Origin of the sequence: Massilia timonae CCUG 45783, assembly GCF_000315425.1 — a bacterium.
GTDB lineage: Bacteria > Pseudomonadota > Gammaproteobacteria > Burkholderiales > Burkholderiaceae_D > Telluria > Telluria timonae.
Map to the genome: position 1 here is coordinate 398,873 of NZ_JH992922.1, position 56,945 is coordinate 455,817.

At 65.3% G+C, this 56,945-nt stretch carries 50 protein-coding genes, 1 tRNA gene and 1 pseudogene (1 of these 52 cut by a window edge); 22 read left to right on the top strand and 30 right to left on the bottom strand.

Going from position 1 to position 56,945, the window contains the following annotated elements; all coding sequences use genetic code 11:
* The 10 genes and pseudogenes from HMPREF9710_RS01600 to HMPREF9710_RS01645 all read left to right on the top strand — a co-directional run.
* Positions 1-295: pseudogene (locus HMPREF9710_RS01600) on the top strand (hypothetical protein); the annotation flags it as partial.
* A gap of 100 nt (positions 296-395) precedes the next feature.
* A complete protein-coding gene (locus HMPREF9710_RS01605) occupies positions 396-797 on the top strand; it encodes a hypothetical protein (protein WP_005663278.1) in 402 nt (133 codons plus the stop codon).
* A gap of 13 nt (positions 798-810) precedes the next feature.
* Complete coding sequence (locus tag HMPREF9710_RS01610) at positions 811-1,485, top strand: C39 family peptidase (RefSeq protein WP_005663279.1); 675 nt, start codon at positions 811-813, stop codon at positions 1,483-1,485.
* A 12-nt stretch (positions 1,486-1,497) separates the two neighbouring features.
* Positions 1,498-2,013, top strand: coding sequence for a hypothetical protein (locus tag HMPREF9710_RS01615; RefSeq protein ID WP_005663280.1), 516 nt, complete (start codon positions 1,498-1,500; stop codon positions 2,011-2,013).
* Positions 2,014-2,045: 32 nt separating this feature from the next.
* Positions 2,046-3,560 carry a hypothetical protein gene (locus HMPREF9710_RS01620; protein ID WP_005663282.1) on the top strand — a complete coding sequence of 505 codons (1,515 nt, stop codon included), beginning with the start codon at positions 2,046-2,048 and terminating at the stop codon, positions 3,558-3,560.
* Between the two features lie 194 nt (positions 3,561-3,754).
* Positions 3,755-3,961 (top strand): cold-shock protein, encoded by a 207-nt coding sequence (locus HMPREF9710_RS01625; RefSeq protein ID WP_005663283.1) that lies wholly within the window; start codon positions 3,755-3,757, stop codon positions 3,959-3,961.
* Between the two features lie 159 nt (positions 3,962-4,120).
* Positions 4,121-6,808, top strand: coding sequence for a type VI secretion system Vgr family protein (locus tag HMPREF9710_RS01630; protein WP_005663285.1), 2,688 nt, complete (start codon positions 4,121-4,123; stop codon positions 6,806-6,808).
* Between the two features lie 5 nt (positions 6,809-6,813).
* Positions 6,814-8,979, top strand: a complete 2,166-nt coding sequence (locus tag HMPREF9710_RS01635; RefSeq protein WP_005663286.1) for a T6SS effector phospholipase Tle3 domain-containing protein — start codon at positions 6,814-6,816, stop codon at positions 8,977-8,979.
* A gap of 2 nt (positions 8,980-8,981) precedes the next feature.
* Positions 8,982-10,472 (top strand): hypothetical protein, encoded by a 1,491-nt coding sequence (locus HMPREF9710_RS01640; protein WP_229409708.1) that lies wholly within the window; start codon positions 8,982-8,984, stop codon positions 10,470-10,472.
* A 21-nt stretch (positions 10,473-10,493) separates the two neighbouring features.
* Entirely contained in the window at positions 10,494-10,757 is a 264-nt protein-coding gene (locus HMPREF9710_RS01645; RefSeq protein ID WP_005663289.1) for a PAAR domain-containing protein, read from the top strand.
* Between the two features lie 6 nt (positions 10,758-10,763).
* On the opposite strand, the gene HMPREF9710_RS01650 is transcribed toward HMPREF9710_RS01645, so the two are convergent.
* The 6 genes from HMPREF9710_RS01650 to HMPREF9710_RS01675 form a co-directional block, all read right to left on the bottom strand.
* Positions 10,764-11,204, bottom strand: coding sequence for a gamma-butyrobetaine hydroxylase family protein (locus HMPREF9710_RS01650; RefSeq protein ID WP_005663292.1), 441 nt, complete (start codon positions 11,202-11,204; stop codon positions 10,764-10,766).
* A gap of 14 nt (positions 11,205-11,218) precedes the next feature.
* Positions 11,219-11,644, bottom strand: coding sequence for an HIT family protein (locus HMPREF9710_RS01655; RefSeq protein ID WP_005663294.1), 426 nt, complete (start codon positions 11,642-11,644; stop codon positions 11,219-11,221).
* A complete protein-coding gene (locus HMPREF9710_RS01660; protein WP_005663295.1) occupies positions 11,641-15,651 on the bottom strand; it encodes a DUF3683 domain-containing protein in 4,011 nt (1,336 codons plus the stop codon). The genes HMPREF9710_RS01655 and HMPREF9710_RS01660 overlap by 4 nt, the downstream gene beginning before the upstream one ends.
* A gap of 198 nt (positions 15,652-15,849) precedes the next feature.
* Positions 15,850-16,443 (bottom strand): flavin reductase family protein, encoded by a 594-nt coding sequence (locus tag HMPREF9710_RS01665; RefSeq protein WP_005663297.1) that lies wholly within the window; start codon positions 16,441-16,443, stop codon positions 15,850-15,852.
* Between the two features lie 64 nt (positions 16,444-16,507).
* Positions 16,508-16,816, bottom strand: coding sequence for a DUF1272 domain-containing protein (locus tag HMPREF9710_RS01670; RefSeq protein ID WP_005663299.1), 309 nt, complete (start codon positions 16,814-16,816; stop codon positions 16,508-16,510).
* A 42-nt stretch (positions 16,817-16,858) separates the two neighbouring features.
* A complete protein-coding gene (locus HMPREF9710_RS01675; protein ID WP_005663301.1) occupies positions 16,859-17,362 on the bottom strand; it encodes a YqaA family protein in 504 nt (167 codons plus the stop codon).
* Positions 17,363-17,566: 204 nt separating this feature from the next.
* Here HMPREF9710_RS01675 and ilvA point away from each other — a divergent pair, with 204 nt between their 5' ends.
* From ilvA to rapZ, 5 genes are all read left to right on the top strand, one after another.
* Entirely contained in the window at positions 17,567-19,105 is a 1,539-nt protein-coding gene (gene ilvA, locus HMPREF9710_RS01680; RefSeq protein WP_005663302.1) for a threonine ammonia-lyase, biosynthetic, read from the top strand.
* Positions 19,106-19,192: 87 nt separating this feature from the next.
* A complete protein-coding gene (gene queF / locus HMPREF9710_RS01685) occupies positions 19,193-20,020 on the top strand; it encodes an NADPH-dependent 7-cyano-7-deazaguanine reductase QueF (protein ID WP_005663303.1) in 828 nt (275 codons plus the stop codon).
* A 366-nt stretch (positions 20,021-20,386) separates the two neighbouring features.
* Positions 20,387-20,869, top strand: a complete 483-nt coding sequence (locus HMPREF9710_RS01690; RefSeq protein WP_005663304.1) for a PTS sugar transporter subunit IIA — start codon at positions 20,387-20,389, stop codon at positions 20,867-20,869.
* A 67-nt stretch (positions 20,870-20,936) separates the two neighbouring features.
* Positions 20,937-21,872: an HPr(Ser) kinase/phosphatase gene (gene hprK, locus HMPREF9710_RS01695; protein ID WP_005663306.1), complete on the top strand. Its 936-nt coding sequence runs from the start codon at positions 20,937-20,939 to the stop codon at positions 21,870-21,872.
* Positions 21,873-21,941: 69 nt separating this feature from the next.
* Positions 21,942-22,820 (top strand): RNase adapter RapZ, encoded by an 879-nt coding sequence (gene rapZ, locus HMPREF9710_RS01700; protein WP_005663308.1) that lies wholly within the window; start codon positions 21,942-21,944, stop codon positions 22,818-22,820.
* Between the two features lie 15 nt (positions 22,821-22,835).
* Here the strand turns inward: rapZ and HMPREF9710_RS27635 are convergent, their stop codons facing one another.
* The 10 genes from HMPREF9710_RS27635 to HMPREF9710_RS01745 form a co-directional block, all read right to left on the bottom strand.
* A complete protein-coding gene (locus HMPREF9710_RS27635; protein ID WP_005663310.1) occupies positions 22,836-22,991 on the bottom strand; it encodes a hypothetical protein in 156 nt (51 codons plus the stop codon).
* 130 nt (positions 22,992-23,121) lie between these two features.
* Positions 23,122-24,192 carry a DUF5694 domain-containing protein gene (locus HMPREF9710_RS01705; RefSeq protein ID WP_005663312.1) on the bottom strand — a complete coding sequence of 357 codons (1,071 nt, stop codon included), beginning with the start codon at positions 24,190-24,192 and terminating at the stop codon, positions 23,122-23,124.
* A gap of 84 nt (positions 24,193-24,276) precedes the next feature.
* Positions 24,277-25,362, bottom strand: a complete 1,086-nt coding sequence (locus HMPREF9710_RS01710; protein WP_005663314.1) for an enoyl-CoA hydratase/isomerase family protein — start codon at positions 25,360-25,362, stop codon at positions 24,277-24,279.
* A gap of 123 nt (positions 25,363-25,485) precedes the next feature.
* Positions 25,486-25,845, bottom strand: coding sequence for a ribosome hibernation-promoting factor, HPF/YfiA family (hpf, locus tag HMPREF9710_RS01715; RefSeq protein ID WP_005663316.1), 360 nt, complete (start codon positions 25,843-25,845; stop codon positions 25,486-25,488).
* Positions 25,846-25,920: 75 nt separating this feature from the next.
* Entirely contained in the window at positions 25,921-27,396 is a 1,476-nt protein-coding gene (locus tag HMPREF9710_RS01720) for an RNA polymerase factor sigma-54 (RefSeq protein WP_005663318.1), read from the bottom strand.
* Between the two features lie 11 nt (positions 27,397-27,407).
* Positions 27,408-28,160: an LPS export ABC transporter ATP-binding protein gene (gene lptB / locus HMPREF9710_RS01725; protein WP_040775454.1), complete on the bottom strand. Its 753-nt coding sequence runs from the start codon at positions 28,158-28,160 to the stop codon at positions 27,408-27,410.
* Between the two features lie 11 nt (positions 28,161-28,171).
* On the bottom strand, positions 28,172-28,720 hold the full coding sequence (gene lptA / locus HMPREF9710_RS01730) for a lipopolysaccharide transport periplasmic protein LptA (protein WP_005663321.1): 549 nt from the start codon (positions 28,718-28,720) through the stop codon (positions 28,172-28,174).
* A 47-nt stretch (positions 28,721-28,767) separates the two neighbouring features.
* Positions 28,768-29,373 carry an LPS export ABC transporter periplasmic protein LptC gene (lptC, locus tag HMPREF9710_RS01735; protein WP_005663322.1) on the bottom strand — a complete coding sequence of 202 codons (606 nt, stop codon included), beginning with the start codon at positions 29,371-29,373 and terminating at the stop codon, positions 28,768-28,770.
* A gap of 10 nt (positions 29,374-29,383) precedes the next feature.
* Positions 29,384-29,938, bottom strand: coding sequence for a KdsC family phosphatase (locus HMPREF9710_RS01740; RefSeq protein WP_005663324.1), 555 nt, complete (start codon positions 29,936-29,938; stop codon positions 29,384-29,386).
* Positions 29,938-30,936: a KpsF/GutQ family sugar-phosphate isomerase gene (locus tag HMPREF9710_RS01745; RefSeq protein WP_005663326.1), complete on the bottom strand. Its 999-nt coding sequence runs from the start codon at positions 30,934-30,936 to the stop codon at positions 29,938-29,940. The genes HMPREF9710_RS01740 and HMPREF9710_RS01745 overlap by 1 nt, the downstream gene beginning before the upstream one ends.
* Positions 30,937-31,092: 156 nt before the next feature.
* On the opposite strand from HMPREF9710_RS01745, the gene HMPREF9710_RS01750 reads away from it, so the two are divergent.
* A complete protein-coding gene (locus HMPREF9710_RS01750) occupies positions 31,093-33,072 on the top strand; it encodes a monovalent cation:proton antiporter family protein (protein ID WP_005663328.1) in 1,980 nt (659 codons plus the stop codon).
* Between the two features lie 5 nt (positions 33,073-33,077).
* Here HMPREF9710_RS01750 and HMPREF9710_RS01755 read toward each other — a convergent pair whose 3' ends face one another.
* From HMPREF9710_RS01755 to HMPREF9710_RS01775, 5 genes are all read right to left on the bottom strand, one after another.
* The gene (locus tag HMPREF9710_RS01755) at positions 33,078-34,220 is read right to left on the bottom strand and encodes a GGDEF domain-containing protein (RefSeq protein WP_005663330.1); all 1,143 of its coding nucleotides are present in this window, start codon (positions 34,218-34,220) and stop codon (positions 33,078-33,080) included.
* Between the two features lie 149 nt (positions 34,221-34,369).
* Positions 34,370-35,215: an MOSC domain-containing protein gene (locus tag HMPREF9710_RS01760; protein ID WP_005663332.1), complete on the bottom strand. Its 846-nt coding sequence runs from the start codon at positions 35,213-35,215 to the stop codon at positions 34,370-34,372.
* 100 nt (positions 35,216-35,315) lie between these two features.
* Positions 35,316-38,423 (bottom strand): DEAD/DEAH box helicase, encoded by a 3,108-nt coding sequence (locus tag HMPREF9710_RS01765; RefSeq protein ID WP_005663335.1) that lies wholly within the window; start codon positions 38,421-38,423, stop codon positions 35,316-35,318.
* Positions 38,424-38,545: 122 nt separating this feature from the next.
* Entirely contained in the window at positions 38,546-39,637 is a 1,092-nt protein-coding gene (gene ychF / locus HMPREF9710_RS01770; protein ID WP_005663337.1) for a redox-regulated ATPase YchF, read from the bottom strand.
* Between the two features lie 140 nt (positions 39,638-39,777).
* Complete coding sequence (locus HMPREF9710_RS01775; protein WP_005663338.1) at positions 39,778-40,827, bottom strand: hypothetical protein; 1,050 nt, start codon at positions 40,825-40,827, stop codon at positions 39,778-39,780.
* A 131-nt stretch (positions 40,828-40,958) separates the two neighbouring features.
* On the opposite strand from HMPREF9710_RS01775, the gene HMPREF9710_RS01780 reads away from it, so the two are divergent.
* Complete coding sequence (locus tag HMPREF9710_RS01780; RefSeq protein WP_005663339.1) at positions 40,959-42,839, top strand: DUF3857 domain-containing transglutaminase family protein; 1,881 nt, start codon at positions 40,959-40,961, stop codon at positions 42,837-42,839.
* A 22-nt stretch (positions 42,840-42,861) separates the two neighbouring features.
* Here the strand turns inward: HMPREF9710_RS01780 and pth are convergent, their stop codons facing one another.
* The 7 genes from pth to HMPREF9710_RS01815 form a co-directional block, all read right to left on the bottom strand.
* A complete protein-coding gene (gene pth, locus HMPREF9710_RS01785; protein WP_005663340.1) occupies positions 42,862-43,446 on the bottom strand; it encodes an aminoacyl-tRNA hydrolase in 585 nt (194 codons plus the stop codon).
* 165 nt (positions 43,447-43,611) lie between these two features.
* Positions 43,612-44,199, bottom strand: a complete 588-nt coding sequence (locus HMPREF9710_RS01790) for a 50S ribosomal protein L25/general stress protein Ctc (RefSeq protein ID WP_005663341.1) — start codon at positions 44,197-44,199, stop codon at positions 43,612-43,614.
* 197 nt (positions 44,200-44,396) lie between these two features.
* Complete coding sequence (locus HMPREF9710_RS01795; protein ID WP_005663342.1) at positions 44,397-45,347, bottom strand: ribose-phosphate pyrophosphokinase; 951 nt, start codon at positions 45,345-45,347, stop codon at positions 44,397-44,399.
* Positions 45,348-45,493: 146 nt separating this feature from the next.
* Positions 45,494-45,570, bottom strand: a tRNA-Gln gene (locus HMPREF9710_RS01800).
* Between the two features lie 65 nt (positions 45,571-45,635).
* Positions 45,636-46,535, bottom strand: coding sequence for a 4-(cytidine 5'-diphospho)-2-C-methyl-D-erythritol kinase (gene ispE, locus HMPREF9710_RS01805; RefSeq protein ID WP_005663343.1), 900 nt, complete (start codon positions 46,533-46,535; stop codon positions 45,636-45,638).
* 3 nt (positions 46,536-46,538) lie between these two features.
* Positions 46,539-47,144, bottom strand: coding sequence for an outer membrane lipoprotein LolB (locus tag HMPREF9710_RS01810; RefSeq protein ID WP_005663344.1), 606 nt, complete (start codon positions 47,142-47,144; stop codon positions 46,539-46,541).
* Between the two features lie 68 nt (positions 47,145-47,212).
* Complete coding sequence (locus tag HMPREF9710_RS01815) at positions 47,213-49,084, bottom strand: tetratricopeptide repeat protein (RefSeq protein WP_005663345.1); 1,872 nt, start codon at positions 49,082-49,084, stop codon at positions 47,213-47,215.
* A 108-nt stretch (positions 49,085-49,192) separates the two neighbouring features.
* Here HMPREF9710_RS01815 and mutM point away from each other — a divergent pair, with 108 nt between their 5' ends.
* From mutM to HMPREF9710_RS01840, 5 genes are all read left to right on the top strand, one after another.
* Positions 49,193-50,026 (top strand): bifunctional DNA-formamidopyrimidine glycosylase/DNA-(apurinic or apyrimidinic site) lyase, encoded by an 834-nt coding sequence (mutM, locus tag HMPREF9710_RS01820; RefSeq protein WP_005663346.1) that lies wholly within the window; start codon positions 49,193-49,195, stop codon positions 50,024-50,026.
* Positions 50,027-50,045: 19 nt separating this feature from the next.
* Positions 50,046-51,944 carry a dynamin family protein gene (locus tag HMPREF9710_RS01825; protein WP_005663347.1) on the top strand — a complete coding sequence of 633 codons (1,899 nt, stop codon included), beginning with the start codon at positions 50,046-50,048 and terminating at the stop codon, positions 51,942-51,944.
* 19 nt (positions 51,945-51,963) lie between these two features.
* Complete coding sequence (mutY, locus tag HMPREF9710_RS01830; protein WP_005663348.1) at positions 51,964-53,088, top strand: A/G-specific adenine glycosylase; 1,125 nt, start codon at positions 51,964-51,966, stop codon at positions 53,086-53,088.
* 114 nt (positions 53,089-53,202) lie between these two features.
* Complete coding sequence (locus HMPREF9710_RS01835; RefSeq protein ID WP_005663349.1) at positions 53,203-54,282, top strand: type IV toxin-antitoxin system AbiEi family antitoxin; 1,080 nt, start codon at positions 53,203-53,205, stop codon at positions 54,280-54,282.
* Positions 54,257-55,105, top strand: a complete 849-nt coding sequence (locus tag HMPREF9710_RS01840) for a nucleotidyl transferase AbiEii/AbiGii toxin family protein (protein ID WP_051205004.1) — start codon at positions 54,257-54,259, stop codon at positions 55,103-55,105. The genes HMPREF9710_RS01835 and HMPREF9710_RS01840 overlap by 26 nt, the downstream gene beginning before the upstream one ends.
* A gap of 35 nt (positions 55,106-55,140) precedes the next feature.
* Here the strand turns inward: HMPREF9710_RS01840 and HMPREF9710_RS01845 are convergent, their stop codons facing one another.
* A complete protein-coding gene (locus HMPREF9710_RS01845) occupies positions 55,141-56,274 on the bottom strand; it encodes a deoxyguanosinetriphosphate triphosphohydrolase (RefSeq protein ID WP_005663352.1) in 1,134 nt (377 codons plus the stop codon).
* A gap of 10 nt (positions 56,275-56,284) precedes the next feature.
* Positions 56,285-56,945 carry the end of a bifunctional shikimate kinase/3-dehydroquinate synthase AroKB gene (gene aroKB / locus HMPREF9710_RS01850; RefSeq protein WP_005663354.1) on the bottom strand. It continues 950 nt past the right edge of the window, so 661 of the gene's 1,611 nt are visible here — the last part of the coding sequence; its start codon lies off the right edge, out of view; its stop codon occupies positions 56,285-56,287.

A 56,945-nucleotide genomic window follows, 5' to 3' on the forward strand; every position in this document is an offset into this window, starting at 1 on the left:
CGGCGCAGGCGGCGCGGGCGGCTCGAGCACCGGCGGCGCTGGCGGCTCGACCGGCGAAATGGTTGCCGGCGCAGGCACCGGCGGCTTCGGCGGCGCCGGCACCGGCGGCGACGGCGGCACCAACAACGTGACCGCGGGTTCCTTCGACATGTCGAACTCGATGAGCAACATCGCCCAGTCGGCGGCCGGCATCTCGATCATCAGCCAGAACAACGGCTTCTCGTCGCTGATCCAGCAAAGCGTCAACGTTCAGTCGAACATGAACGTCGGCGGCACGACCCCAAGCGGCCAGTAATCAAGAGGTCTGAGCAGCAACCGCGCAAGCGTCCGCAGACCGGACGCTTGCGACCCGCCACGCGGCGCTCCCCGCGTGGCGGCTTTTCGAGCGAGGCATCATGAAACGGATTACCCAGATTAGCGCTCTCCTGCTGGCGGCCTGGATGGCGCTGCCGGTGGCGGCCCAGGCCGCGGAACCGGCGCAGCTGCCGGTGGTGGTGGGCTTCCTGTCGAAGGTGGAAGTCGCGCCGAGCCGGGAAGACGACATCGCCAAAGGCTGGGGCAAGGCGACCGACGCCGAGGAACTGGGCGGGCTGCGTGGCGGCGCCGACATCGTGACCACCGAGGCGACGCTCGGCGGCACCGTCGGCAATAACACGGCCACCAACGTGACCACCGGCTTCAACGTCATCGACAACGGCTCGTTCGCGAATTCCTCGGGCCTGCCTGTCGTGATCCAGAACTCCGGCGCGAACGTCCTGATCCAGAACGCGACCGTCATCAACCTGCAACTGCAATAGGCATGGGAAGAGAATGAAGCACGGGATCTTCCTCGCCGCCCTGTGCGGCGTCCTGCTGGCGCCGGCTCCGGCGCCAGCACTCGAACTGGCGGTGGTCGGACGCGTCAACGTGCCGGTCACCAGCCTCAAGGACATCAAGTTCCAGCGCACCACGCGCCAGCAGTACGACTACAGTTGCGGCGCCGCCGCCGTGTCGACCCTGCTGTCGCACCACTACGCCACCCCGACGCCGGAACAGGACGTGTTCCAGGAAATGTACGAAAAGGGTGACAAGACCAAGATTCACAAGGAAGGCTTTTCGCTGCTCGACATGCAGCGCTTCCTGGCCGCGCGCGGCTTTCGCGCCGACGGCTTCAAGCTGCCGATCGAAAAACTGATCGCCGAAAAACTGCCGGCCATCGTCCTGATCACCGACCGCGGCTTCAACCACTTCGTGGTCGTCAAGGGCTTCGAGGATGGCCGCATCCTGATCGGCGACCCGTCCACCGGCAACCGCGTCGTGAGCATGGAGCGGTTCCAGGAAATCTGGCGCAACAAGATCCTGTTCGTGATCCACAGCCACAAGGACGGCATCGCCTTCAACAATCCGGCCGACTGGCGCGGCGCCCCGCGCGCGCCGCTGGGCACCGGCATGCACCAGGACCAACTGAGCGCTTCGCTGCCGAAGTTCGGCCCGGGCGATTTTTGACAAGGATTTGATATGCGCTGGCCCACCATTACCTTTCACCGCATCGCCTTGCTGGTCGCCCTGTGCGCCGCAGGCGCTGCGATGCCGATCGTGCAGGCCGCCGGCCCGAGCGGCTTCGGCGCGCCCGTCGATGCCGCGGAACTCGACACCATGCGCGGCGGCTTCGAGATCGCGGGCGGCCTGTCGCTGTCGCTCGGCATCGAACGCGTGGTGTCGGTCAACGGCGAAGTCCTGGCGCGCACCAATATCGCCATTCCCGACCTCGCCGCGATGACCGGCGACCAGGCGCGCCTGGCCCAGAATGCCCTGGGCGCGGCCCAGCTGATCCAGATCGGCGGCAACAACTATGCTGCGGCCGACCTCAACCTGCCCAATGGCGCGACCTTGCTGCAAAACACACTCAATGGGCAAGACATCCGTACTGCCACGACCATTACGTCGACCGTGAATAGCATGTCCCTGCTAAAAGACATGAATTTCCAGAGCACGATTCGTGACGCAGTAGTACGTTCCCCGGGAACACTGTAGCATTGCAATATTGTCAATAACTGGAGATCTGGATGTATTCACATGTCGCGCGGCTTGGCGCCGCCGGCCTGGCGGCCGCCCTCCTGGCGCCGCCCGTGCTCGCTCAACAACCTGCGGCCGAGCCTGGCACACAGGACCGACAGACCGAACTGTCCCAACTCAAGGACGAACTGGCCGAACAGCGGGCAATGGTGAACCGTCTGATGCTCGAACTCCAGGCGCAGCGCGAGCAGCTGCAACGCATGCAGGTCCGGGACGTTCCCGCGGCCCCGGCGCTGGCGGCGCGCGAGCGCATCGTGGAAGAAACCACCCCGCTGTCGGGCGCGCCGTTCGCGGTGCCGACGGCGCTGGCCGACGGCGTCCTGCTGTCGCAGCAGCGCGGCACGGGCATGTCGATGCAGGCGCCGGTGGCCCAGCCGCCGGTGCTGCCGCCGGCCGAAAGCGGCGTGGCGGCCCCGCTGCCGCCGCAGCCGCGCCCCAACCAGCCGACCCTCCCGGCGCCCGCTCCAGCCCAGGCGCAGACCCAGCGTCCGGCCCAGCAACAGCAACCGCAGACGGCGCAGAACAACAATCGCCAGGAACCGAACCGCCCGCCCGAAGTCGCGCCGCTCGGCGACCAGCCGGGCGTGCTGACCCAGCGCGGCACCTATGTGCTCGAGCCGTCGGTGCAGTACGGCTACTCGTCGAGCAACCGCGTGGCCCTGGTCGGCTACACCGTGATTCCCGCGATCCTGATCGGCCTGGTCGACGTGCGCGAGATCAAGCGCAACACCTTCACCACCGCGATCACCGGCCGCACCGGCATCAACAACCGGATGGAAGTCGAGGTCAAGGTGCCCTATGTGTACCGCTCGGACGCCACCGTCAGCCGCGAGCTGTTCACCGGCACCGCGGTCGAGCGCGTGTTCGACACCAGCGGCAAGGGCCTGGGCGACGTCGAGGTCGCCGGCCGCTACCAGCTCAACAACGGCGGCCCGGACCAGGGCTATTACATCGCCGGCCTGCGCTACAAGAGCCGCACCGGGCGCGACCCGTTCGAAGTCGTGACCGACTGCGACCAGCGCTGCATCGGCGAGAACGTGACCGGGACCGGCCTGCCGCTGGACCTGCCGACCGGTTCCGGCTTCCATTCGCTGCAAGGCACGCTGACCTGGTTGTATCCATCGGACCCGGCCGTCTTCTTCGGCAACCTGAGCTATGTGCACAACTTCAAGCGCGAGAACGTGACGCGCCTGGTGCGCAACGGCGTGCGCGAACCGCTGGGCGAGCTGGAACCGGGTTACGTGCTCGGCTTTAACTTCGGCATGGGCCTGGCGCTCAACGACAAGGCTTCGCTCAGCCTCGGCTACGACCACAGCACCATCGCGCGCATGAAACAGAACGGCCAGCCGGTGGCCGGCTCGGTGCGCACCCAGCTCGGCACCCTGCTGCTGGGCTACTCCTACCGCCTGAGCCCGAAGCGCACGCTGAACATCGCCGTGGGCGCCGGCGTGACCCGCGACACCCCGGATGTCACCCTCACGCTGCGGGTTCCGATGACGTTCTGATCGGCATCAAGGTTGTGTGGGAACATGCGGCTTGGATGACTTGTGGTAAATACGAACACGATTGAAAAATCTTGCTTCCGTTTTAAGGAATTGTCCTTATAATCAGATTTGCAATGTAGAGCGTGGCCCTGGTTTCGGTCGAGGTAACGCCAACAGGGCGCATAAACGCACAATAACTTTTTGAGGGAATTAACATGGCAACTGGCACTGTAAAATGGTTCAACGATGCTAAAGGTTTCGGCTTCATCACCCCGGACGGCGGTGGCGAAGACGTCTTTGCGCATTTCTCGGCCATCAATGCCAACGGTTTCAAATCGCTGCAGGAAAACCAGCGCGTCACCTTCGACATCACCGCTGGCCCGAAAGGCAAGCAGGCTGCGAACATCCAGCCACAGGCTTGATGCAAGGCTGCCCGCCATGAGCGGGCGCGCAATGTGAGAGCACGTCCGAGGACGTGCTCTTGTCGTTTACGAGATTTATTTCTTGCGATAGCGCACCATCTGCGGCGAACGTCGTTGTCACACTGACGGGATTCCAACATCCCGCAAACAACAGACGCCATGGACTACGCCTTCATCGCCTCCGCCCTGACCGACGCCAACCGTCCCATCCGCCTGCGCCTGTGGGGTGCGGCCGGCGAATCCGCCCACGGTTTGCTGGTCAAGCATGCCAGCGGCAGCGAAGCAATCGACGGCGGCGTCGAGTACACCTTGCTCTGCGTGTCCCGCAGCGCAGGCTTGCCGCTCAAGGACTTCATTGCCAACCCCATCGAACTGCAGTTCGTGACCGACGACGGCGCCCTGCGCTGCGTATGCGGCCTGGTCGCCGAAGCCGCCGAGGGACAGGGCGACGGCGGCCTTGCCACCTATCACCTGAGGCTGCGCGACGCCCTTTCGCTGCTCGACCAAAGCTGCAATACCCGGGTTTTCCGCAATGCCAGCGAAGTCGACATCACCCGCACGCTGTTGGGCGAATGGCGCCGCGCCAATACCGTTGCCGCGCTGGCGTTCGAGTTCGACCTGAGCGCCCTCCGGAGCTATCCGGCGCGCGCCTTCACGCTGCAGTACAACGAGTCGAGCGCGGCGTTCCTGCGCAGGCTGTGGAAGCGGCGCGGACTATCGTGGTTCATCCGCGCCGGATCGAATGACGCCGGGGTGCCGATCCACGTGCTGGTCCTGTTCGACGACGCGCTGGGCCTGGGGCGCAACGCCGCCGGCGACATCCGCTTCCACCGCGACGGAGCGACCGAAACCTGCGACACCGTCATCGCCTGGCATGCGGTGCGCACCTTGACCGCCGGCGCGGCCGAGCGCAGCAGCTGGGACTACGTCAATGCCCGGCCCGCGGTGAGCGGGGACACCAGCATGAACGACCAGGGCAAGCTGGGCAACCGCTTCGCCGCCTCGCTATGCGACTACCTGATCGATGTGCCGCATGCGGGCGACAGCGCGGAAGATTATCGCGAACTGGGACTGGCGCGTATCCGGCGCCATGAATACGAGGCGAAGATATTCCATGGCCTGGGCAGCGTGCGCGCCATGTGCGTCGGCGAATGGAACGGCATCCGCGGCCATCCGGAACTCGACCGGCATCCTCCGAAGGAACGCGAGTTCGTCATCACTGCACTGCACATCGAGGCCGAGAACAACCTGCCGAAACCGCTCGACGACATGGTTCGCCGCCTGTTCGCCCTCAATCGCTGGCAGGGCGGCGGCGGCCTGCTCGCCCAGGCCAGCGCCGAACGCGGGATGCGCTACACCAACCGTTTCAGCTGCGTGCGGCGCGGCATCCCGATCGTGCCGGCCTACGATCCGCGCATCGACTTGCCGCGCACCGACCTGCAGTGGGTGACCGTGGTGGGGCCGGCCAATGACGAGATCCACTGCGATGCGCTGGGGCGCGTCAAGATCCGCTTTCCCGGATGCCGGCCAGCCGATCACGCCCATGCCGACGGCGCCGGCGCATCCGACACCGACCTCGACTCGGCCTGGGTGCACGTGGCGACGCCATGGGCCGGCGCGCAATACGGATCGATCTCGCTGCCGCGCGTAGGCCACCAGGTGCTGTGCGCGTTCGTTGGCGGCGATCCGGACAAGCCGCTGATCGTCGGCCGCGCGCATGGCGGGCGGACACCGCCGACGTCTTTCGACCGCCGCAGCAGCCTGCCTGGCGACAAATACCTGAGCGGCATCGTCAGCAAGGAAGGCCGGGCGGACCGCTACAACCAGCTGCGGCTGGACGACACGCCGGGCGAGATCAGCGCCCAGCTCGCCAGCGCGCACGGCAGCAGCCAGCTCAACCTGGGGTATCTCACCCATCCGCGCCGCGCCGGATCGGGGCAGGCGCGTGGGCAGGGATTCGAACTCACGACCGACGACAGCGGTGCGATCCGGACCGCCAAATCGCTCTTGATCACGGCCTGGAAACGGCTCGAAGCCTGCGGCGACCAGCTCGGGCGCGAGGAACACCTGGCGCTGATGCAGGATTGCCTGGACCTGTTCAAGTCGCTGGGCGAGTATGCGGCGCAGCACCAGGGCTTACCGATCGATCCGGCGCCGCAGTCGGCCTTGAAGAACGATCTTGCCGCAGAGGGTGGGGGCAAACCGACGCTGAGCGTGACTGCCCCGGAAGGCCTTGCGTTCAGCACGCCGAAGACCATCGTCAGCTATGCCGGGATCGACCTCGATACGGTCGCGCAGCAGCACATGCAGCTGACCAGCGGGCAGCGTTTCAACCTGAACGCCGGCAAGGGCATCTCGCTGTTTTCGCACATGGACGGCATTCGGCAGATCGCCCACAAGGGCAAGTTCATCATGCAGAGCCAGCACGACGACATGCAGGTCGACGCGGCCAGGGATCTGAAGGCAACGGCGGGCCAGCGCATGATCTTCATGGCCGAGAAGGAGATCACCTTCATCGTCAGCGGCGGCGCCTATCTCACGCTCAAGGGGGGCGCGGTCGAAGTCGGCGGGCCAGGGGCGATCACGATCAAGACCGACGGGCATCACTGGGACGGACCGGCGAGCGGCAAGGCCGAGTTGCCGACCTTCGGCGAAGGCACGTTCGAGCGCACGCCGCGGTTGCTGCGCGCCACGGACGGCGAACCGGTCGAAGGCGTGGACGTGCGCGTGGCGCGCGCGGACGGCGGCACGCTCGCCGGCCAGACCAATGCGGCGGGCGAAGCCGAACCGGTGAGCGCCGATCACGTGCAGCAAATGAAGGTGACGTTCCATACGAGCGAGGGTTGAAGACGATGACACTTCCACTGACCGACAACGGCAAGGGTGGCTGCGGCCCGCTCGACGATCCCGGAACCATCGTGCTGGGCGAAGGCAGCGGCTGCACATTCCTGAATAGCAAGCATCTCGACGTGATCATGCAGTTGCCGCTGCCCGGGATCGTCATCTTCGTGCATGGCGTGAACTCGGACGGCGAATGGTATGCCCAGGCCGAGGAAGGCTTGTGCACCGGACTCAATGACCGCCTGAAGCGGTGCGACGAGCACCTGGCGTATCCAACCGTCGAAGGTGGGCAAATGCGGCCGGTGCGCTACATGGGAGAATTGACCGATGACGGCTTTCTCAACCCTGACCGCAATACCGCGAGATTCATCGAAGAAGGCGAGCACTTTTCGCCGGTGATCCAGTTCCGCTGGGGCTACAAGGCCAGCGCCTCGGAACTGCAGCTGTTCGGCAATGCCGTCTACCTGAACGAGGATAACTACTGGGGCGGCGGACCGTTCGCGAATGGCTGCACCGCCCTGCCCGACCTGTGGAGCGCCGGCCTGTCGGACCAGCTGTTCCTGTGGCTGCACATCCAGCACATGAATCCGACCAACGACCGCCAGGTGTATGCCTGCCCGCCCCGGCCCTACTACGTGGTGGCGGCGCTGCGGCTGGCGAAGCTGGTCGAATCGATCCGCAAGAAGCAGGCCGACGTCCCGATCACCATCGTCTGCCACAGCCAGGGCAATATGATCGGCATGGCGGCGGCCTTCCTGGGCGACCGGCTTGGATCCGTCACCGATGCCGCAGGCAAGACCGGCCGCTGCGTGGCCGACAACTACGTGCTGTGCAATCCGCCCTACAGCCTGGTGAAAGACAACGGCGCCCAGGACTGGGTCGAGCGCAACCTGGTGGACCCGCGTGGAAATTGCGGACGCCAGACCTCGGAGGCGCGCATCGGCACACTGCGCACGTTCTTCGAGATCGTCGGCCGGCAAAAAGGCGCGGCGCAGCCGGTCGCCACCATCGACCGGGCCATGGCCAACAAGGCGCATGGCTTCGATGCGCAATCGGACCGGGACCGGTTCGGCTTCGGCGACGCCCGTTCCACCCATGGTCGGGTCACCCTGTACTTCAACCCGCACGACCAGGTGATTTCGGCATCCACGATCCAGGGCATCGGCTGGCGCGGCCTGAGCCAGAGCGAGATCGATGCGACGCATGGCGCCGGCGTGTTCAGCCAGCGTGTGTTCGCGCAGGGATTCGACGTCGGCAAGCAGGGTAGTTACGACATGTGGAAGGACCAGCACAACAAGCCGGCCGCCGGCACCCAGGCATTCTGGTTTCCCGAGTCGCCGAAGGCACGCTATTCGCTGAGCAAGGGGCTGGAAGCGAATGCCAGCATCGTGGGCAAGGTGTTCACGATCGCGACGGCGCCGTTCATGTACATCGTGACGGCGCTGGCTGGCACGCGCATCAATGCGATGCCACCGAAGGGCTGGACGACGCCCCTGCGCGCGCCAGCCCTGCAACCCACCTTCAAACCGGCCGCGGTGCGATTCGGCGTGGCCAGCGCCACGTTCGACCAGGGCATCGACATGCCGGGAGCATACCGCGCCAGGGACCGCAAACGCGAGGCGGACGACCCCTATGCCGACGACCGCGCGGTCGAAAAGCAGCACCTTGCCTATGCCGATGGCGCGACCACGGATGCGGCGCAGGGCGATACGGCCAGCGAGGCGGCGCTGAAGTACGAACACCACGCGATGCTCAGGATGCAGGCGAAGCGCGATGGTTTATACAGGAACGAAGCCAAAGTGACCGAGGAGGACGAGCCTTCGACCGCCAGCGCGAAATACACCGCGTGGCGTAACGAGAAGATCCGCGATTCTCTGGCGAAGAGTATCGATACCCATGCGACGGATCACTCGACGATCATGACCAATCCGGCGCACGCGCGGGGAGCGCTGGCGTATGACGTGGCGATCGGGGTTTGCCGCATTACGGAGAAGGATATGCGCAAACTGCGCATTGCCGCCGATTGGCGTCTTATGCCTGATGAAGCAATAGATGAAGATCAGGAACTTTACGAATACTTCGCATCCGGGCTGATTGTCGACGATTCTCCTTTGGAGTGGGCATCTTCCCCTGCAAGCCCGGGGCGGATTCCGGAAAAAATCACGAACAAGAGGTGACTATGATGTATGCAAAAAAGATCGCCCTTTCAGCAACACGTACAACGACCAGAAAATCTGTCCTGGTGCTGCTGACATTCATTCTGGCAGCGTGGATTTCACTCATGACAACCTGGCGAATCGAGTCGGATTCGTCGAGAGTCCTTACCGATGGAGAACTCATGATCCGCTTGGCCGTGCTACCCGCATTCATTTCTGCGTTTGTACTACTTCTGACAACCGCGTGTGCAAGACTTCCCGCCAAACCTGATGCATCTGCGGTATCGGCGGCACAGATCCAATCAGGGCCATTTCAGGCACAAGTCGTAGGACTTCAATGGATGAACCCATTGCAGCGCAAGGACTATCCAACGGAGTGGCAATTACTCTGGACGCTAGGACTGGTCAAGCCGAATGTCGATGACGATATGGTAAAAAAGAACCCTAAAAGGTATGGCTCTTTCCAGGTTGTCGGGTCGATCGTAAATGGTAGTGATGGCGAAGCGTCATTTAAGTTCTATTTCCATGGTTACGTTAAGACGCTGGTCTATTCTTATCGCGACAAGTATTTCAGTGATGAGAAATACTTCTACAACGCACATGCAATCAAGGATAAATCCACACGGCGCGAGCTCGCCGGAATCCGCGTCGAGTTCGCGCTTCCGGAAGGACAGCTCGATCCTTCCGAAGAAACCATATTCATCCGAACCGCGATCAAACGAGCTTTCGACATCGGCAATCCCAATTTCCCCAATTCGTGGACCCGTGACACGCTGCCCGATGTCCGCATCACCCTGGGCGGTGCCAACGCCGGCTTCACCTCGCTGACCCAGGGCCTCGACTATCTGCGGCAACACCCGTCGGAAACCGTGTGGGTCATGAACTGGGACGCCCCGAGTCGCCCCCTGGACGAACAAATCAATGAAAACATCGTCCTCCTCGTCCTGGCCGGTCCCGACTACAAGACCGGCCGCGCGCCCCTGGCCTGGCTGTCCTATCCGGCGCAAACCAGGGTGCTGGATGTCGCAACGGACGACGGCACCCCGCGCCAGGTCCACGCCTGGAAAACGGCGCTGGAGCAAGCGGCACGAAACGCAGGAAAACGCCCGACCGACATCGGCTTCGTGATCCACGACGCCAACAGCACGCACCCCCAGTCCTCCGAGCGGCTGGCGGGCCTCGCCCGCACCGTCACCGAAAACATCCCCGATTTGGATTTCATGACGCAGACCTTCAACACGTCCGCCCTGCTGGGTGAAATGCGCGCCGGGAGCGCACTGACCAATGTCGCGCTGGCCATCGGCTACGCCAATCACATCGGCAAGACGGTGCTGGTCGCAGGCACCACCGACCTCGAGCGACCGACAGCCACCGTGGTTACGCCCCCTGCCGTCGTACGCCCCATCGACGCCAATGCGCCCTGGTTCCGCGCGCGCGGTGCGAACAACGCCTTCATGACGTGGTGGGGCTTGCGCCACGATGCGCGCCCGATCATGCAAGGCTATTCGCAATAGCCGCGAGCAGGAGTCATCGCCATGCGCAAGGTCATCCGCCTGAACGACCCCACCACCCACGGCGGGAGAGTGGTCGCGGCAGCATCGAAGACGACGGTCATGGGCGTCAGGGTCGCACGCAAGGGCGACCGCTGCTTCTGCCCGATTCAGGGCCACCAGAACTGCGTCATCGCCGAGGGCGACCCGAAGGTCACGATCGACGGCGTTCCAGTGGCCTTCGAAGGACACGCCACCAGTTGTGGCGCGAAATTGATTTCCACGGCGCCGAAAAGCGGCCGTGGTTGATTCAGCTTACTTGCAGCCGCAGCTGCCCGACCCGCAACCGCCGCCGCCCGACTTCGCCGGCGCCGAACCCGGCAGAATGGTGCCCGGCGCGCGGCCGGTTTCTTCGTCGAAGCCCGCGGCCTGCAGGCGCGCCACGTACTGCTTCCACAGCGACTCCTGGCTGCGACCCAGCTCGTACAGGTAGTCCCAGCTGAAGATGCCGGTGTCGTGGCCGTCCGAGAAGGTCGGCTTGATCGCGTAGTTGCCGACCTGCTCGACGTCGGCGATGCCGACTTCGCGCTTGCCGACCTGCAGCACTTCCTGGCCCGGGCCATGGCCCTTCACTTCGGCCGACGGCGAGTACACGCGCATCAGTTCAAATGGAATCGAATAGGCGCTGCCGTCGTCGTAGGCGACGTCGAGCACGCGCGATTTCTGGTGGACGGTGAGTTCGGTTGGATTAGGCATGAATCTTTTCTCTGTCAGTTGAAACGGCGCGCGATGGCGGCGCCCAGTTGTCCGGCCAGCGCGCGGCGCGCGGCCAGGGTGTCGGCTTCGGTCTCGCGCACGGCCTGGGCCCATACGGGCGCCGGGAAATGCGCGTCGTCCGCATAGCGCGGAATGATATGCCAGTGCAGGTGCGGCACCACATTGCCCAGGCTGGCCACATTGACCTTCAGCGGCTGCATGACTTCGCGCACCGCTTCCTCGACCAGGAACACGGCCTCGTTCACCAGCAGCCGGTCGTCACGCGACAGATCGCTCATCTCGCGCACGTGGTCGTGCCAGATCACGCGGCAAAAGCCGGGGTAGTTGGCGTCGTCGACGACGATGACGCTGAACTTGTCGCCGCGCCATACGGTCGGCACGGACAGCTCGCACAGCTCGCAGCCAGCTTCCCGCGTCATACCAGCACCCTTTCGATGCCGCCGTTATTGGCGCGCGCCACGTACTCCGGCAGCCAGTTCTCGCCCAGCAGGTGCTTCGCGATCTCGACCACGATGTAGTCGGCAGTGGTGCCCGAATCGTCGTTGTAACGGCTCAAACCCTGCAGGCAGGACGGGCAGCTGGTCAGGATCTTGACGTCGCCCGTGAAGCCGTCCGCGCGCAGCTTGTCCGCGCCCTTGACCATCTCGACTTCCTTGCGCGAGCGCACCTGGGTCGAGATGTCGGGACGGGTCACCGCAAAGGTGCCCGACTCGCCGCAGCAGCGGTCGTTCTTCTCGATCCTGACGTTGTCGACCGTCGAGACCAGCGCGTTGACCGTCTTCATCGAATCCTGCAGCTTCATCGGCGTGTGGCAGGGGTCGTGGTACATGTAGCGGGTGCCGTTCACGCCCTCGAGCTTGACGCCCTTCTCCAGCAGGTATTCATGGATGTCCATGATGCGGCAGCCGGGGAAGATCTTCTCGAATTCATAGGTCGCGAGCTGGTCGTAGCAGGTGCCGCACGAGACCAGCACGGTCTTGATGTCGAGGTAGTTCAGCGTGTTGGCCATGCGGTGGAACAGCACGCGGTTATCCGTCATCATCTTGTCGGCCTTGTCGTACTGGCCGGCGCCGCGCTGCGGATAGCCGCAGCACAGATAGCCCGGCGGCAGCACGGTCTGTACGCCGACTTCCCACAGCATCGCTTGCGTGGCCAGGCCGACCTGCGAGAACAGGCGCTCGGAGCCGCAGCCCGGGAAGTAGAACACGGCTTCGGTGTCGGCCGTGGTCTTCTTGGGGTTGCGAATGATCGGGACGATCTTGTCGTCCTCGATGTCGAGCAGCGCGCGCGCCGTCTTCTTCGGCAGGTTGCCCGGCATCTTCTTGTTGACGAAGTGGATCACCTGCTCGCGCACCGGCGGCTTGCCCGTGGTCGGCGGCGGCGATGCCGTCTGCGGCTTGGCCAGGCCTTTCAACAGGCGGTTGCCCATGCGCTGGGCCTTGAAGCCCAGGTCGACCATCGCCTTGCGCGTGGCGTTGATGGTGGTCGGATCGGTCGCGTTCAGGAAGAACATGGCCGCGCGGTTGGCCGGCTTGAAGCTGCGCTTGTCCATCTTGCGCAGCAGGTTACGCATATTCATCGACACGTCGCCGAAGTCGATGTTGACCGGACAGGGCGTGACGCACTTGTGGCACACGGTGCAGTGATCGGACACGTCCTCGAACTCTTCCCAGTGGCGCAGCGAGACGCCGCGGCGGGTCTGTTCCTCGTACAGGAAGGCTTCGATCAGCGCCGACGTGGCGAGGATCTTGTCGCGCGGCGAATACAGCAGGTTCGCCTGCGGCACGTGGGTGGTGCACACGGGTTTGCACTTGCCGCAGCGCAGGCAGTCCTTGATGCTGTTGGCGATTTCGCCGATATCGCTCTGCTGCATGATCAGCGATTCGTGGCCCATCAGGCCGAACGACGGCGTGTAGGCGTTGCGCAGGTCGGCGTGGGCGCCTTCGAGGTTGAGCAGCTTGCCCTTGTTGAAGCGGCCTTCCGGATCGACGCGCACCTTGTAGTCGCGGAAGTCCTGGATCTCGGAATCAAGCAAAAATTCCAGCTTGGTGATGCCGATGCCGTGCTCGCCCGAGATCACGCCGTCCAGCGAACGCGCCAGCTTCATGATGCGCTCGACCGCTTTGTGCGCGTCCTGCAGCATGGCGTAGTCGTCCGAGTTCACCGGCAGGTTGGTGTGGACGTTGCCGTCGCCCGCGTGCATGTGCAGGGCGACGAACACGCGCGAGCGCAGCACGCGCTTGTGGATCGCGACCGCTTCGTCGAGGATGCACTGGTAGGCGGCGCCGTTGAAGATCTGGCGCAGCGGCGCGCGCAGCTCGGCCTTCCACGACACGCGCACGGTATGGTCCTGCACCGCGTCGAACAGGCGCGCATCGGGCTGGATCGCCAGGCGCTGCGTGATCGCTTCGTTTAGGTGGTCGAGGCCCAGGCTCTGCAGTTGCTCGCGCACTTCACCCAGCGGCGCATCGAGGTTGGCCAGGATGAAGGTCCAGCGCTTGTCGACCAGGTCGACCAGGGCGCGCGCCTGCAGCGGGCGGTCGCCCATGATCTCGTCGCGGTCGACCCCGTCGCCGCTGGCGTCGTCGCTCTTGGCCAGCGGCAGGTGGTCGCTCGCCAGGTAGGCGCGCAGCTGGTCCACCAGCTGCAGCTTGTTCTTGATCGACAGCTCGACGTTGATGCGCTCGATGCCGTCGGTGTACTCGCCCATCCGGTTCAGGGGAATGACCACGTCTTCATTGATCTTGAAGGCGTTGGTGTGGCGCGCGATGGCCGCGGTGCGGGCGCGGTCGAGCCAGAACTTCTTGCGCGCCTCGGGGCTGACGGCGACGAAGCCCTCGCCCACGCGGGTGTTCGCCAGGCGCACCACTTCGGAGGCGGCGACCGCCACCGCGTTCTCGTCGTCGCCGACGATGTCGCCGAACAGCGCCATCTTGGGCAGCACGCCGCGCTTGGACTTGGTGGCGTAGCCGACCGCGCGCAGGTAGCGCTCGTCCAGGTGCTCGAGGCCCGCCAGGCGCAGCGTGGCAAACGCCGGGTCGCCGTTCTTCGGCAGGCTGTCCAGGTAATCCTTGATCTCGACGATCGACGGGATCGCGTCGCGCGCCTGGCCGAAGAATTCCAGCGCCACCGTGCGGGTGAACTTGGGCATCTTGTGCAGGATCCAGCGGCTCGAGGTGATCAGGCCGTCGGTGCCCTCTTTCTGGATGCCCGGCAGGCCGGCCAGGAATTTATCGGTGACGTCCTTGCCCAGGCCTTCCTTGCGGAAGCGCCTGCCCTCGATGGTCAGGGTCTCGGTGCGGAACGGCTGGCCTTTCGGGGCGCCCTTGAGCGACGGGTGCGTCCATTCGAGCAGGAACTCGGCCGTCGGCGCGTCGTGGATCTTGCCCAGGTTGTGGTTGATGCGGGTGACATCGAGCCAGTCGCCATTCGGGTCGACCATGCGCCACGAGGCCAGGTTGTCGAGCGCCGTGCCCCACAACACGGCCTTCTTGCCGCCCGCGTTCATCGCGATATTGCCGCCCACGCAGGACGCGTGGGCCGAGGTCGGGTCGACCGCGAACACGAAGCCGGCCTTCTCGGCCGCCTGCGAGACGCGCTGCGTGACGACGCCGGCATAGGTGTGGATGGTCGCGTACTCGCGGTTCAGGCCCGGCATGGTCGTCATCTCGACCTCGCCGATGCCGATCAGCTTTTCGGTGTTGATCACGGCCGACATCGGCGTGAGCGGGATCGCGCCGCCGGTGTAGCCGGTGCCGCCGCCGCGCGGGATGATCGTCAATCCGAGCTCGATGCAGCCCTTGACCAGGCCGGCCATTTCGTCCTCGCTGTCGGGCAGCAGGACCAGGAAGGGATACTCGACGCGCCAGTCGGTGGCGTCGGTCACGTGCGAGGTGCGGTGCATGCCGTCGAAGCGGATGTTGCGCTTGTCGGTGTAGGCGCCCAGCACCTTGGTGGCGCGCTTGCGCAGGTCGTAGGTCTCGGCGAATTCGCGGCCGAAGTCGTCCACGGCGCGGCGCGCGGCGGCCAGCAGTTGTTCGACGGCGGCGCTGCGGGTGGCGACCATCTCCGGATCCCCGCCGTCCAGCGCATCGACCGTGGTGCGGCGCTTGTCGATCTCGGCCAGGCGGTGGTGCAGCGCTTCGATCAGCTTGGCCCGGCGCTTCGGGTTGTCGAGCATGTCGTCCTGCAGGTAGGGATTGCGGCGCACCACCCAGATATCGCCCAGCACCTCGTACAGCATGCGTGCCGAACGGCCGGTCTGGCGCGCGCCGCGCAGGCTGTCGAGCAGCTCCCACGATGACTCACCGAGCAGGCGGATCACGATTTCGCGGTCCGAGAACGAAGTGTAGTTATAAGGGATCTCGCGCAGGCGCGCGGGTGCGTTGTCGGCAAGCAGGGTATGGATGTGTGCGGGGGCGTTCATGAATTCTGGTCGACGATCGGACAGGCCCGAAGGACGTTCATTCTAGCTTATTGCGATGCACCACGCTCGGCTAATGCCCGGGCCGCCATTCTGCGGCGCGAAACAAAATGTCTATACTATTTTGAAAGTGCAAACTTTATTTGCCTGCAAGGCTTCTGATGCAACGTTTATGAGCCAGCGCGACCCGAACGGCATATGTCATCCGGCGTTGTTTGACGTCTGCGGCAATTCCGCGCTCGCCTCGAACGCCTCGCCCAGCTCGAAGAAATGCCCGCCCGCGACGTAGTGGATGCTCTTCGGCCCGCCTTCGGTCGTGACCCAGTGGCCGTCGCGGAACACGGCCGGATCGGCCCAGGCGGCGACCACCTGGCCGAGGAACAGGTCATAGGTTTCCTGGATGTGCGGTTCGGGCAGCAGGCGGCATTCGAGCCAGGCCAGGCAACCGTCCAGCAGCGGCGCGCCGACCTGCTCGCCGGTCCAATGGCCGGCGCCGAAGGCGGCGAACTTGTCGACTTCGCGGCCCGTGGTCGAGCCGACCTGCAGGGTCAGCTGCGCCAGTTCGCGCGACGGCACCATCAGGGCGAATTCGCCGGACGCCTCGATCATCCGGCGCGTGAGCGTGCTCTTGTCGAGCACCACCGCCACCTTGGGCGGATCGAAGTCGAGCGGCATCGACCAGGCGGCGGCCATCACGTTGATCGCTTCGCCATGCCGGCTCGATACGAGCACGGTCGGGCCGTGGTTCATCAGGCGATACGCTTTGTCGAGGGGAACGGGAAGGCGGTCGGTCATGCGCGAATCCTGGGGCTGCGTCGAAACATCCATTATGAACCGCCCCTTGCGAACGTGCAGGACGCTAGCGCTCCGACGGCGCGATGTCCTGGATGGCGGCCGCGAAGCGCGCATGCGCGGCCGGATCCACCGGCCGCAGCGTCGGCTCGGTGCGCGCCGGGTCGTGGCCGAGATAGTTTCCGTTCTTCCAGTCGCGCGCGGGCCGGACCGGCCGCGGCGCGAAGCCGCCGCCGCAGTTCGGGCAGACGTTCAGCAATACGCCGTCGACGCAGGCGGCGCAGAACGTGCACTCGTAGGAGCAGATGCGCGCCTCGGTCGAGGCCGGCGGCAGGGCTATATTGCAGTGTTCGCAGTTCGGTCGCAGTTCGAGCATCGGCGTCTTCCTGATGACCCGGCCGCTGTCGGAAAGGAATACTCAGCCGGTGATACGGGTCAGCATATCACCGAGATTGGTCCAGAAACTGTCCGGGATATACAGCAGCGCCAGGGTCATGGTCAGATAGCGCGCGAACTTGCCGATCGCCATATACATGACGCTGGGCCAGAACGGCAGGTGCAGCCAGCCGGCCAGCGTGCACAGCGGGTCGCCGATGCCCGGCAGCCACGACAGCAGCATGGTCTTGGCGCCATAGCGCTTGAGCCAGCCGAACCAGCGGCTCTGGCGTTCTTTCGCGAACGCGACCTTGGCGCGGTAGCCAAGAAAATAGTCGAAGGCGCCGCCCAGGGTATTGCCGAGCGTCCCTACCAGAATGGCCGGCCAGAACATGTCGGGATTGGCCTTGATCACCGCGAACACGGCCGGCTCGGAGCCGAGCGGCAGCAAGGTGGCGGAGACGAAACTGACGATGAAGATCGAGGTCAGCCCGACGGTCGGTGCAGCCAGGAAGTCAAGCAGCCATTGGACAGCGGATTCGATCATGCGGGCTTATGGGGCGCCTTGCGGTAGCCTAGTGGTGGCAATAAGCCTCCATTATAATGATCCGGTACTTTCGTCACGACACGATACGACGAGCCTGTCACCCAGCCAGTCGCATCGACCTTTGCGCCACGGTCACCCACCTTAGCGGAACAGTTCACGTCGTCCGTCCGCCGGCCCTGCCGGCCTGACTATTGCAATCCGACCATGACTACCGACTACCTTCGAAAAATCCTGACCGCCCGCGTCTACGACGTCGCCGAACAGACGCCGCTCGACCTCGCCCCGACCCTGTCCCAGCGCATGGGCAACCGCATTTATTTCAAGCGCGAGGACATGCAGAGCGTGTTCAGCTTCAAGCTGCGCGGCGCCTACAACAAGATGGCGAATCTGACGCCCGAGCAACTCAAGCGCGGCGTGATCTGCGCTTCGGCCGGCAACCACGCCCAGGGCGTGGCGCTGTCGGCCTGCCGTCTGGGCTGCCGCGCGCTGATCGTGATGCCGACCACGACCCCACAGGTGAAGATCGACGCGGTCAAGGCGCGCGGCGGCGCCAGCGTCGAAGTCGTGCTGCATGGCGACTCGTACACCGACGCCTATAACCACGCGCTGCTGCTGGAAAAAGAACAGCGCCTTACTTTTGTTCACCCCTTCGACGATCCGGACGTGATCGCCGGCCAGGGCACGATCGGCATGGAAATCCTGCGCCAGCTGTCGAGCCCGATCCATGCGATCTTCGTGGCCATCGGCGGCGGCGGCCTGATCGCCGGCATCGGCGCCTACGTCAAACAGATCCGTCCCGACATCAAGATCATCGGCGTGCAGACCCTGGATTCGGACGCGATGGCGCGCAGCCTGAAGGCCGGCCAGCGCGTCACCCTGACCGACGTCGGCCTGTTCTCGGACGGCACCGCGGTGCGCCTGGTGGGCGAGGAAACCTTCCGCGTCGCCCAGCAAGTGGTCGACGAGATCATCCTGGTCGACACCGATGCCATCTGCGCCGCGATCCAGGACGTGTTCCAGGATACGCGCAGCATCCTCGAGCCGGCCGGCGCGCTGGCGGTGGCCGGCGCCAAGGCCTATGTCGAGCGCTCGCAGATGAACCGCGAGCCGATAAAAAACGAGACGCTGGTGGCGGTGGCCTGCGGCGCCAATATGAACTTCGACCGCCTGCGCTTCGTGGCCGAGCGCGCCGAGCTGGGCGAATCGCGCGAGGCGGTCTTCGCCGTGACCGTGCCCGAGCAGCGCGGCAGCTTCCGCCGTTTCTGCGCGCTGGTCGGCCCGCGCAACGTCACCGAATTCAATTACCGCATCAGCCATGAAAACGAAGCCCATGTCTTCGTCGGCGTGCAGGTGGGCAGCCGCAGCGAGTCCGGCCTGCTGGCGCGCACCTTCGAGGAACACGGCTACAAGACGCTGGATCTGACCTACGACGAGCTGGCCAAGCTGCACATCCGCCATCTGGTCGGCGGGAAAAGTTCACTTGCGCATGACGAATTGCTGTATCGTTTCGAGTTCCCCGAACGGCCGGGTGCGCTGATGCGCTTCCTGGACAGCATGGCGCCGAACTGGAATATCTCGCTGTTCCACTACCGCAACCAGGGCGGCGACGTGGGACGCATCCTGGTCGGGCTGCAAGTGCCGCAGGCCGAGATGGATGAGTTCCGGCAATTCCTGGCCTCGCTCGGTTATCGTTACTGGGACGAGAGCGGCAATCCCGTCTATAAATTGTTTTTGGGGGCATAGACCCCAGATGCCGGTGATCTTGCGGTGTGACCGGCATCGTTTCATTGAACGCGTGGAAGGCAAGGCCTTCCACCTACCGCCATCATTATGAATACACCAGACCAATCGCCACTCGGCAAATCCTCCGCCTACCAGAGCCAATACGCCCCGGAACTGCTGTTCCCGATCCCGCGCCAGCAAAAGCGCGAGGAATTGGGCCTTTCCGGCACGCTCCCCTTCTTCGGCGTCGACATCTGGAACGCCTATGAACTGTCGTGGCTGAACATGCGCGGCAAGCCGCAGGTCGCGATCGCGACCGTGACGGCGCCTGCCGATTCGCCGAACATCGTCGAATCGAAGTCGTTCAAGCTCTACCTGAACTCGTTCAACCAGACCCGCCTCGCCGGCCCCGAGGCCCTGCTGGCCCTGCTGCGCGACGACCTGTCGAACGGCTTCGGCGCGCCGGTCCACGTCACCCTGACCCATCCGGAACAATTCGGCAAGATCGGAATGGGCGAGCTCGAGGGCACGCTGCTCGACCGCCTCGACATCGAGGTCGACGATTACTCGCCGGCCCCGCAGCTGCTCAAGGCCAATCACGAGGAAGCGCCGGTCGAGGAAACCCTGGTGTCGCACCTGCTCAAGTCCAATTGCCTGGTCACCGGCCAGCCGGACTGGGGCACGGTGCAGATCCGCTACGTCGGCCCGCAGATCAACCAGGAAGGCTTGCTGAAATACCTGATCGGCTTCCGCGAGCACAATGAATTCCACGAGCAATGTGTCGAGCGCATTTTCATGGACGTGCTGCGCCAGTGCCAGCCGAGCAAGCTGGCCGTGTATGCACGCTACACGCGGCGCGGCGGCCTGGACATCAATCCATGGCGGGCCAACTTTAGCACCGGCAAGCCGGGTAATCTGCGTGGCGCGCGCCAGTAAACATCGAATTTCTGTCAGGATATTACTCGCACGCCTGTGCGTTTTAGGCGACAGCCATGCAAGGTGCATGGCATCTCCTTTTGCTATACGATACTGAACGACCTGCCTTGTTTTTAAGCAGAGCTTCGAGTAATCGACGGTATTCAGGAGGACCGGCATACGATTGCTGGCTTCAACAGCTGATTCGTTGAGGAAATTGCGTAACGATGTTGATGCAGATCAACTAGCTGCTTATCCCGTTTCGACGGGTATCGTGCGGCCGTTCGGCGAGAAGGCCAAACTGTCGCGAATTCGAGTGTCTCGGGCCCTAAACAGGCCTATAATCCCGTGCTCGCAAGCACTCCACGCGTGCATCGCACCCACGTTATGACGAACCTAAGCAAAATCCTCTCGCTCGAGAACGTGCAACTCGACATCGAAGTGTCGAGCAAAAAACGGGCTTTCGAGCAGGCCGGCCTGATCTTCGAGAACAATTGCGGCATCGCCCGTTCGATCGTCTCGGACAACCTGTTCGCGCGCGAACGCCTGGGCTCGACCGGCCTGGGACATGGCGTTGCCGTCCCGCACGGCCGCATCAAGGGCAGCAAGAGCCTCAAGTCTCCGCTGGCCGCCTTCGTGCGCCTGAAGGAGCCGATTCCCTTCGAGTCGCCCGACGGCCAGCCGGTGAACCTGCTGTTCTTCCTCCTGATCCCCGACCACGTCACCCAGCAGCACCTCGAGATCCTGTCCGAGATCGCCGAGCTGTTCTCCGACGAGTCGGTGCGCACCGCCCTGGCGACCGACCCCGATCCGAAGTCGGTGCATGACCGCATTATCAACTGGCAACCCAGCCTCCAGGCTCTGGGTTAAACTGCACGTCCAGTGAAACGCGCGGCAATCACGCCGCGCGCCTTATTTTGCGACGACGACAATGCCCATGCTGCAGTCTCCGCTGACCATCCAACGGCTGTACGACGACAACCGCGACAGCCTGCAACTCGGCTGGTTCGCGGGCTTTCCCGGCGGTGAACGCCAGATCGCCGGCGACGCCGCCTCGGCCGCCGACCAGGTCGGCCACCTGAACCTGATCCACCCGGGCCGGATCCAGGTGTTCGGCCACCAGGAACTCGACTACTACCACCGCCTCAAGGCCAATTCGCGCAGCCATGTGGTTGGCGAACTGATCGGCGGCGGCCCGCCCGCGCTGATCATCGCCCAGGGCCTGGAAACCCCGCCCGACATCCTGGCGATCTGCGACGAGCAGAACATCCCGCTGTTCTCGACCCCGCTGCCGGCGGCGCAGGTGATCGACTTCCTGCGCGTGTATTTATCGAAAAAGCTGGCCCAGCGCGTGATCATGCACGGCGTGTTCATGGACGTGCTGGGCGTGGGTGTGCTGATCACGGGCGACTCGGGCCTGGGCAAGAGCGAACTGGGCCTGGAACTGATCTCGCGCTCGCACGGCCTGGTGGCCGACGACGCCGTGGAATTCTCGCGCATCGCGCCGAACATGATCGAGGGCCGCTGTCCGCCGCTATTGCAGAACCTGCTCGAAGTGCGTGGCCTGGGCCTGCTGGACATCAAGGCGATCTTCGGCGAGACGGCGGTGCGGCGCAAGATGCGCCTGAAGCTGATCGTGCACCTGGTCAAGCGCGGCGCGCTGGACGAAGAGGTCGAGCGCCTGCCCTTCCATTTCCCGACCGAAGACGTGCTGGGCCTGCCGATCCGCAAGGTCGTCATTCCGGTGGCGGCCGGCCGCAACATCGCGGTGCTGCTGGAAGCCGCGGTGCGCAACACCATCCTGCAACTGCGCGGCATCGACACGCTGCAGGAATTCATGGAGCGCCAGCGCCAGGCCATGAGCGCAGATTGAACAACTGAGGAACCGGTATCGACCGCCCGATGGCGTGCCATCGGGTGAAGGTTGCGGTATCATCGCCGCATGCACATCGTCCTCATCACCGGCATCTCGGGCTCGGGCAAGTCCGTGGCCCTGAACGTCCTGGAAGACGCGGGTTACTACTGCGTCGACAACCTGCCGCCGGCGCTACTGCCGGCCCTCGTCAATACGGTCAACGAAACCGGCACCGCCAAGATGGCGGTCGCGGTCGACGCGCGCAGCGCCGAGTCGCTGGTCGAACTGCCGGTGAGCGTGCGCCGCATGCGCGAGGACGGCCATGCGGTCAAGGTCATGTTCCTGACCTCGAGCACCCATTCGCTGGTCGCGCGTTTTTCCGAAACGCGGCGCAGCCATCCGCTGTCGCACGAGCTGCGGCCGGGCGAGAACCCGGCCTCGCGCCGCACCCTGATCGAATGCATCGCCGAAGAGCGCGAACGCCTGTCGTCGATCGAGAACCTGGGCCACGTGATCGACACCTCGGAACTCTCGGCCAATAAACTGCGCGCCTGGATCAAGGAGCTGGCCGAGGTCGCCCATGCGCCGCTGACCCTGTTCTTCGAATCGTTCGCCTTCAAGGTCGGCGTGCCGCTCGACGCCGACTTCGTGTTCGACGTGCGCGCGATCCCGAATCCGTACTACGACCTGGCCCTGCGCCCTCTCACCGGCAAGGACCAGCCGGTGATCGACTTCCTCGACGCCCAGCCGAGCGCGATCGAGATGCTGGCCGACATCCGCAACTTCGTGGCCAAGTGGCTGCCTTCGTTCAAGACCGACAACCGCAGCTACCTGACGGTGGCGGTGGGCTGCACCGGCGGCCAGCACCGTTCGGTGTACATGGCCGAGCACCTCGGCGCCTATTTCGGCAATACCGAACGGGTGATCGTGCGGCATCGGGAGCAGCCGAAACATCCGGCGGCGTGATCTCGTCGTCGCTGGTCAGCTATTGAAGAAGTAGTAGGCAGCGGCGCCCACGCTCTCACCCACATGATATGGGACCAGGAATGCCAGCGATACGGCGCCGATGGCCAGGGAGGCTTTCACGAACGGCGCAAGCGCGCGGTATTCGGAAATCACGGTTTGCCAGAAAATCATGTGGAGCTGTCATCGTTGATGGAAGTCTGAAAGTATCACAAGAAGATGCCGCGCAAGCTCACGCATTCTCACCGCGGCTTGCAGGGACGCCCGACTCACGCAGGATGACCTTATCTTTCATGTGCAGCATTTACCGCAGCAACGCCGCTGTATCGACGACCCGCACGTCGTGCATCTGGTGCAGGTAGGCTTCCAGGTAACCCTTGTGCGAAGCACCGACGATGACCAGCAGCCGCGTGCCCGGCATGACGCCCACCACGTCGCGGATGTTCGCCGCCATGCGCAGGTTGCGCGTTTCCCAGTAGCCGACGTAGGCGCGGCCGAAGCGCTGCGGTGACGGCTCGTTCAGCGCCGCGCCGAAATCGATCTCGAAGCTCGCCGCGACGTGGGCCGGCGAATTGTAGGCGCGAACCATCGCCAGCAGGCCTTCCGGAGTATCCACGCCCCGGTCGAGGATCTCGTCCTCCTTCTTGCGCTTGGCATTGGCCGGATTGTCCCAGGCCTTCATGATCGCCTCGCCGGCCGCCTTGCGATCGGCGTAGGGGCGGCCTGCCGTCTGGTCGTCCATCGCATATACGCGCTCATGCCCCAGCCGGGCCGCCAGCTGCGCCGCGATCGCCACGCTTTCGTTGGGATGAACCGCGAGCTTTTGCAGCCGTGCGACCAGGACCTCATCCAGGCCGTCGCCGGCGCGGCGCTCGGCGTTCGGCAGGCGGAGCCACTGGACCACGGCCGACGCCTCCTCGCCGCCGGCCAGGAACACGGCCGCCAGGCGCCGTCGCTGGGCCGCCGACGGCGCCGCGGGCCAGGCGGCCAGCAGCCGTTCGGCCTCGGCGGTGGCCTGCGGCACGTCGAGCCCGGTCGCCGCCCTGGCCGGCGCGGTATCCCAGCAATAGCCGTCGACCGCCTCCTGGTAGCGCGCCGCATAGCGGCGCATGAAATCGCACTGCGGCCCGGAGCGGTCCTCGACCGCGATCGCCTGCGGCTTCCAGGCGGCGAGCCGGTCGTTCAGCGGGGCCAGGCTCGACGTCTGGAAGGTCTTGGGCAGGTGCGCCAGGTGGGGCGAGCCGAGCACCATGATCTCGTTGACCGGCCCCGTCGCGGGGCCCTTGAGCCGGCTCGGATCGAAGGCCGGCTGGTAATCCTGCGCGGCGGCGGCGCAGGACAAGGTCATCGAGATCAGCAAGGCAGGCAGGCGCATCGGGTTTCCTTTCAGGTCATGAAGACCCGATGTTCACACCTCACCGATATGGTGTCACGCAAAAATGGATATGCACGCAGCGGATTATGCGAGATGCCTGAGCGGATGCGCATGCTCCGGCCACACCGGGTCGAAGAAGCGCGCCACCATGTCGGGCGTCACCTGATCGAGCGAAGGCGGATTCCAGCGCGGCGCATTGTCCTTGTCGATGACGAGCGCGCGCACGCCTTCCAGCACTTCGCCATGCGCGAAGTTGTGACGCACCAGCGAACGTTCCATGCGCAGGCAGTCGGCCACGGACAGCTGCGCGCCGCGCGCCAGCAGTTCGTGGGTCACGCACATCAATAGGGGCGAGCGCTGGCGCATCGCCGCCAGGGCGCGCTGCGCGAACGGCGTCTCGTCGCCTTCGAGCGAAGCCATGATCGCGGCGACCGACGCGGCGCCGAAATGCGCATCGATCAGCTGGCGCTGGGCCTGCAGTTCGCCATTGCCCGCCTTCTGCGCGAACGGCGCCGCGAAAGCGCGGATCGCCGCCGGCAGGTCGGCGCCGGGTGTGGACGCGATCAGGGCATGCAGGGCCCGCAGTTCGGCGCCCGGCACGAAGACATCGGCCAGACCGATATGGAGCGCGTCGGCGGCGCCGATCGTCAGCCCGGTCAGGCCCAGGTAGTTGCCCAGCTGTCCGGGCGCATGCGACAGGAAGTGGCTGCCGCCGACGTCCGGGAACAGGCCGATGTTCACCTCGGGCATGGCCATCTTCGTGCGCTCGGTCACGATGCGCAGGCCGCAGTCCGGGCCGCCCTGGGCGATGCCCATGCCGCCGCCCATCACGACGCCATCCATGATGGCGATGTAGGGCTTCGGGTAGAAATGGATCAGGTGGTTCAGCGCGTATTCTTCGGTGAAGAAATCCTCGAGCAGCGCGCTGCCGCCCATCGGCGTCGCATGGCCGACCTCATGGAAGAAGCGGATGTCGCCGCCCGCGCACAAGGCCTTCTCGCTGCTGCTGGTCAGTACGACCGCGTCGACCTGCCCGTCATGCCGCCAGGCGCGCAGCACAGTGGTGAGCGCGCGCACCATCTCGAGCGACAGCGAATTGAGCGCCTTCGGGCGGTCCAGGGTGATGATGCCGGTGCGGTTGGCGACGCGGGTCAGGACGTGGTCGGTCATGGCGTAATCCGTAATGGAGAGACATGCATTTTACCGAACACACGAAACGCGTCATATCGGGGAGCTGGATGCAAAAAGGGCGTCCCCTCAGACGCCCTTAGCTAGTGTGAGCCCTGCGCCTGATCAGGCGACAGCAGCGTCTTCGCCGCCGTTTTCCGGCAGGCGTTTGATCGAGGTACGGCTATGGTCCTTCAGCATTTGCTTGTGTTTCAGAATCTGTCTGTCCAGCTTATCCATCAGCGTATCGATCGCGGCGTACAGGTCTTGCGCGACACTTGCCACGTGCAGGGTCTTGCCCGACACCTGGACGTTGATCTCTGCTTTCTGCCTTTTTTCTTTTTCAGTGAGGTTGTCGACGGCCAGGAAGACGTGGGTGTCGATCACCTGGTCGAAATGGCGAATGATGCGCTCGAGCTTATTCTGAACGTATTCACGGATGGCGGGGGTTACTTCGAGATGATGGCCACTGATTGTGAGGTTCATACACACTCCTTTGAAAAGGTTGCACCGTGTGGACCACACCAACGCGACAAGGCACGACGGGTGTGGACGGCGCAGTTACAAGGACTTGCGGAGGCTTACAGGGGGTATCTTGAGGGCTTCACGGTATTTTGCAACCGTCCGGCGCGCGATGACCATGCCTTGTTCCCCGAGCATCTCCGCGATCTTGCTGTCGGACAATGGGTTCCTAGGGTCTTCTGCTCCTGTCAATTGTGCGATGAGCGCACGGATTGCCGTCGAGGATGCTTCGCCTCCCGCCTCGGTGGCAACGTGGCTGCCGAAGAAATACTTCAACTCAAACATGCCGTGCGGGGTCAGCATGTATTTCTGCGTTGTGACACGAGAAATTGTGCTCTCGTGTAGGCCTAGTGTATCAGCTATCTCACGTAAAACAAGGGGCCGCATGGCAACCGCGCCATGGGAGAAAAAGTTGCGCTGGCGCTCGACGATCGCCTCCGCCACGCGCAGGATGGTGTCGAATCGCTGGCGCATATTCTTGATGAGCCACTTCGCTTCCTGCAGCTGCGCGCCCATCTGCGCTTCGCTCTTGCCCTGCTTGAGCAGGCTGGCGTACAGGCTGTTCACGCGCAGGCGCGGCATCACGTCCGGGTTCAGGGTGACCGCCCAGCCGCTCTTGGAACGGCGCACGATCACGTCCGGCACCACGTAGTCCGACACGTTCGAGGCGAACGCCGCGCCCGGATGCGGATTGCATTGGCGCACCACGGCCTGCACCTCGCGCAAGTCTTCGTCGTCGCAGTCGAGCGCTTTTTTCAGCTTGCTGTATTCGCGCTGGGCGAACCAGCTCAGGTAACCCTCGACGATGGTCAGCGCCATGCGCCGCGTCACCAGCGGCACGCCCGGCATGCGCCGGATCTGCAGCGCCAGGCACTCGGCCGCGCTGCGCGCGCCGACGCCCACCGGGTCCATGCTCTGCACCAGCGCCAGCGCACACCGTAATTCGTCGATCTCGATCTCGAGTTCTTCGGGCAGCCTGGCGTGGATCTCGTCGAGCGGCTCTTCCAGGTAGCCGTTGTCGTCCAGCGCATCGATCACCAGCTCGGCCAGCGCACGGTCGCGCGCCGACAGGATGGCTTCGCGCACCTGTTCCATCAGGTGTTCGCGCAGCGTGATGGCGCAGGCCTCCAGTTGCGGGCGGCCGTCCTCGTCCTCGCCGCCGCCGGACGATGGCGCGCCGCCGTCGCTCCAGTCGGCATCGACGCGTTCGTTGTCGGCGCCGCCCTCGAAACCCTCGCCCTCCTGCGCCGGCGCACCCTCGCCCTCGGCCTGCTGGCCGGGCGCCGGCGGCGCTTCGCCATTGGCGGGCGCATTGTTGATGGCGCCATCGGCCAGCAGGCGCACCGATCGGTCGAGCGGATCGTCGAGCCGCTCGAGCAAGGGGTTATCGCCCAGTATCTGCTCGATCTCCTGGTGCAGCTCGAGCGTCGACAGTTGCAGCAACCGGATCGACTGCTGCAGTTGCGGCGTAAGCGCGAGGTGCTGCGAAGTGCGAAGTTGCAGGGACTGTTTCATCTAGGCGTCGCTCACATGCGGAAGTGTTCACCCAGGTACACGCGGCGCACCGACTCGTCGGCGATGATGTCGTCAGGACGGCCGGAGGCAAGCACCGCGCCCTGGTTGATGATGTAGGCGCGGTCGCAGATGCCGAGCGTCTCGCGCACGTTGTGGTCGGTGATCAAAACACCGATCCGGCGCTCCTTCAGGAAGCGCACGATGCGCTGGATCTCGATCACGGCGATCGGGTCGACGCCGGCGAACGGTTCGTCGAGCAGCACGAAGCGCGGATTGGTCGCCAGCGCGCGCGCGATTTCCACGCGGCGGCGCTCGCCGCCCGACAGCGACAGCGCCGGATTCTCGCGCAGCTTCTCGATCTGCAGGTCGGCCAGCAGGGTGTCGAGGCGCTCGTTGATCTGGTCTTTCGACAGCGGCTTGCCGTTGTCCTTCTGCAGCTCGAGCACGGCGCGGATGTTCTCTTCCACCGTCAGCTTGCGGAACACCGAAGCCTCTTGCGGCAGGTAAGACAGGCCCAGTACGGCGCGGCGGTGGATCGGCAGGCTGGTGATGTCGGTGCCGTTGATGTCGATCGAGCCGGCGTCCGACGGCACCAGGCCGACGATCATGTAGAACGACGTCGTCTTGCCGGCGCCGTTCGGGCCCAGCAAGCCGACCACTTCGCCGCATTCGACCTGCAGCGACACGTCGCGCACCACCAGGCGCTTGCCATAGCTCTTCTGCAGGCCCTTGACGACCAGTGTGCTGCGATCGCCCAGCTCCATCGGAATCGCCGTCATTGGGCGCCTCCGGCGGGTGCGCGCTTGGGCGCCAGGATCAGGGTGCCGCGGCCGCCGCCGGCGACGCTCTTGCCGCTTTCGTCGTTGCGCACCGTGGCCACTTCCTTGCGGTTGTCGTAGGAAATGAAGGGGCCGGTGATCTGGTTGGTCATGCGCGCGCCTTCGAGTTCGCGCACGACGGCGTTGGAATACAGGCGCACCAGTTCCGACCGCTCGTCGTACTCGATGCGCTCGGCCTGGCCGTCGACCCACAGGTCGGGACCGCCGTCACGCTTCTGGCGGAAAGTGGCGACCTTGCCGCCGGCAGCGGTGAGGGTCACGCTCATATAGCCTTCCGGGCTTTCCTTGACCAGGGCGCGGTCGGACTTGAGCACCAGGGTGCCGCGGGTCAGCACCACGTTGCCGGTCAGGATGCGGGTGCCGGTCACCTCGTCGATGTCGAGCGAATCGAAGTTGATGACCGCTTCCTTGAGCGAATCGGCGCGTTCGGCGGCCGCGGTCAGCGACAGCAGGGAAAGGAAGGCGGCGACAAGTAGTTTTTTCATGGTTGGTGGATACGGGTCTCTGGTTGGCACGCGGCGTTTCTGGAGGATCAGCGCTGGCGTGGCGGATAGACGATCTGGCCGCGGCTGGACAGGTGCAGCTGCATGGTCGCATTGTTGGCGACCATGCCGGTGCCCTTGACGCTGGACGCGCCGAGCTGCATGTCGATCGGCAGATCGGTCTTCAGTATTTCTTCGTCCGGCAGCACGGTGAGCGCCTGGGTGCGCACGTGCAGCGATTCACTCTGCGCGGTCTTGGGGCGCTGCAGGTCGACGTCGCCGATCAGCTCGACCCGGTGCTCCTGGTGATGGATCTGCGCGTTCTTCGCGACCACCGTCATCGGCGGGCGGCCCGGCTCGACGCCGCGCAGCACCGGCGCCTCGACGTGCGACACGTCGCCGCGCGGAATATGCTCCAGGCGCTTGCCCGACACCAGGTAGCTCGGCTGGCCGTTCTCGGTCATGCGCACGAAGGAGAAGTTCTCGACGATGTAGTCCGGTTCGTCCGGCGGTCCGCCCAGCTGGGCGTCGATGTCGGACCCCTGCATCAGTTGCAGCAGCCAGAAGCTGCCGAAGGCGAAGAAGGTGCCGATGACGATCATCGCCAGGAGATTCCAGCGGTGGGCGGTGCGCTTGTTGACGACGACGGTAGCCATTTTTAAAGCCTCAGGCGAAGTACGGCGCGAGCGCCTGGTCGTAGGTGCCCTGGGCGCGCATCACGAGGTCGCACACCTCGCGCACCGCGCCGCGCCCGCCGGCGTTTTTCGTTACGTAGTGCGCGCGGTGCTGCACCTCCGGGTGGCCGGACGGCACCGCGACGGCGAAGCCGACGCGCGCGAACAGCGGCAAGTCGATCACGTCGTCGCCGATGTAGCCGCACTGCTCCGCCGTGAAGCCGGTGGCTTCCAACAGCTTGGCGAAGCCGATACGCTTGTCGTGGATGCCCTGGTGGACGTGCGAGATGCCGAGATCGGCCGCGCGCTTGACGACGATCGGCGACAGGCGCGCGCTGATGATCGCGGTCTGGACGCCGGTCTTGTTCAGCAGCTGGATGCCCAGGCCGTCGAGCACATTGAAGGTCTTGGTGACTTCGCCTTCCGGGCCGTAGGTCAGGCTGCCGTCGGTCAGCACGCCGTCGACGTCGAAGATCATGACCTTGACGCGCGCCGCGCGCTCCATATGGGCCAATGGGGTAATGGCCGGGATAAACGTGTCGCTCATCAGATCACCTTGGCGCGGGTCAGGTCGTGGATGTGCAGCGCGCCGACCAGGCGGTCGTCCTCGTCGACCACCAGCATCTGGTTGATGCGGAATTCTTCCATCACGGCGACGGCGTCGACCGCCAGTTGCTCGGGCCGCACGCGGCGCGGGTTGGCGTGCATCACGTCGCGGATCTGGACGTTCGAGAAGTCGTGCATGCGTTCGATCACGCGGCGCAAGTCGCCGTCGGTGAACACGCCGACCGGACGGCCTTCGGCGTCGACGATGGCGGTCATGCCGAGGCCCTTGCGGGTCACTTCGAGCAGCGCTTCGACCAGCGAGGTTTCGGGGCCCACGCTCGGCACCGCGTCGCCGCTGCGCATCACGTCGCGCACATGGGTCAGCAGGCGGCGGCCCAGCGCGCCGCCCGGATGCGACAGCGCGAAGTCTTGTTCACGAAAACCCCGCGCATCCAGCAGCGCCACGGCCAGCGCATCGCCCATGGCGAGGGTGACGGTGGTGCTGGTGGTCGGCGCCAGGTTGAGCGGGCAGGCTTCCTTGTCCACCGCGATGTTCAGGTGCACGTCGGCCAGCTTGGCCAGGCGCGAGGCTGGTTTACCGGTCATGGCGATCACGCGCGCGCCCAGGCGCTTCACGGCCGGCAGGATGTCGAGGATCTCGGACGATTCGCCCGAGTTGGAAATCGCGATCACCACGTCGTTCCTGGTGACCATGCCCAGGTCGCCGTGCGCGGCCTCGCCCGGGTGCATGAAGAAGGCCGGGGTGCCGGTGGACGCCAGGGTGGCGGCGATCTTGCGGCCGATGTGGCCCGACTTGCCCATCCCGGACACGACCACGCGGCCGTCGCAGCCCAGGATCAGCTGCGCGGCGTTCACGAAGCTGTCGTCGTCGCCCAGGCGCGCCTGCAGGGCGCGGATGGCGTCGGCTTCGATCGACAGCGTTTCGCGACCCAGTTCCAACACGCGCCGGGCCAGGGTCTCGTCAAAACTTTTCGGCATTATTTTTTCATCGGTTACACTCATTTTGGAAGTATAAACGAATTGGGAAAGCAAAAAACTTGCCAGTCGTAACAAACGATAACAAGCGCATGCCGCACCACACCTGGCTAGTGCCATAAGATCAACACTTTTGCTGTTTATCCCAGCATCGCATCAATGCATTCCGGTCTTGAACTCACCCTCCTCCTGCTGGGCTGCGCCGTCCTGGGCGTGGTGCTTTTTCGTAGCCTGCAACTGCCGCCGATGCTCGGCTACCTCGCCGTCGGCGTCCTGATCGGCCCCCACGCCCTGGCCCTGGCCGAGGACAGTCCCACCACCCATGCGCTGGGCGAGTTCGGGGTCGTGTTCCTGATGTTCTCGATCGGCCTGGAGTTCTCGCTTGGCCAACTGCGCTCGATGCGGCGCATCGTGTTCGGGCTGGGCCTGGCCCAGGTGGTGTCGACGATCGTGGCCGTCATGGGGATCGCCCTGCTGGCGGCCTGGCTCCTGCCCGGCATTGCGCTCGGCTGGCAGGCCGCCTTCTCGCTGGGCGGCGCGCTGGCGATGTCTTCGACCGCCATCGTCGTCAAGCTGCTCACCGAACGGCTGGAACTCGAGAGCGAGCATGGGCGGCGCAGCGTCGGCATCCTGCTGTTCCAGGACCTGGCGGTGGTGCCGCTGTTGATCATGATTCCGGCGCTGGCGCGCGATCCGGAAGACCTGGCGATCACGCTCGGGGTGGAAGCGGTCAAGGCGGCGCTGGTGCTGGCCCTGCTGCTGTTCTTCGGCCAGAAGCTGATGGGGCGCTGGTTCACGGTCGTCGCCAAGCGCCGCTCGCAAGAGCTGTTCATGCTCAACCTCCTGCTGGTGACCCTGGGCGCGGCCTGGATCACCGAGCAGGCCGGCCTGTCGCTGGCCTTGGGCGCTTTTGTCGCCGGCATGCTGATCTCGGAGACGCCCTATAAGCATCAGGTGGAAGAAGACATCAAGCCGTTCCGCGACGTGCTGCTCGGGCTGTTCTTCATCACGATCGGCATGCTGCTCGACCTGCGGATGGTGATCGAACACTGGTGGCTGGTGCTGCTCCTGCTGGCGCTGGTGGTGCTGCTCAAGTTCGGCCTGATCGCCCTGCTCGCGCGCGCCTTCGGGGCCGCGCCTGGCACGGCGATGCGCACCGGCCTGGCGCTGGCCCAGGCGGGGGAGTTCAGCTTCGTGCTGCTCAATCACGCCTCCGGCTCGAAGCTGGTCGACCCGTTCGTGATGCAGCTGGTGCTGGCCTCGATGGTGCTGTCAATGCTGCTCGCGCCCTTCGTCATCGCGAGCATGGACCGGATCGTGATGAAGCTCGCGGCCAACGAATGGATGACGCAGTCGCTGCAGCTGACCCAGCTCGCCACGCGCACCATGAAGACCCAGAACCACGTGATCATTGCCGGCTTCGGGCGCAATGGCCAGAGCCTGGCAGCCCTGCTCAAGGAAGAGGCGCTGCCCTGGCATGCGCTCGACCTGGACCCGGAGCGGGTGCAGGACGCGCAGGCCGCCGGCGCCACCGTCTCGTACGGCGACGCGACGCGGCGCGAGAGCCTGATGGCGGCCGGCATCGGCCGCGCCAGCGCCCTGGTGATCACCTTCGCCGACACCCGCTTCGCCATGAAGGTGCTGCACCTGGTGCACGAACTGGCGCCGGCGCTGCCGGTGATCGTGCGCAGCTACGACGACCGCGACACCGAGATGCTCAAGGCAGCCGGCGCCACCGAGGTGGTGCCGGAAGCGCTGGAGAGCAGCCTGATGCTGGCCTCGCACGCGCTGGTGACGCTGGGCGTGCCGCTGCGGCGCGTGGTGCACCGGGTGCAGGCGGCGCGCGACGACCGCTACGCAAGCCTGCGCGGCTACTTCCACGGCGCGAGCGACAGCGGCGCCGATCTCGAGCCGGGGCACGTGCGGCTGCATTCGGTGCGGCTGCATGCGCAGGCGGGCGCCGTGGGCAGGAGCTTGCTGGAGCTGCGGCTGGAGGACGTGGCGGCCGAGGTGACGGCGCTGCGGCGCGGCGGCGCGGATGTCGAGCCTCGCCCCGAGCTGGTGCTGGCCGCGGGCGACGTGGTGGTGTTGCGCGGGGATGGGGAGGCGATCAGCCGGGCCGAGGACCGGTTGCTATGACGCTCCTACGCGAAGGTGACGACCTTGTTGCGGCCGCCGGCCTTGGCCTGGTACAGCGCCGCATCGGCCGACGCCACCAGCTCTTGCGCGACGCCTTCGATGGCGTTGTCGCGCGCAATATCGGTCAACTGCGCGGACAACTGCGCTGACAACGCGGCGACGCCGATCGACACCGTCACGTCGACCCGCTCGCCCGAATTCAGGCTTACCGGGTCGGCGGCCACGCTGGCGCGGATGCGCTGCGCGACCATGCTCGCGCTTTCCAGGTCGGCGTCGATCAACAGCACCACGAATTCCTCGCCGCCGAAGCGCCCGAGCGCGTCCGACATGCGCAGCTCGGCCTTGATGCGGCCGCACACCTCGCGCAACACATCGTCCCCGCCCTGGTGGCCGACCGTGTCGTTGACGCGCTTGAAGTGGTCGATGTCGATGTACATGCAGGACAGGCGATAGCCCTGGCGCCGGGCGCGCGCGATCTCTTCGAGCAGGCGGCGGTCCATGTAGCGGCGGTTGTAGACGCCGGTGAGCGAATCGGTGAGGCCGATGTATTTCAGCATCTCGTTGCTGATCACGTTTTCGAGGCAGATCGCGATGATCGACCCCATGTGCTCGACGAAATCGGTGCCCAGGTTCGGCGTGAAGCGGGTCGGGTCGGTGCTGCCCAGGTTGAGGCTGCCGATCAGGCGCGTATTGCGCAGCAGCGGCACCAGGGCCACGCTCTGCAGCCCGGCGGGCGGATGCGGGAACATGGCGCAGTGCTGGCCCGGCGCATAGGCGCCGAGGATCGGACGCGGACGGCGCTCGGGCGACATGTCGAAGCCGAGTTCGACCGCATGCTCGCAGAACATCAGGTTGGGAAACCCCTCGAAATCGACGCCCAGGCGGTGCATGACGGTATAGATGTCGGCATCCGGGTCGACCAGCGACAGGGTGACGGTGTCCAGTTCGGAGATCACCGGCAGCGTGCGGAAGATCGTGCCGACCAGCTCCGGAAAGCTGCCGGCGCCAACGATCTGCAGGTCGAAGGCCTGGTGGCGGCACATGATTTCGTGGTTGCGTTCGGCCTGCTCGAGCAGGTACGCCATGCGCGCGCGCAGGGTCTCGTTTTCCGCCATCAGTTCTCGCGTCGACGCGCTCGGCTCATGCATGGAGCATTCCTTTCAGCAATAACCGTAACATTACGCCATCCAATCTTGCTTGGATATGAAAAACCGCTTGTCAATATCGTGCAAGATGTGGGAATAGGCGATTTTGCGACACTGTTGCGGTGTCGCCGGCGTTCGACCTGCCGTGGTGCTTAGAAAGCAAGCTCGGCGTTTAGTTCCTGGCCCACGCGCAAGGTGCGGCCAATGCCGTCCTGGACGATGACGTTCATGCCCATCGTGACGGCGCCGTCCATGCGGGCGTTGGCGCGGTAGGTTTGCAGGATGTCGAGGGGGTCGGGGCCGGGAATGCCGGTGGCCTGGTCGACCGACGGAATCGGGCAGCGGGCGCAGGGCTTGACCGGACGCAGGTTGATCTCGCCATCGCTGAAAGTCTCCACGAAGTCTTCTTCGAAGGCGTCGATGCCTTCCACGACCATGTTGGGGCGGAAGCGGTTCATCGGCAGCGCGGCGCGGCCGGCTTTCGCCAGCCTGGCGTTCAGGTCATCGAGCGAGGATTGGCCGATCAGCAGGATCGGGTAGCCGTCCGAGAAGCGGGCGGCGGCGGGCAGGCCGCCGGTCCATGGGCTGATCTTCGGACGCACGACGTCGGGACGGAAGCGCACCAGCCGGCACGGGGCGCCGACGGCGTCGGCGAACCAGGCGGCGGCATCGTCGCCGCAGTCGGCGGCCAGGACGTGGTCGTCCCAGATCAGCACTTCGATCTCCGGCGCCTCGAGGTCGTGCGCCAGCGGCAGGCGGATCGGCGACAGGCCGGGCGCCTCGACCACCAGCGCATCGCCCTCGACGCGCGGCGCGATGGTCGCCATGCGCGGATATTCGCGCTGGGTCAGGAACAGGCCTTCGCGCGTGACCACCATCCATTCGCGGTCGTGCACGCCGCTTGCCGACAGGCCGTCGAGGGCAAGCGTCGCCTCTGGCACGGACAGGCCGGCGCAGGACTTGATCGGATAAAGGAGGAGTTCGGTGACGGTGGCCATGCTGTGATCGGGATGGTAAGAAGCCAACAGTATGGCAGCAATCGGCGCCGCTGGCACGATCCCGAAGGGCGGATTCGATGGAATCCGCCCTTCCCTTGCGCTAGCCCTCGACCGTCTCGCGGCTGCGCTCCACCAGATACGTGGCCAGCAGGCCGGACGGCAGCGCTGTGCGGCCGGCATCGAACACCTTGCGGTTGCCGATGACGATGAAGCTGTCCCGGGCGCGCGACACCGCGACGTTCAGCATGTTCGGCTTCTGGTCGAAGAAGGCGCCGCCGCTGAAGTTGTCACCATAGGTCGGCGAGAACAGCACGATGGCGCGCTCGGCGCCCTGCAGCGCGTGCACGGTGCCGACCGTCAGGCGGCTGTCCTTGCGCAGCAGGTCCGGCATGTCGCGGCGCAGGCGCCGCTCGATGGCGCCCGCCTGGGCGGCGAACGGGGTCACGATGCCCACCAGCTGCCAGATCGGCGTCGGCTTGCCGGCGCCATCGAGGTAATGCCGTTCGATGTCGGCGCGGTGGGCCTTGACCCAGTCGACGACCGCGGCCGCCTCGAGCTCGTTGTAGCGGCTGCCGCCGCGCCGGGTGTCCCTGCCGCCCACGTGAATCAGCTCGAATGGCGGCAGGATCCGCGCTTCCGGCGGCAGCGACGCGCGTTTCGGTTCGAGGCGGCCGGCGTAGATCAGCCGGTTGCAGTAATCGATCAGCTCCGGCACAGAGCGGCGGTGTTCGGTCAGCATCAGGCCGCGCACGTCCTCGTACTGCTGGACCGTGCAGCTGCGGTTGGCGATGCGCATCAGGCTGCCGCTGGCCGATGTGTAGCCGCCCTGCTCCAGGCGCTCGTAGGCGGGGTCATGGAAGGCCGGCGCCAGGCCGAATTTGACGGCATTGGCGCGGTCGGTCGCTTCGCCGCTGTTCCAGACCGGCTCGATCTGGAAGGTGTCGCCGACCACCATCGCGCGGCGCGCCAGGGCGAACATCGGCGCGCCGATATCGGGCGAGACCTGCCCTGCCTCATCGACCACCAGCAGGTCGATCGTATTCCAGAACGGCATGTCTTCGCCTTCCCAGGCGGTGAAGAACGACGGCGCCATGTGGAAGTTCGACACCAGGCAGGGAGAGAGCTTGGCGAAGCGGCGGTACTTCGCTTCGAGCTTGCTGCGCCCCTTCGTATCCTTGATGCCGCTCCTGATGCGGTGCCGCACCTCCAGGATCCACTGGCCCGACCAGTACCAATCGGCGACGGCGAACATGCGCGCGCGTACCTTCTTGTCCAGGTGTTCGTTCAGGTTGACCAGGCTGGCGTCGAGCAGTTCCGGATCGTCGCCGGCCACGTCGCGCCAGGCGGCGAAGGCACTGGTGATGCGTGCGCGCTCCGTCTCGGCCCGCGCCATCTCCTGCTTGACGTCGTCTCCCTGACGCGCGAGCTCCCCTTTCAAGGCGAGCAGCTCGGCTACGGCATCGTTCTTGTGCTGCAGCGCTTCCTTCTTGAGCGTATGGAAATGCCCCGGCACGCCGTCGGCGCGGTGCTGGAGGTCGGCAGTCAGCGGATGCGCCATCAGCACCTGGCGGTCGCGCGCCATGCGGCGCCGGCGCACGGCCGGCACGAAACTGAAGAGGTCGAGCCAGATCGAGGCGTCTGCCAGGTAGGCCGCCCATGCCTTCTCGGCCTGCATGATGTCGTCGCGGCGCGCCTCGTAGGCGCGCAAGGCGGCGTCGGCGGCCTGTTCGCTTTCGTCCAGGCGCGCGCGCACTTGCGCCAGCTGTTCACGGCAACGCGTGAGTTCCTCGTTCAAGGTCGCCAGCAAGGCGCGGTACGAGGCAACGGCGCCGTCGTCGACGTCCTGGCCGAGCGCATGGAACAGGGTATGGCGCGCCGCCACCAGCGTGTCGAGGCGGGCGGCAAGCTCCTTCAGTTCGGCGTGCAGGTCGTGGACCACGGTGCCAACGCCATCGCCGCGCCGTCTGAAGTGCATCGCCGCGCAGTCGAGGTAATGGCGCTCCGCCGCCGCCAGCATTTCCGGCGTCTCGAACTCCTCGAAGGGGTGGCTCTTGCCGGTGCAGACCGGATGCTGGGTCTGGCGCGATTCGGACGCCAGGAACAGCCCGAAGCCGCGCCCGTAGGGATGCCAGCGCCGGTGCCCGGTCTCGGCCGAGATTTTCGCGAAGCTGTCGAGCACGTTCTCGACCGCCTTCACATTGGTCGAGGCGACCACGATCAGCGGACAATCGCCGCCGGCCAGGGCCGCATCGACCCAGAGCTGGGCGACCACGCTTTGCAGCAAGGTGGTCTTGCCGGTGCCGGGCGGACCGTTCACCGCCAGGACCTGCCCCTCGCCCAGGCGCTGCAGCTCGACCATCGCCGTGCGCTGGGACGGCGACAAGTGGTGAAGCGGATGCATGTGGCCGACCGTCTGGCCGTCATACGGCGCGGCCTGCTGCAGCGGCAACGGTGCGCGCGCCGGCCGGTCGGCAATGGTGCGCAAGGTGTCGAGCAGCGGCGTGGGCGGCCCCTCGGCGATGATGCGGTCATACAGCTTCAGGAGATGCCGCGCGACGATCGGCGGTTCGTAGGGCATGCCGTGCCAGCCCGACACCAGGCGGTGCTCGTCCAGCGCGAAATCCGGCAGCCGCTGGCCTGACTCGGCCGGCGCCATTGCAGAAAGCCCGGGCAGCCCGGCGCCGGTCACGGCTTCGAACAGGCGCGCCGCCACGTGGAAGGTATCGCCCATGCCGGTGGCTTGTTCCGGCAGCGCGCCGATGAATGCGTCGACGCTGGCCAGCGCGCCGACCGACGTGCGCTGCAGGGTCGGCTCCAGCAGCTCGCGCGGAATCCACGGCATGCGCTCGGGATCGGGCGACAACACGCCCTGACGGTCCAGCAGGCAGGGGATGCACAGCACCGAAGCGCCCTTGTGCAACTCGGCGCCGTCCTGCTTGGCGCCATGGCTCGCTTCCAGCGCCAGCCGGGCCGGAATCAGCACGAAGGGGATGCGGCCGGCACGTTCCAGCTTGCTGGCATTGAACTGTGCCTCGATCCAGCTCGCCAGGTCGGGCGCGGCTTGCGCGACCCGCCACGCGCCGTCGTTTTCCGCGAGCGCGATCGGTTTGCTGTCGGGCGCCACCTCGGGATGCAGCAGGCTGACTTCGGCCAGCGCGGCGCGCCAGTACGGCACCGGCAGCAAGCGGTTCTGGACTGTATCGTTCATGTTTTCCTGTAGCTCAACCGTATCCAGACGGCATGCCTTATTGTTTTTGTATAAGCCAAAAGCAACAAGCCCTTCGGAAGGAAGGGCTTGCGTTGGGGTGGGCGCAGCGCGCCCCCGGTGGATCAGACGTTGAACAGGAAGTTCAGCACGTCGCCATCCTTGACGATGTATTCCTTGCCTTCGGCGCGCATCTTGCCCGCTTCCTTGGCGCCCGACTCGCCCTTGTAGGTCAGGAAGTCATCATACGAAATGGTCTGCGCGCGAATGAAGCCGCGCTCGAAGTCGGTGTGGATCACGCCCGCGGCCTGCGGCGCGGTGGCGCCGATCGGCACGGTCCAGGCGCGCACTTCCTTCACGCCGGCGGTGAAGTAGGTCTGCAGGCCCAGCAGCTTGAATGCGGCGCGGATCAGGCGATCCAGGCCCGGCTCGTCCATGCCCATGTCGTTCAGGAAGTCGACCTTGTCGGCATCGTCCATCTCGGCGATTTCGGACTCGATCGCGGCGCAAATGGCGACGATCGGGGCGTTCTGCTTGTTGGCGAACTCAGTCAGCTGGTCCAGCAGCGGGTTGTTGGTGAAACCGGTGTCCGACACGTTGGCCACGAACATCGCCGGCTTGGCGGTGATCAGGTGCAGCGGATAGATGATCGCCATCTCTTCCTTGTCCAGGCCCATGGTGCGCACCGGCTGGCCTTCGTTCAGGTGCGGCATCAGGCGCTCCAGCAGCGCGACCAGCTTGGCCGCGTCCTTGTCGCCCGAGCGCGCCTTCTTCTGCTCGCGGTGGATGGCTTTCTCGACGGTGCCCATGTCGGCCAGCGCCAGTTCGGTCTGGATGACTTCGATGTCGTCGATCGGGCTGACCTTGCCGGCCACGTGGATCACGTTCGGGTCTTCGAAGCAGCGCACCACGTTGACGATGGCGTCGGTTTCGCGGATGTGCGACAGGAACTGGTTGCCCAGGCCCTCGCCCTTCGACGCGCCGGCCACCAGGCCCGCGATGTCGACGAATTCGACGATGGCCTTGACCACGCGCTCCGGCTTGACGATGGCGGAGAGCGCGTCGATGCGCGGATCCGGCACCTCGACCACGCCCACGTTCGGCTCGATGGTGCAGAACGGGTAGTTTTCAGCCGGGATGCCGGCCTTGGTCAGTGCGTTGAACAGGGTGGATTTGCCAACGTTGGGCAGGCCGACGATGCCGCATTTGAGGGTCATGGGAACTCTTTCTGATTCGGTAAACGCGAGCGATCGGTAAACCGCTCCAAACCGTGCATTGTAACCCGGACAGGCCAGGCTGCCGCAAAAAACGGCGCATTGCGTGCCCGCTGCAACGGTCGGGTTTCTACTGTGACAAGCTAGATCGGCTTGATGCGGCCCAGGTCCGGCCGCAGCGCGAATTCGGCCAACTCGTCTCGCAGCCGCTCCCCTTCCCCGATCGCCCGCTTCCAGGTCCGCACGCGCTCGTCGTGATTCAAACCGTAGAACTTGAAGTCGGCGCGGTCCGGCAGTTTTGCGCGCGGCAGCGTGCGCAGGAATTCCTGCGACGGCGCCACCAGCAGCACGTTGTCGAGCCAGCCGCGATTGGCGCCGCGCGCCGCCCTCCTCCACGGGAATCCCTTATCCAGCCAGCCCGGCACGATGTGCTCGGTGAAATGCGGGTACAGCACCAGCTCGCCCTTCGCCCGCGAATACGGCAGCGCCAGGTGATAGTCGATGATGCCGCCGTCCCAGTAACTGCCGGCGGGCGCCTCGGCGATGCCGGTCACCGCCTTCATCAGCAGGGGCAGCGTGCCCGAAGCCAGCAGTCCGGGCGCCAGATTGTCGCGTGTGAGCGTCGAGAAATGCGTGTTGAAACTGTCGAAGCGCTCGCGCAGCCATGGCGCCTGGCTGCGTGCATGGCCAATCACGACCCGCTCCATCAGGCGCCCGAGCCAGGCGCGCGAGCCGGCGTTGTGCAGCGCCGCCGACAGGAAGCCGCGCATCTCGGCGTAGCGGTGCGCGGGCGACGCCAGCGAACGCAGTCCGCGCACGGTCAGGAGGTGCAGCCGGTAATGCTCGTGGTTGACGATGTCGTCTTCATGCCCGCGCACCAGTTCGCCCAGCAAGGCCTGCACGACCGCGTCGATGTCCTGCGGCGTAGGTTTCAAGCTCGTGTAGCGCTGGCCCGCATACAGCTCGCCCAGCAGGGCGAGGGCCTTGACCGGATCCTTCTGGCAGGCGGCGGCCATGCGCCAGGCGCCGATCGAAGCGCCGATCAGCGTGCGTTCGCGCGGGGCCGAAGGGAACCATTCGCCGAACATCCACTGGTCCAGCGACTGGAAGATCAGCCCCTTCGGGCCGCCCGCCGCGGCCGGCACGATGGCCACGTCCCGGGCCCGCAAGCCGTGTTCCGCAATCTGGGCCATGGCCACTGGCCCGGCATGAAAAGTGAGCGACTTCATGCCGGAATTATCGCAGGAAGCATGCCCTTGCGCCCGATCAATCCTGCCACCGTACCGCTGCGTAACATGGGCCGGTCGCGTGTCCGGAGAGTGTCATGCATCTGCGCTTCGTCGTCATGCTGTGTCTGCTTCTGTGTCCATTGCTGTGCCTGCCTGCGTCGGCAAGCGCGCTCGAGGCCGACAGCGGCACCGACCGCTCGGTGGTGGTGGACCGCCACGTCCAGCATTTCGTGGTCGAGACGGGCGGCGGCTACACGCTCACGGTCGAGCAGGCCAAGACCATCGTCAACCGCGCGGCGCTGCACGAACACGCCCAGTTCTATATCGGCTACAACCAGTCGCTCGACGAAGTCGTCTCCGTCGAGGCGCATACTCAGAAGGCCGACGGCCGGCGCCTGGCGGTGCAGCCGCACCAGATCCGCGACCAGCAAGAAGCCGCCTCGCTCGACGCCCCGATGTTCCAGGACACGCGGCTCAAGATCGTCGTCTTCCCCGATGTCGAAGCGGGCGACAGGGTCGCGGTGCGCTACGTCGTGCGGCGCCATACGCCGCTGTTTCCCGGCCACTTCGAAGACCTGACCTCGGCGCGCTTCCAGCGCCAGCGCGACTTCCGCCTGGTCTACGACATGCCGGCCTCGATGCCCCTGCACGCCGATGCGGTCGGCTTCGAGGCGAGCGCCGCCACGAACATGCCCGCGCCCGCGCCCGGCAAGCGCCGCTACGCCTGGCGCTACGTCGACGGCGACAATGCGCGGCTGGAGGCCGATTCCGTCAGCTATCTCGACTACGGCAAGCGGCTCGCGGTCTCGACCTTCGCCGACTACACCGCCTTTGCGCGCGCCTACCAGGAGCGCGCCGCCGGCAAGGCGCTGCCCGACGACACGGTGGCGGCGCTGGCGGCCAGCATCACGGGCGCCACCCTCGACCGCCGCGCCCGCGCGATCGCCCTCTCCGACTGGGTGCGGAAGAACGTGCGCTACGTCGGCGTCTATCTCGGCCCCGGCGGCGTGGTGCCGCATGCGGCATCGAGCGTGCTGGCCAACCGCTATGGCGACTGCAAGGACCACGCGACCCTGCTCGAGGCGCTGCTGGCCAGCTCCGGCATCGACAGCACGGTGGCGCTGGTCAATAACGGCGACGCCTATCGCCTGCCCGACGTGCCGACGCTCGGCGTGCTCAATCATGCGATCGTCTACATCCCCTCGCTGCAGCTGTATCTCGACCCGACCGCCGAATCGGTGGCGGGCGGCTTCCTGCCCGCGGCGCTGCTCGGCAAGCCGGCGGTGCTGGCGCGCTCGGGAGAGTTCGCGATGATCCCCTTCTTCCAGCAGGCGCGCAGCCGCACGTTTACCCAGTTCGACATCCAGCCCGACGGCGGCAGCCGCTTCAAGGTCACGCGCACCAGCAGCGGCGCCCAGGCCGAGCCCTACCGGCGCGTGGTGCGCGCCACGCCGGCGGCCGAGCGCGACCGCTTCGTCGAACGCATGCTGCAAGGGCTGGGACAACAGGGCGGCGGCGTGCTGGAGCCGGGCGATACCGAAGGCGTGGCCGACGACTATACCCTGTCGCTGCGCGGCGCCAGCAGGGGCTTCACGCAACTGCCGGGGCCGACAGGGCTGGCCACCACCTACAACTTCTGGGGAGGATTGGGCGACGCCGTGTTCGCGTTCACGCAGGAACCCGAGCGGCGCCAGGAGTTCGTCTGTCCGGCGATCGATGCCGAGGATGAACTACGCTTCCACTTGCCGAAGCGTGCGCAGGTGCTGGCCCTGCCGCGCGCCGTCAAGGTGATCGATGCCAACTTCGCCTACCGCTCGCACTACCAGCGGCGCGGCGCGCTGGTGACGGTCAAGCGCCAGCTCAAGTTCAGGCACACGGCGGCCACCTGCTCGCCCGACGACTACCGGCGCATGCGGCCGGCGCTCGAGCGCATGCTGCGCGACCTGCGCTCGCAGGTCGTGGTGCGGGGCGGATGAGCCGGAAGCGAAGAGCGCGGCGTCAGGCCGTATGCAGCTGCATCGTCGCCACGTCGAGCTTGCCTTCGCAGGCGAGCGGGATGATGCGCAGGCTCTTGTCGATCGATTCCTCGATCAGGCTTTGTTCTTCTTTGCGCGGGCGATGCAGCACGAAGTCGGCCACGCCCTGTTGCAGGTTGAGGCTGCGCGGGTGGCCGATGCCGAGGCGCAGGCGCCAGTATTCCTGGGTGCCGAGGGCCGCGGTGATGTCTTTCAGGCCATTGTGGCCGCCCGAGGAGCCGCCTTTCTTGAGCTTGGCGACGCCGGGCATCAGGTCCAGCTCGTCGTGCACGACCAGGACTTCGTCCGGATTGATTTTATAGAAGCGCGCCAGCGCGCCGACCGACTGGCCCGAACGGTTCATGAAGGTCTGCGGCTCGAGCAGCCAGACGTCGTTGCCCGAGATCGAGGTCTTGGCCACCAGGGCGTTGAAGCGCGCTTCGCGCTGCAGGCGGCAACCCGGCAGGCTGTTGGCCAGGTTGTCGACCAGCCAGAAGCCGGCATTGTGGCGGGTTTGTTCGTATTCCGGGCCAGGGTTGCCGAGGCCGACGATCAGACGGATGGACATGCGTGGTGTTCTTTGGAGAAAACGCGATTATCGCTCAAACGGGCCGTCCGGCGTACACAACGATGCTCGATGTGGGCCGCGGCGATGGCGAAAAACAAAAACCCGCCGGGCAAGCCGCGGCGGGTTTTTATCGATGCGCCGCCGAAGCGGCGCGATCAGCCGATATTACTCAGCAGCGGTTTCAGCAGTCGCTGCGCCGCGTGGGATCGAGGTGGTGACGATGGTCAGGTTCTGGCCGTGGGTCAGCGCGGTCACGCCTTCTGGCAGGACCAGGTCGCCGGTGTGGATCGACTGGCCGGCTTCCAGCTTCGACAGGTCGACTTCGATGAACTCTGGCAGTTGGCCTGGCAGGCAGGACACTTCGACTTCGTTCAGCACGTGCGACACGATGGCGCCGCTCAGCTTGACTGCTGGCGAGATCTCGGCGTTCACGAAGTGCAGGGTGACCTTGGTGTGGATCGGCTTCGAGGTGTCGACGCGCTGGAAGTCAGCGTGCAGGACCAGTTGCTTGTATGCGTGCATCTGGAAGTCACGCAGCAGCACTTGCTGGGTCTTGCCGTCGATTTCCAGGTCCAGCACGGAACCGTGGAATGCTTCTTTCTTGAGCGCGTGGTACAACGCGTTGCCGTCCAGGGCGATCAGCGCCGGGGCTTCGGTGCCACCGTAGATGATGCCTGGGGTCTGGCCAGCGTTGCGCAGGCGGCGGCTCGCTCCGGTCCCCTGCTGAGTGCGGTTGAATGCGACTACTTTCATGTGAAACTCCAAAAATAAATCGGGCCCGAATGTCGGGAAAAACGCTTCCCGGCCCGGTTGCCCAAGTGGCGACCATCCCCGCGACCAGGGACGGTCAAGAACGAGCGCCAATATTGCGCGCTCAAGAAATCCTGGATGCTACAACGGCGCGCCGGCTGTTGAGCCAGGCGCGCCGCGCAATACGACGTCGAAACTGCTTAGTCGACGAACAGCGAAATGACCGAGTCGCCCTTGACGATCCGCTTGAAGGTCTCGGCCAGCAGCGGTGCGCAGGTCAGCTGGCGGATCTTGCCGCAAGCGGCGCCGGCTGGGCTCAGCGGGATGGTGTCGGTGACGACCAGTTCATCCAGCGGCGAGCTCGCGATGCGATCGATCGCCGGGCCGGACAGGACCGGGTGCGTGCAATATGCAACGACTTTCTTGGCGCCGCGCTCCTTGAGCACTTCGGCGGCCTTGCACAGGGTGCCTGCGGTGTCGACCATGTCATCCATGATCACGCAGTTGCGGCCTTCGACTTCGCCGATGATGTTCATCACTTCCGACACGTTCGCCTTCGGGCGACGTTTGTCGATGATCGCCAGGTCGCAGCCCAGGCGCTTGGCCAGGGCGCGTGCGCGCACCACGCCGCCGACGTCGGGCGACACGACCAGCAGGTCGTCGTAGTTACGCTTCTGCAGGTCGCCCAGCAGGATCGGCGATGCGTAGATATTGTCGACCGGGATGTCGAAGAAACCCTGAATCTGGTCGGCGTGCAGGTCCATGATCAGGACGCGCTCGACGCCGGCTTCTTCCAGCATGTTCGCGACGACCTTGGCCGAGATCGCGACACGCGCCGAACGCGGACGGCGGTCTTGGCGGGCATAACCGAAGTAAGGAATGGCAGCGGTGATGCGGCCGGCCGAAGCGCGCTTGAGGGCGTCGACCATCAGCATGATTTCCATCAGGCTGTCGTTGGTCGGGGCGCAGGTCGATTGCAGGACGAAGACGTCCTTGCCACGCACGTTCTCGTTGATCTCGACCATGACTTCGCCATCGGAGAACTTGGAGACGACTGCTTTACCGAGAGGAATGCCGAGGCTTTTTGCGACCCCCTCTGCTAGTGCCGGATTGGCATTGCCGGTAAAAACCATCAGGTTTTCGTAAGCCATGGGGAGTCCTAAAGGGTAAAAAGCGTTTGTACGGTAGAAAAACAATCAGCCGGATATACCGGCTGATTAGCATGCTGATGTGGCGCTCGGCACCGCATCGCGATTTTCTTGCTGGACGCACACGCATCGACAGAACAAGAAAACTTTGGCAGGGGAACAAGGATTCGAACCTTGGTATGCCGGAATCAAAATCCGGTGCCTTAACCAGCTTGGCGATTCCCCTACACGATCTTTACTACTTGCCGCCAGCATCTTAACTTGCTACTCAACGCTGCGACAGGCAGTATTTTATTCTATAACTCCCTGATTTTGCAAGAGCGATTTCATCAGCGGGTGTGTCTGCAGCGACTTCGCTTTCCATGCCGTCCACTTGCCCGGCACTTGCGCCAACACCTGGTCGGCAGCGTCTTCGCTGGAGAACGCGCAAAACACGCACGCCCCTGAGCCAGTCATCCTGGCATCGCCATGGCTGCTCAACCATTCAACCGCCTCTGCTACCGGCGGGAACAGGCGCATCGCCACGTCCTGCAAATCATTTTTCCCAAAACCAACCGTACTGCATGAATCGGTGTGGCTGGAAAAGTCCGCTATTCTGACGGGCTTTGAGTCTCTTGTCAAATCTGGCGCAGAAAAAATTGCGGGCGTCGGCACCGCCACACCCGGCTCGATCACCACATACCAGCAATCCGGCCCCGGCACCGCCTGCAAGGCCTCTCCCACGCCCTCCGCGAACGCGGTTTCGCCGAACAGGAAGAACGGGATGTCGGCGCCCAGCGGCAAGCCCAGCGCCATCAATTCTTCGCGGCCCAGCCCGGCGCCCCACAACGCATTGGCCGCCATCAAGGCGGTGGCCGCATCCGACGAGCCGCCGCCCAGCCCGCCGCCCATGGGCAAGACCTTGTCCACCCTGACGGAGATGCCTGGCGGCAGCCGGCCATGGCGGCGCGCAAACTCGGCCTGCAACAGGCGCAGCGCGCGCACGACCAGGTCCTGGTCTTCGGGCACGCCCGGAACGTCGTTGGTGCGGCGAATCTGCTCGTCGTCGCGCAAGTCGAAATGCAGCCGGTCGGCGCGGTCGATCAGTTGGAACACGCTTTGCAGCAGGTGGTAGCCGTCGGCGCGGCGGCCGGTGACGTGCAGGAACAGGTTGAGCTTGGCCGGCGCCGGGCAATCGTGCAGCGAACGCATGGATCAGGCCGAAGGCAGGATGACGATGCGGATCGCGAGGTCCGTGATGTCGCCCGAGGCGGCGCGCTCGGCCTGGATGAGGCGCGGCGCCGGCTGGGCCGCGGCAGCGTCTTGCCATTCCACGAAGCGCAGGCGCCAGCCATCCCTGGTCGTGACGGTGTTATTGGCCGGCGAGGCGCGGAAACGCTGACCCTGCGCGTCCAGCGCATAGCCCTGCAGCCAGTCGCGCAGGCCGGATACCGGCAGCGGCCAGCCCAGCGTCTCCTGGGTCAGGCTGTCGATGTCGCCCGCCGTGCGCTCCTGGCCGCCCTGGACCAGGGTCGCGGCATTCGGCGTGACATTGATCGTGGCTACGGTCTGGCCCAGCGGAGAGATCAGGGCGACGTCGATCGCCTCGGGACGCTGCTCCCAGTTGAAGTTGCCGGTGATCGACTCTTGCCTGCCATCCTTCTGGTAATTGACCGACAGCTTGCCCGACAGGTCGATGGTGTCGCGGTAGTCGCCGACCGTGGCGGTGGACAGGTTGGCGGTGCCGGTGGCGCAGCCGGCAAGCGCGGCAGCGAATGAGCACGCGGCGGCGAGCAGGGTAAGACGTCGGGTCAGTGGCATAGGAACGATCGGGAAATGGACAAACGCAGCGGACCGCGCAATGCGGTCCGCCGCAAGACTGGATTATTTCACAAGGCGGGCCGCAACCGCGCCAGCGTGGTGCGCAGCGTATCGTTCTGCGGATCCTTGGCGCGCGCCTCGCGCCACAGCTTCTCGGCCGCCGATTTATCGCCCTTCTGCCACAGCACCTCGCCCAGGTGAACGGCGATCTCGGGGTCCTTGCGCAAATCGTAGGCGCGGCGCAGGAATTTCTCGGCTTCCGCCAGATTACCCATCCGATAATGAATCCAGCCCATGCTGTCCATGATGAAGGGGTCGTCCGGCGCCATGTCGAGCGCCTTGGCGATCAGGCCGTAGGCTTCCTGCAGGCGCACATTGCGCTCGGCCAGCGAATAGCCGAGGGCGTTGTAGGCATGGTGATTGTCCGGCGCCTGCGCCATCACTTCACGCAATTGCGCTTCCATCACGTCGACCTTGCCCAGCTTTTCGGCCAGCAGCGCGAAGTCGTACAGCAGGTCGGGATTCTTCGGGAAGCGCTTGGTGGCCGCTTCCATCACCGCATAGGCTTCCTGCAGCTGGTTGGCTTCGCGCAGCAGTTGCGCCTCGGCCGCCATGAGCTGGGCCTGGCGCGCCGGATCGTCGGTCTTGATCTCGGCCAGCAGGCGCCGCGCGCTGTTCACGTCGCCGCCCTTCCCGACCAGGTGGACGCGGCGCAACTGGGTGTTGAAGCGGGTTTGCGGATCCGTGCCTTCAGGCACCTTGTCCAGCCATTGCAGGGCGCCGACCAGGTCATTGCGCTCTTCCGCCAGTTGCGACAGGATCAATAGTGCGCGCGAAGGATCGCGTTCGTCGTCTGGATTGCGCCCCAGCACTTCCACGAAGCGCGTGAAATATTGTTCGGCGCCGAGGGCATCGTTCATCTGCGTGGCCAGGATGCCCAGCGCATACAGATGGGCGACGTTGTCGGGCTGGGCCTTGACCAGCAGCTCGAACTCGCGCCGCGCAGCCGGATAATCCTTGCGGTTGACCAGCACCCGCGCATAGGCGGCGCGCACGTCGTTCGCCTTCGGATAGCTCTTGAGGAAGTTCTGCATCAGGGCCACCACTTGCGCCTCGTCCTCGGTCGTCTGCGCCAGCATCAGGAGGGCGATCTCGGCGTCGGGCTTGGCCGCCAGGGCCGCCCGGGCCTCGCTGCGCGCCAGCGCCTTGTCGTCACGCACCAGCGCGATCTGGGCGCGCACGACGCGCGCCTCCATCGTGTTGTCATAGGGCGCGATCAGGCGCTCGAGCATGGCGATCGCCGCTTCCTTGTCCTTCGCACGGCCCAGCAATTGCTGGACCTGGAACAGCAGCACGCCGCGCCGGGCCGGGGTCGCCTCGCGCAGTCGCTGCTCGAAGATCGGTTCGAGTTCGGCGATCTTGTCGGACGTGACCGCCATGCCGACGAAATACTGGGTCGCTTCGTCGGATTCCGGGTCGAGCTGGTACCACAGGCGCACCGCGGCCAGGGTGTCGTCGGCCTGCTTGGCGGCCACCGCCATCTCGGCCGCGCGGCGCGCCAGGCGCGGATCGCCGGTGCGCTGGGCCAGGTTGTAGACGGTCAGATAAGGCCCCTGCCAGTCGCCGTTGCGAAACGCGAATTCCGCCTTCATCAACTGCTCGAGCATGACGGGCGTGAGCTCGACCTTGGGCAGGCGCGCTTCTTCCTCGGCCTTTTTCTTGGCCGCCAGCTCTTCCTCGTCCAGCTCGGCTTCTTGCGGTGCGGATTGCTGCTGGCCGGCCCCGGCCTGCTCGCCGGCGGCGAGCGACTGCTGTTGCGGCGAGACAGCACAAGCCGAGAGCAGGCCTGCAAGCAGCCCGGAGACGGTTACAATGGCGAAAGCGTTTTTCAAAGCAAGTCCAAAATCCGAGTTGATGTTTTGATTTGATTCTACGCTCATGCGCAGGCGCCTGCCGCGCATGAGCTGCGCCAGGATTCCTGGCGCCAGCCCGGCCCGCAGGCTGCCCAGCCGCGACGGCAACCCGACTTTACACGATTCGTCTCCCCCATGCCTGAACTGCCAGAAGTAGAAGTCACCCGGCGCGGTGTCGCGCCCCATATCGAAGGCCGCGTCGTCGAGCAGCTCGTCTGCCGCCGCGACGGCCTGCGCTGGCCCTTCCCGCCCGGCCTGTCCGGGCTGCTGGCCGGCCGCCGCATCCTGGCCACCGGCCGGCGCGGCAAATACCTGTTGATTCATTTCGAGCACGGCACCCTGATCATCCACCTGGGCATGTCCGGCCACCTGCGCGTGCTGCCGCCGGGCATCGAACCGCGCAAGCACGACCATGTCGACCTCGTCGTCAATGGCCCGGAAGGGGTGCAGGTGCTGCGCTTGCACGATCCGCGCCGCTTCGGCGCCGTGCTGTGGCATGCCAACGAGGATGGCGACGTGGAACAGCACATCCTGCTGCGCGGCCTGGGCGTGGAACCGCTCGGCGAGCATTTCGATGGCGCCCTGCTGCATCGGGAAACGCGGCGCCGCAGCGCGCCGATCAAGCAGGTGCTGCTGGCCGGCGACATCGTGGTGGGCGTCGGCAATATCTACGCTTGCGAAAGCCTGTTCCGGGCCGGCATCAGCCCCAAGACACCGGCTTCGCGCATCAGCCGCGCGCGCTACGACCGGCTGGCCGAGGCGATCCGCGACATCCTGGCCGCCGCCATCGTCCAGGGCGGCAGTACCCTGCGTGACTTTATTGCGGTAAATGGGCAGTCAGGATATTTCCAGCAGACATATTTCGTCTATGATCGTGCTGGTGTGCCCTGCCGCCAGTGCGAGGCGCCGGTCCGCCAGATCAAGCAGGGCCAGCGTTCGACTTTCTATTGCGCGCAGTGCCAGCGCTAAGAATATAACGGGCTGAACGATGCAGGATCTACAACAGTATGGAGCGTGGCGGGCCAGCGTTGCCGCCAGCCTCGAGGGCTATGGCAAAGCCCTGCGCGAAGCCGGACTGATCGACGCCGCCGGCGAACAGGTGCTGGCGCGCGCGCTTGGACGCCTGCGCGACGACCGGCTGTCGGTCGCCTTCGTGGCCGAGTTCTCGCGTGGAAAAACCGAGCTGATCAACGCCCTGTTCTTCGCCGATTACGGCCAGCGCATCCTGCCGTCCAGCGCCGGCCGCACCACCATGTGCCCTACCGAACTGCTGTGGGATGCGCAGCTGCCGCCCTGCATCCGCCTGCTGCCGATCGAGACCCGCGCCGGCCAGCTGTCCCTGGGCGACTACCGCGACGATCCCGGCGCCTGGACCGTGTTGCCGCTCGACCTGGACGATCCTGGCGCGATGCACGAGACGCTGCGCCAGGTCAGCCAGACGCGCCGCGTACCGGTGAAAGAGGCCGAACGCTACGGCCTGTTCGACCCGCAGGATCCCGACCTCGCCGCCGGCGTCGGTGCGGACGACAGCATCGACATCCCGCGCTGGCGCCACGCCATCATCAACCTGCCGCATCCGCTGCTCAAGCAGGGCCTGGTGATCCTCGACACCCCGGGCCTGAACGCGATCGGCACCGAGCCGGAACTGACGCTGAACCTGATCCCGAACGCGCACGCGGTGCTGTTCGTGCTGGCCGCCGACACCGGCGTGACGCGCAGCGACATCGACGTCTGGCGCACCCATATCGGCGCCGGGCCGGGCCGGCTGGCGGTGCTGAACAAGATCGACGCCATGTGGGACGAGCTCACGAGTTCGAGCTCTGTCGACGCCGAGATCGCGCGCCAGCAGCACGACGTCGCGCGCCTGCTCGGACTGGACGCCGGCCAGGTCTATCCGGTCTCGGCCCACAAGGCGCTGGTCGGACGCATCGGCGGCGACATGGACCTGTTCGAGCGCAGCCGCCTGGGCGAGCTCGAATCGGCGCTGTTCCACCACCTGATCCCGGCGCGGCGCTCGATCAATGCGCGCCAGCTGCGCGCCGACCTCGAACTGCTGGCCGCCGGCCAGCAGCTGCTGGTGGCGGCGCGCCTGCGCGAACTGGTCGAGCAGTTGCAGGAACTGCGCAGCCTGCGCGGCAAGAACCAGGGCATGATCGCCCACATGGTGCGCCGGGTGGAAGCCGAAAAGAAGGAATTCGACGCCGGCCTGTTCAAGCTGCAGGGCACGCGCGCCGTGTTCACGCGCCTGTCGACCGAGCTGTACACCCTGGTCGGCATGGACGGCCTGCAGGACCGGACCGAAACGGTGCGCGCCGCGATGTCGGCGGCGCGCTTCGCCACCGGCATGCGCTCGCCGGTGCGCAACTACTTCGCCGGCGCGCGCGCCGGCCTGCTCGACGCCTGCGCCAAGGTCGACGAGATCAAGTCCATGATGGACGCCATGCACCGCCGCTTCGCGGCCGAACACGGCCTGTCGCTGGCGCTGCCGCAAGCGTTATCGTTGACGCGCCACGTCGACGAGATCGACGCCATCGAAACGCTGTTCGAGCGCCAGTTCGGCACCGCGACCCTGTTGATGACCAGCCGCGCCACGCTGCTCGAGCGCTTCTTCGATTCGATCGCTTCGCGCGTGCGGCGCGTCTACCGCGCCGCCAACGCCGACGTCGAAGCCTGGCTGAAGGTCGCCAACGCGCCGCTGGAAGCGCAGATCCGCCAGCACCGCGACAGCCTGCGCCAGCGCCAGGCCACGGTCCAGCGCATCCATGACGCCAGCGACAGCCTGGAACAGAAGATCGGCGCCTTCGAGCACGGCCAGGCCGAGCTCGAATCCACGCGCCAGCGCCTGGCCGCCATCGCGGCCGGCGTCACCACCACATTAGAGGCCTAGCGCCTTCACAAGACACCGCATGAAACGCCTCACCGAGTTCGACCAGCTGGCCGATCCGACCTTCTCGAAGGCCGTGATCGACTGGCAGCGCAGCCATGGCCGCCACACCCTGCCCTGGCAAAACACCCAGGATGCTTACCGCGTCTGGCTGTCCGAGATCATGCTGCAGCAGACGCAAGTGGCCGCGGTGCTGGGCTATTACGCGCGCTTCCTGGAACGCTTCCCGACCGTCCACGCGCTGGCCGAAGCCCCACTTGACGACGTGATGGCCCACTGGAGCGGCCTCGGTTACTACACCCGCGCGCGCAACCTGCACGCCTGCGCCAAGCGCGTGGTGCAGGACTACGACGGCGTGTTCCCGAGCGACCCGGCGCTGCTGGCCGACCTGCCCGGCATCGGCCGCTCGACGGCGGCGGCGATCGCGGCCTTTTCCAGCGGCGTGCGCGCCGCCATCCTGGACGGCAACGTCAAGCGCGTGTTCGCGCGCGTGTTCGGGATCGACGCCTATCCGGGCCTCAAGCCAATCGAGGATGCGCTGTGGCGGCGCGCCGACGCCCTGCTGCCCGAGGTGGCCGGCAATCCGGGCGCCATCGAAGCCTACACCCAGGGCCTGATGGACCTGGGCGCCACCCTGTGCACCCGTTCGCGGCCCGACTGCGGCCGCTGCCCGCTGCAGGCGCGCTGCGTGGCCTTCGCCACCGGCCGCACCGCCGACCTGCCGGTGCGCAAACCGAAGAAGGCGACGCCGGAAAAGCGCACCGCGCTGCTGGTCGTGATCGATGGCGGCGAAGTGCTGCTGGAACAGCGTCCGCAAACCGGCATCTGGGGCGGCCTGCTGTCGCTGCCGGAGGTGGGCGGGCATGTGCCGATGGACGAGGACGAGCCGCCGGTCTGTACGGCCGACGTCGCAGCTGCGGCAAGCGCCTTCGGCACGGTCGACGAAGTGCGGCCACTGAGCCCGCTGGTGCACGTCTTCACCCACTACAAGCTGCACATCGCGCCGTTCGCGGTGACGCTGACGGCGCGCGCTGCGCTGGCGCCAGGCCACGTCTGGTGGAAGCTGGATGTGGTCAGGGAAGCGCCGCTGCCGGCGCCGGTCAAGAAGCTGTTGCTGGACTTGGCGACGCCAAGTCTGTTCAGCTGAAATTTTCAATTTTTATCCATTTTCACGTAACGTGAAAATTAAAAATTATTGAAAATCCTCGCTATCTTGCATAGAATGGTTTCATTCACAGCCTGTGGAAACGAGGAAGAGTGAATGAATGATCGTGCAATTACCTATAATCCTGCCGAGGCCCAAGAAGGGCTGATCCTGGCTGCGTTCGATGCGCTCAAGGAAAAGGTCGATGTCGAAGGACACATGGCCAAGCTTGAGGCGGTCCCATCAGCCGGGTACCGGCCAGACGCAACGATCGATCTTGTGCATGAGAACGGCTCCGCCCGTTACGCAGTCGAGTGCAAGCTCCTGATCGACCGCAAAGCACACATCGACCATGTCAGGCGCCAATTGCAAACGACTGGCCATCCAGGCCTGTTGATCGCACCGTACATTACTAGAGAACTGGCCGAATACTGTCGTGTCACGGGACTGCAGTTCATCGACACGAACGGCAACGCCTATTTGCAAGCGCCCGGCCTTTTCGTTCTCGTCACCGGCGAAAAAAAGGAGCGCAACCAACTGCTTTTACCGGCCGCAAAAGGACTCACGAATGCCGCAGCCCTGCGCATGGGATTTGTCCTGCTTGCCAAGCCAGACGCTGTTCATTTGCCCTACAAGGAGCTTGCAAACCATGCCGGCGTTTCGCTGGGAACAGCCTATAACGTACTGAACGATCTGGAGCGCCGCGGTTACCTCATCAATAAAGGGAATTCCGAGCGCAGAAGATTGCTGGAACCGGAACGCCTGATCGATGAGTGGGCAGTCAACTATCCCACTACCCTGCGTGCAAAACTGAAGAGCCGGCGTTTCAGCGCTACCGAACCGTCCTGGTGGCAAAAGGCCGAGTTGGAGGGATTCGACGCCGTATGGGGATCGGAAGTCGCCGCAGCCAGATTGACCGGGCACCTCAAGCCGGCCACGCAAACCCTGTACGTCTGCCCGGACGATATGGAAGGCATGATCAGGAAACTGAGCAAGCAGTATCGCATCAGGCCAGACAACAATGGGGACATCGAGATACTGGAGAAATTCTGGCGCTGGAAACCAACGACAGCGCGCGATACTGCGCCGCCTTTGCTGGTGTACTCAGAGCTGCTCGCGTTGCTGGACCCACGCACACAAGAGACCGCGGGCATGATCAAGGAGAGGTTCATTGACACCTCGTTCAATCAGGGCTGACCGGCCCATCGATGATGTCACGATCGACATCCTTCGCGCCGTGGCAGAAGAAGCGCAGGCCGAACAAGTCGATTATATGCTTGTAGGCGCGACGGCACGCGATATCCTGCTCACCCATGTATTCGGACTTGCCGCCAGGCGTGCGACATACGACGTGGATTTCGCCATCGCCGTCAAGGACTGGGATCAGTTCGATGCGCTCAGGGCAAGGCTCATTGCGCGCGGGACCTTCATTCCTGGTGGGCAGGCACGACAGCGCCTTTACTACAAGGGCGATCAAGGTGATCTCAACTACCATCTGGACCTTGTGCCATTCGGACAAATAACCCAAGGAAGCGACGAACTGGCCTGGCCGCCCGACATGAAGGTCATCATGAACCTGGCCGGTTATGACGACGTTCTGGCTGCTGCGGAACGCGTGACATTCCTGCCCGGCTTCGACGGCAAGGTCGTCTCTCTTGCGGGACTTGCCATACTCAAGCTGGTCGCATGGTCGGATCGACGACTGGAAAACCCGAAGGACGCTCACGATCTCATCCACCTCATGGACAGTTATGCCGCCGCCGGCAATATCGATCGTGTGTACGAAGAGGATGGTGTCATCGAAGCCGGCGACTACGATCCAGACCTGGCAGGCGTCTATTTGCTAGGCAAGGATATCCGACGCGTCGCAAGTGAACAAACTATCGCTGTGCTGAAACAGATCGTCGAGCGTGACTTCGACCGGCTATCGAACGAAATGACCAAGGCAATGCGCCATCTCGACGATGCAGAGCCACGGATTCAGACGCGCCTGCGCCTTCTGCTGCAGGCCATCGCTTGACCCACGCCACCGGGTGCGGTCGGTGCCGCCTCCATTCAGAAATGATCGAGCGAAAAAATGCGCCGATGCTCGCGGATCGCATAACGATCCGTCATGCCGGCGATGTAGTCGGCGATCTTGCGCGCCTGCCTGATCGGGTCGCCCTCGACCTGGTAGTCGTTCGGCAGCAGCACCGGATCGTCCAGGAAGGCCTGGAACAGCTCGCGCACGATGCGGCTCGCCTTGACCCGCATGCGGTTGACCTGGAAGTGGCGGTACAGGTTGGCGTACAGGAAGCGCTTGAGGGCCGTGGTCTCGGCGCGCATGGTGTCCGAGAAGCGGATCAACGGCGGGCCGGCGCGCACGTCGTCGATGGTCCGCGGGTTCGCGTCCAGGATGCGCTGTCGTGAAGTCTCCACGAGGTCGGCCGTCATCGCCGTGATCATCAGGCGGATCGTCTCATACAGCGCGCGCCGTCCCGCCAGGCCAGGGTATTGCTGCTCGACCTGCCTGCGCAGGCGCGCGAACAGCTCCACCTCTTCCATCTGCTTCATGGTCAACAGGCCGGAGCGCAGGCCGTCGTCGATGTCGTGGTTGTTGTACGCGATCTCGTCGGCCAGGTTGGTCAGCTGCGCTTCCAGGCTGGGCTGGCTGCGGTCGATGAAACGCTGGCCCAGCTCGCCCAGCTGGCGCGCATTGTTGAGCGAGCAGTGCTTGAGGATGCCCTCGCGCGTCTCGAACGTGAGGTTCAGGCCGTCGAAGGCGCCGTAGTGCTCTTCGAGGTGGTCGACCACGCGCAGGCTTTGCAGGTTGTGCTCGAAGCCGCCGAAATCCTTCATGCAGTCGTTGAGCACGTCCTGGCCCACGTGGCCGAAGGGCGTGTGGCCCAGGTCGTGCGCCAGCGCGGTGGCTTCGACCAGGTCTTCGTTCAGGCGCAGGCTGCGCGCCAGGGTGCGGCCGATCTGCGCCACTTCGATGCTGTGGGTCAGCCGGGTGCGGAACAGGTCGCCCTCGTGGTTGAGGAAGACCTGGGTCTTGTATTCCAGCCGGCGAAAGGCGGTCGAATGGATGATGCGGTCGCGGTCGCGCTGGTATTCGCTGCGCGAACCCGGGCCCGGCTCGGAGTGGCGCCGTCCGCGCGACTGCGACGAGTGCGCCGCGTAGGGGGCAAGGCCGGCGTCGAAGTCCATCATGCGCCTTTCAGCCGCTGCACGCCGCCAGGGTCGAGCGCAGGATGTCCAGCGGCGCCGTGGTGATCGACGGGCTGCCGAGCGGCTTGAGCAGGATGAAACGGATCTCCCCGCCCTCGTTCTTCTTGTCGACTTCCATCAGCTCGATCCAGCGCGCCTCGCCCAGATCCGGCGCCTCGGCCGGCAGGCCGGCGGCGCGCACCAGGGCGCGCACGCGCTCCACGGCGGCGGGCTCGATCAGGCCCAGGCGCGCCGACATGTCGGCCGCCATCACCATGCCGCAGCCGACCGCCTCGCCATGCAGCCATTCGCCGTAGCCCAGGCCGTTCTCGATCGCGTGGCCGAAGGTATGGCCGAAGTTCAGCACCGCGCGCAGGCCGCCTTCGCGTTCGTCCTTGCGCACCACCTCGGACTTGATCTCGCACGAGCGCGCGATCGCGTGGGCGATGGCTTGCGGCTCGCGGGCCATCAGTTTCCCGATATTGGCCTCGATCCAGTCGAAGAAGGTCGCGTCGAGGATGGCGCCGTGCTTGATCACCTCGGCCAGGCCGGCCGACAGCTCGCGCGGCGGCAGCGTGTCGAGCGTCGCGGTGTCGGCGATGACGGCGCGCGGCTGGTAGAAGGCGCCGATCATGTTCTTGCCCAGCGGGTGGTTGATGCCGGTCTTGCCG

Excerpts from the sequence above, each read along its gene's own strand:
- HMPREF9710_RS01605 (WP_005663278.1), top strand. The coding sequence starts at position 396 with ATGAAACGGATTACCCAGATTAGCGCTCTCCTGCTGGCGGCCTGGATG.
- HMPREF9710_RS01610 (WP_005663279.1), top strand. The coding sequence starts at position 811 with ATGAAGCACGGGATCTTCCTCGCCGCCCTGTGCGGCGTCCTGCTGGCG.
- HMPREF9710_RS01615 (WP_005663280.1), top strand. The coding sequence starts at position 1,498 with ATGCGCTGGCCCACCATTACCTTTCACCGCATCGCCTTGCTGGTCGCC.
- HMPREF9710_RS01620 (WP_005663282.1), top strand. The coding sequence starts at position 2,046 with ATGTATTCACATGTCGCGCGGCTTGGCGCCGCCGGCCTGGCGGCCGCC.
- HMPREF9710_RS01625 (WP_005663283.1), top strand. The coding sequence starts at position 3,755 with ATGGCAACTGGCACTGTAAAATGGTTCAACGATGCTAAAGGTTTCGGC.
- HMPREF9710_RS01630 (WP_005663285.1), top strand. The coding sequence starts at position 4,121 with ATGGACTACGCCTTCATCGCCTCCGCCCTGACCGACGCCAACCGTCCC.
- HMPREF9710_RS01635 (WP_005663286.1), top strand. The coding sequence starts at position 6,814 with ATGACACTTCCACTGACCGACAACGGCAAGGGTGGCTGCGGCCCGCTC.
- HMPREF9710_RS01640 (WP_229409708.1), top strand. The coding sequence starts at position 8,982 with ATGATGTATGCAAAAAAGATCGCCCTTTCAGCAACACGTACAACGACC.
- HMPREF9710_RS01645 (WP_005663289.1), top strand. The coding sequence starts at position 10,494 with ATGCGCAAGGTCATCCGCCTGAACGACCCCACCACCCACGGCGGGAGA.
- HMPREF9710_RS01650 (WP_005663292.1), bottom strand. The coding sequence starts at position 11,204 with ATGCCTAATCCAACCGAACTCACCGTCCACCAGAAATCGCGCGTGCTC.
- HMPREF9710_RS01655 (WP_005663294.1), bottom strand. The coding sequence starts at position 11,644 with ATGACGCGGGAAGCTGGCTGCGAGCTGTGCGAGCTGTCCGTGCCGACC.
- HMPREF9710_RS01660 (WP_005663295.1), bottom strand. The coding sequence starts at position 15,651 with ATGAACGCCCCCGCACACATCCATACCCTGCTTGCCGACAACGCACCC.
- HMPREF9710_RS01665 (WP_005663297.1), bottom strand. The coding sequence starts at position 16,443 with ATGACCGACCGCCTTCCCGTTCCCCTCGACAAAGCGTATCGCCTGATG.
- HMPREF9710_RS01670 (WP_005663299.1), bottom strand. The coding sequence starts at position 16,816 with ATGCTCGAACTGCGACCGAACTGCGAACACTGCAATATAGCCCTGCCG.
- HMPREF9710_RS01675 (WP_005663301.1), bottom strand. The coding sequence starts at position 17,362 with ATGATCGAATCCGCTGTCCAATGGCTGCTTGACTTCCTGGCTGCACCG.
- ilvA (WP_005663302.1), top strand. The coding sequence starts at position 17,567 with ATGACTACCGACTACCTTCGAAAAATCCTGACCGCCCGCGTCTACGAC.
- queF (WP_005663303.1), top strand. The coding sequence starts at position 19,193 with ATGAATACACCAGACCAATCGCCACTCGGCAAATCCTCCGCCTACCAG.
- HMPREF9710_RS01690 (WP_005663304.1), top strand. The coding sequence starts at position 20,387 with ATGACGAACCTAAGCAAAATCCTCTCGCTCGAGAACGTGCAACTCGAC.
- hprK (WP_005663306.1), top strand. The coding sequence starts at position 20,937 with ATGCTGCAGTCTCCGCTGACCATCCAACGGCTGTACGACGACAACCGC.
- rapZ (WP_005663308.1), top strand. The coding sequence starts at position 21,942 with ATGCACATCGTCCTCATCACCGGCATCTCGGGCTCGGGCAAGTCCGTG.
- HMPREF9710_RS27635 (WP_005663310.1), bottom strand. The coding sequence starts at position 22,991 with ATGATTTTCTGGCAAACCGTGATTTCCGAATACCGCGCGCTTGCGCCG.
- HMPREF9710_RS01705 (WP_005663312.1), bottom strand. The coding sequence starts at position 24,192 with ATGCGCCTGCCTGCCTTGCTGATCTCGATGACCTTGTCCTGCGCCGCC.
- HMPREF9710_RS01710 (WP_005663314.1), bottom strand. The coding sequence starts at position 25,362 with ATGACCGACCACGTCCTGACCCGCGTCGCCAACCGCACCGGCATCATC.
- hpf (WP_005663316.1), bottom strand. The coding sequence starts at position 25,845 with ATGAACCTCACAATCAGTGGCCATCATCTCGAAGTAACCCCCGCCATC.
- HMPREF9710_RS01720 (WP_005663318.1), bottom strand. The coding sequence starts at position 27,396 with ATGAAACAGTCCCTGCAACTTCGCACTTCGCAGCACCTCGCGCTTACG.
- lptB (WP_040775454.1), bottom strand. The coding sequence starts at position 28,160 with ATGGAGCTGGGCGATCGCAGCACACTGGTCGTCAAGGGCCTGCAGAAG.
- lptA (WP_005663321.1), bottom strand. The coding sequence starts at position 28,720 with ATGAAAAAACTACTTGTCGCCGCCTTCCTTTCCCTGCTGTCGCTGACC.
- lptC (WP_005663322.1), bottom strand. The coding sequence starts at position 29,373 with ATGGCTACCGTCGTCGTCAACAAGCGCACCGCCCACCGCTGGAATCTC.
- HMPREF9710_RS01740 (WP_005663324.1), bottom strand. The coding sequence starts at position 29,938 with ATGAGCGACACGTTTATCCCGGCCATTACCCCATTGGCCCATATGGAG.
- HMPREF9710_RS01745 (WP_005663326.1), bottom strand. The coding sequence starts at position 30,936 with ATGCCGAAAAGTTTTGACGAGACCCTGGCCCGGCGCGTGTTGGAACTG.
- HMPREF9710_RS01750 (WP_005663328.1), top strand. The coding sequence starts at position 31,093 with ATGCATTCCGGTCTTGAACTCACCCTCCTCCTGCTGGGCTGCGCCGTC.
- HMPREF9710_RS01755 (WP_005663330.1), bottom strand. The coding sequence starts at position 34,220 with ATGCATGAGCCGAGCGCGTCGACGCGAGAACTGATGGCGGAAAACGAG.
- HMPREF9710_RS01760 (WP_005663332.1), bottom strand. The coding sequence starts at position 35,215 with ATGGCCACCGTCACCGAACTCCTCCTTTATCCGATCAAGTCCTGCGCC.
- HMPREF9710_RS01765 (WP_005663335.1), bottom strand. The coding sequence starts at position 38,423 with ATGAACGATACAGTCCAGAACCGCTTGCTGCCGGTGCCGTACTGGCGC.
- ychF (WP_005663337.1), bottom strand. The coding sequence starts at position 39,637 with ATGACCCTCAAATGCGGCATCGTCGGCCTGCCCAACGTTGGCAAATCC.
- HMPREF9710_RS01775 (WP_005663338.1), bottom strand. The coding sequence starts at position 40,827 with ATGGCCCAGATTGCGGAACACGGCTTGCGGGCCCGGGACGTGGCCATC.
- HMPREF9710_RS01780 (WP_005663339.1), top strand. The coding sequence starts at position 40,959 with ATGCATCTGCGCTTCGTCGTCATGCTGTGTCTGCTTCTGTGTCCATTG.
- pth (WP_005663340.1), bottom strand. The coding sequence starts at position 43,446 with ATGTCCATCCGTCTGATCGTCGGCCTCGGCAACCCTGGCCCGGAATAC.
- HMPREF9710_RS01790 (WP_005663341.1), bottom strand. The coding sequence starts at position 44,199 with ATGAAAGTAGTCGCATTCAACCGCACTCAGCAGGGGACCGGAGCGAGC.
- HMPREF9710_RS01795 (WP_005663342.1), bottom strand. The coding sequence starts at position 45,347 with ATGGCTTACGAAAACCTGATGGTTTTTACCGGCAATGCCAATCCGGCA.
- ispE (WP_005663343.1), bottom strand. The coding sequence starts at position 46,535 with ATGCGTTCGCTGCACGATTGCCCGGCGCCGGCCAAGCTCAACCTGTTC.
- HMPREF9710_RS01810 (WP_005663344.1), bottom strand. The coding sequence starts at position 47,144 with ATGCCACTGACCCGACGTCTTACCCTGCTCGCCGCCGCGTGCTCATTC.
- HMPREF9710_RS01815 (WP_005663345.1), bottom strand. The coding sequence starts at position 49,084 with ATGAGCGTAGAATCAAATCAAAACATCAACTCGGATTTTGGACTTGCT.
- mutM (WP_005663346.1), top strand. The coding sequence starts at position 49,193 with ATGCCTGAACTGCCAGAAGTAGAAGTCACCCGGCGCGGTGTCGCGCCC.
- HMPREF9710_RS01825 (WP_005663347.1), top strand. The coding sequence starts at position 50,046 with ATGCAGGATCTACAACAGTATGGAGCGTGGCGGGCCAGCGTTGCCGCC.
- mutY (WP_005663348.1), top strand. The coding sequence starts at position 51,964 with ATGAAACGCCTCACCGAGTTCGACCAGCTGGCCGATCCGACCTTCTCG.
- HMPREF9710_RS01835 (WP_005663349.1), top strand. The coding sequence starts at position 53,203 with ATGAATGATCGTGCAATTACCTATAATCCTGCCGAGGCCCAAGAAGGG.
- HMPREF9710_RS01845 (WP_005663352.1), bottom strand. The coding sequence starts at position 56,274 with ATGGACTTCGACGCCGGCCTTGCCCCCTACGCGGCGCACTCGTCGCAG.